A 57,671-nucleotide genomic window follows, 5' to 3' on the forward strand; every position below is an offset into this window, starting at 1 on the left:
CGGCGTCCCTGTCGCGGGCGGCGGGCTCTACGCGGCGGGCGACGTCAACGGCCGCGCGCTGCTGACGCACCAGGGCAAATACCAGGCGCGGGCCGCGGGCGACGTCATCGCCGCGCGCGCCCGGGGCGGCGAGGTCGACGACGCCCCCTGGGGGCGCCACGCGGCGACGGCCGATCACGTCGCCGTCCCGCAGGTGATCTTCACCCATCCGGAGATCGCGTCGGTGGGCCACACGCTCGCCAGCGCGACCGCGGCCGGGCTGGGGGTCCGGCCGGTCGAGTACGACCTCGGCGCGGTGGCCGGAGCCTCCCTCCACGCCGACGGCTACACCGGCTGCGTGAGCATGCTGATCGACGAGGATGCCGGCACGATCGCCGGTTTCACCGCGGTCGGCCCCGACACCGCCGAGCTCGTCCACGCCGCCACGGTCGCGATCGCCGGCCAGGTGCCGATCGAACGGCTCTGGCACGCCGTCCCCGCCTACCCGACCATGAGCGAGCTGTGGCTGCGCCTGCTGGAGACGGCCGGCAGCGACACCCGCACCCGGATCCACCCCACCGAACAGCTCGTCACGAGCGACCGATAAGAAGGAAGAACAGCCATGCCCACCAAGATCACCCTCATCATCGACAACCCGTCCGACGCCGCCGCGTTCGAGGACGCGTACGCGGAGGTCGAGACGCTCGCACGCCGCCTCCCGGGGCTGCGTCGCGTGGAGGCGGCCAAGGTCTGGCCGAAGGAGGACGGCAGCCCGACCCCCGCGCACCGCACCCTCGACCTCTACTTCGACAGCTACGAGGACGCCTCCGCCGCCGTCGCCACCCCGGTGGCCGGCGAGTTCTTCCAGCGTCTGGTGGGGACCGGGACGCCGTTCACCGGGTTGTTCTCGGACATCGCCGAGGACTGACATCCCGCGACGAGGGCGGGCTCGCTCCAGAAGGAGCGGGCCCGTTCGCCGTCTCAGGGGTCTAGACGCCGGGCGCGTCGAGGGCGGGCAGCACGACGAAGTCGACCAGCTCGCGCACGGCCCGCTCGTCGAGGGACTGCCTACGGAGCACGACGCTGCCGAAGGCGGCGGTCGGCACGATCCCCGCGATCAGTCCCACCCGAACGGTGGGGGAGACGACACCGCGCTCGATCCAGCGCTCGATGACGGCGACGAGGGCCTGGAGGGGCGGCTGACCGACATCGCGGTACGCCGCCTCGTAGAGCTCGGCGTCGGTGCCGATCGCCGTCAGCAGACTCGCGAGCACACGACCGGAACGTCCGTCGGCCCCGGCGAAGTGCATCGCCGCCGCGAACAGATCGCCGCGCAACGTGCCGGTGTCGGGGAGTTCCGGCGGCACCTGCGAGGCCCGCACGGCGGCGACGACGAGGTCCACCTTGGTCTCCCAGCGCCGATAGATGGCGGACTTGCCGCAGTGGGCGCGTTCGGCCACCGCGGCGATCGTCGTGCCGCCGTATCCCGCCTCGATCAGCAGGTCTTGTGTGGCCTCGAGGATGCGTCCCTCCAGCTCTTCGACGCGGGGGCGACCGGAGGGGCGGGTGGCGAGGGAGGCCATGAGCCTATTGTACCTTTCGGGATTCGGCAGTACCGTAATCTATTACGGTACTGATTGGAACCGTAAATCCGTCCGATAGGAGTGCATCATGGTCTCCACCGCCGTCCCCTCGGCCGCTCCCGCTCGCTCCAAGCGTGCGGCCGTCATCCTCAGCATCGCCGTCGCTGCGGCGATCGCCGTGAACGCCGCGATCGCGGCCGTCGCCGTCGCCCTCGGGGTCCCCGCTTCCTACGGCCCGGTCACCGTTCCCGCCTACGTATCGATGACGATCCTCGGGATGGTCGCCGGCTGGGTGGGTTGGCGGGTGATCGCCCGCCGGGCGGCGCACCCGCGGCGCGCCCTGGCCATCGCGGTCCCGGTGGTGCTCGCCCTCTCCTTCGTGCCCGACATCCTCCTCGCGACGCTCCGCTTCATCCCGGGCACCACCGTCCCCGCGGTGATCGCGCTGGCGCTCATGCATGTGGCGACGGTCGCGATCGCCGTCCCGGCCTACGCGCTCGCGTCGCGCCAGCGTTAGGAGGTCGCGGGGCGCAGCCGCAGCCGCACGGTGACGATCTCGAACGGATGGAGCGTGAGCTCGACGCTTTCGTCACCGGCCCAGGAGCCCTCTCCGGTCTCCCGCTCGAGCACATCCGTCCTCCAGGCTTCCGCGAACGGCACGCCGAACATCAGGGCGGCGTGCGTGCGGGCGCCCTGTGACTCGAACAGGCGCACGACGAGATCGCCGGATCGATCCTCCGCGAGCTTCACCGACTCCACCAGAACCGACGGAGCCGAGACCGCCACGAGCGGCGCGACCGTATCGCCGGAGGCGCGCTGCACGGTTCGGGGAAGGAGATTCAGTGCGTAGCCGGCGCGGGCGGCATCCAGGGGCGTGGCCGCGAATCCCACCGAGCTGCGGAACACATGGACCCCCTGGTCGGCCGTGGGGTCGGGGAAGATCGGCGCGCGCAGCAGCGACTGACGCACCTGCGTGGTCGTCCCTCCGTCGGGTCGGACACTGCGGGTGACGTCGTGCCCGTAGGTGGAGGCGTTCGCCACCACCGCGCCGAATCCCGGCTCCGCGACGTGCACCCAGCGGTGGGCGACCGTCTCGTACCGGGCGGTGTCCCAGGAGGTGTTCGCGAAGGTGGGCCGATCCACATGCCCGAACTGGATCTCGGAGGCGTAGGAGTCCGCCCGGAGGTCGAGCGGGAAGGCCAGCTTCAGCAGTTTCTCCCGCTCGTGCCAGTCCACCTCTGTCTCGATCTGCAGGTTAGTGGCATCGGCGGCGAGCCGGTACCGCTGGGTGACGGACGAGCGGCCGACCGAGTGACGCACCACCAGCGCGCCGCCGTCGATCTCCACACGGTCGGGCGAGCGGAGTTCGGTGACGCTGTTCGCATACGAGCGGTCGAGGTCCCACGCCTCGAACAGATTCGGGCGGTCGCGGAAGAGCTGGAGGATCGCCCCGGCCTCGCCCGCCGGGATGAGGTCCCGACCCGACGCCAGGTCCTGCAGCGAGACCAGCAGGCCGTCGGCGTCGAACCGGGCTCGTACGCGTTCGTTGCACAGGTCGACACCGTCGTCGGTGCGCACCGGCGCCGGATGCTCGGCGCCGGTCGCGGGCCCGGCGCTCAGTGGCGCAACACCTTCCAACGGCACGGGCGCCGCGTTGAAGCGGACCGTCGCCTCGCCGACGCCCGCGAGAGCGCGCTGGGCCACCGCGATCAGCGACTCGAGCTCCCGCTCGATGCGCTGGTACGCGGCCTCCGCCTCCTGGTGCACCCAGGCGATCGCCGAACCGGGGAGGATGTCGTGGAACTGGAGCAGCAGCACCGTCCGCCAGATCGCCTCGAGCTGTTCGTACGGGTACTCCGCGAGGCCGCGGACGGCGGCGGACGCGCTCCACAGCTCCGCCTCACGCAGCAGGTGCTCGCTGCGCCGGTTGCCGCGCTTGGTCTCCGCCTGCGACGTGGAGGTGCCGCGGTGGGTCTCGAGGTAGAGCTCTCCCGTCCACACGGCAGGCGCGCGGAGTCCGGCCTTCGCGCGCTCGAAGAACTGCGCGGGGGAGCCGAGGGTCACCCGGGGCGACCCCTCCAGGTCGTGAGCGCGGTGAGCGGCGCCCAGCATTTCGCGGGTGGGGCCGCCGCCGCCGTCCGACCAGCCGAAGAGGGTCGCCGAAACGTCCGAGGCGCCCTTCTCGGCGAACTGGCGCTGCGACTTCGCCAGGTCCGCGCCGCTGAGATCCGAACCGTAGGTGTCGTTCGGCGGGAAGTGGGTGAAGATACGGCTGCCGTCGATGCCCTCCCAGAGGAAGGTGTGATGCGGGAGAACGTTGGTGTCGTTCCACGACATCTTCTGGGTGAGGAAGTTGTCGGTTCCGGCCGACAGGGCGATCTGCGGGAACGCGGCCGTGAAGCCGAATGTGTCCGGGAGCCACGCCTCGCGGGCGATCAGCCCGAACTCCTGCTGGAAGAACCGCTGGCCCTGGAGGAACTGCCGCACGAGCGACTCGCCTCCCGGCATGTTCAGGTCGCTCTCGACCCACATCCCGCCGACCGGGACGAACCGGCCCTCGGCGACGCGCTCGCGGATGCGCTCGAACAGTTCGGGATAGTGCTCCTTCACCCAGGCGAACTGCTGGGCGCTGGAGGCGGCGAAGACGAACTCGGGGTCGTCATCCATGAGGTCGAGGACGTTGGAGAAGGTACGCGCCGCCTTGCGGACGGTCTCCCGGGTCGGCCAGAGCCACGCGGAGTCGAGGTGCGCGTGGCCGATGGCGACGATCGAGTGGGCGGAGGCGTGGGCGGGCGCCGCGAGCGCCGGGGCGAGCTCGGCCCAGGCGGCCGCCGCGGAACCCGCGATGTCGTCGGGATCGAGGGCGTCGCACATCCGGTCGAGCGCGCGGATGATCTCGGCCCGGCGAGGGAGGCCCGCGTCGAGTTGGCGCGCCAGCCCCGCGAGCACGGACGCATCGGACAGCAGCTCGCTCACATCCCGGTCGCGCTGGACGAGCGCGACGTTCTGGAGGGTGTAGATCGGCTCCGAGCCGGCCGTCGCCTTGTCTCCGAGGTGCGACACGGGCGGACGAGGGGCTGGCATGAACGGACCCGGCAGCCCGGCCCCGCCGTCGGAGGTGATGCGGGGCGACACGAAGAAGTGGGCCAGCATGTTCGGGTTGGAGGCGGCCTCGACGTAGAGATCGATCCGCCGCTCGTGCGGATCGAGGTCGACGGCGTTGTTGAACGGTTCGAGGCCCTTGAGGATGGTCCCGTCCGGGCGATAGAACATCCCCTCGGACTGGAACGCCGGGACGAGTCCGGAGAAGCCGAGGTCGACGACGGCCTGCAGCGTCGTCCCCTCCGCATCCGTGGTCCAGCCGGCCGGGACCTCGCCGGTCAGGTGGAACCATGTGGTGCCCCAGGGCTTGCTCCACTTCTGCCCGACCTGGAAGGGCGTGAACGTCTGGGCCACCGCCTCGGTGAACGGGACCGGCTCGTCCGGCACCTCCCAGGCGGTGATCGTGAGGGGGAGGCTGCGGCGGTGCAGCGCGGGCGCCAGCTGGTCGCGGACGACGTTCGCGACGCGATGCTCCACCCGGTCGAGTTCATCGGTCATGAGGGGAAGGCTAACAGAAAGTTCCGTGTGGAACATTTGCTGATTGGTACCGTTGTCGCCATGCAGAGCAACACGGAGCCGCAGGCCGCCGAGCCGGCGGCCACCCCGGCGAAGGGGCCGGGGTCGCGCGGACGCTACCCCAAGGGCGTCATGCGGCGTCAGCAGATCCTCGACAGGACGATCGAGGTCTTCGCGCAGCTGGGACTCGAGGGCACGAGCCTGCGGGCCATCGGCGAGGCGATCGGCGTGAGCCATGCGGCACTCCGCCGCTACTTCGAGACCCGCGAGGAGCTGTTCCTCGAGATCCTGCGCGAGAAGGACCGCCAGGCGCTCCTGGATGCGCGGGAGAGCGGCCGGCCCTCGACCGACTTCGCAGGCCACCTCGACTCCTACGCTTCAGGCGCGCCGGGGCTCATGTCCCTGCGCCACAGCATGGTCGCCCGCGCGATGGAGCCGGGGAACGAGCACTCGCGGACGTTCTTCATCGAGCGGTACCGGCAGCTTCGCGCCGACGCGCTCGAGATCCTGCGGTTGGCGCAGGGCGCCGGTCTGGTGCGGGATGACATCTCCCTCGAGTCCGCGTCCGCGCTGTTGATCGCCGCGATGGACGGCCTCTCCACGCAATGGCTGCTCGATCCCGAGGTCGACCTGCACGCCGGGATGGAGCTCTACGAACAGCTCCTGAAGCCCGTCGGGGCCACCGCAAATTAAAAAGTTCCAAGTGGGGCTTTTACTGTTATCGTGATCTCTGCCGGCGGCGGTCGCCCCGGAAACCCGCTTGCAGAGAGAAGTCAACGTGGACGAGTCCCAGCCCTTCACTGTCCCCGCCGCGTCCGGGAGGGATTCCCCTCCGACCAGGTCGTGCCCTCGACGCCCGGTCCGGCGCGTCCCTCCCGCTACCCGATGGTCGCCATCCCGCTCGGGATCCTCGGCTTCTCGATCGCACTCGTCCCACCGCTCGTCATCACGATCGCCCTGCGGCTGCGCGAGCTGGACCTGGCGAACTCCGCCGCCGACCTCGGCGTCGTCCTCGGCATCGGCGCGCTGTTCTCGCTCCTGGCCAACCCGCTGGCCGGTCGCATCTCCGATCGCACGACGAGCCGGTTCGGGATGCGGAAACCGTGGATCGTCCTCGGCGGACTGGTCGGCTACGTCGGCATCGTCGTCATCGCCGTCGCTCCGAACGTCCCGCTGGTGCTCGTCGGCTGGAGCATCGCCCAGGTCGGCCTGAACTTCGCCCTCGCCGCGCTGGTCGCGATGCTGCCCGACCAGATCAGCCCGGAACGACGCGGACGTACGGCCTCGTTCATCAGCCTCGCTCAGAACGTCGGCGGCGTAGCCGCCACCTTCCTGGTCCAGCTCTTCCCGGTCGGCCTCGTCCAGAGCCTCGTGCCGAGCCTGATCGGGGTCGCCCTCATGATCGGGATGGTGCTGCCGGTCAAGGACCGCATCGCCGTCCGCGGCCCGAAGGAGCCGTTCAACGCCCGCGAGTTCTTCGGCGCGTTCGTCTTCAACCCGCGCAAGCACCCCGACTTCGGCTGGGCGTGGCTGACGCGCTTCTTCCTCACCACGACGCAGTTCACGGCGACCAGCTACCTGACGTACTTCCTGATCGCGCAGTTCGGGGTGGCCGACTCGGAGGCGCCGACCCTCGTGTTCCAGGCGATTCTCGCGAACGCGGTCGGCATCCTGCTCATCACCCCGGTGCTCGGCTGGCTCTCCGACCGTGTCCGTCGTCGCAAGCCGTTCGTCATCCTGTCCTCGATCATCGCGGTCCTGGGGCTCACGATCATCGCCCTCGCGCCGTCGATCCCGGTGGTGCTGCTCGGCGAGCTCGTCCTCGGCGCCGGGCTCGGCGCGTTCTTCGCCGTCGAGCTGGCGCTCCTGACGGATGTGCTGCCCAGCCCGGACACCGCGGCGAAGGACCTCGGTGTCGCCAACCTGGCCCAATCGCTGCCTCAGTCGCTCATCCCGGTCGCGGCGCCGGCCCTCATCGCGGCATTCGGGTACCCCGGACTCTTCATCAGCGGCGCGGTCTTCGGCGTGCTCGGCGCCCTCAGTGTCACCCGGGTCAAGAAGGTGCGCTGACCTCCGCGTGATCGCGTGCCCGCGATCCGATCGCCGCGATCCCGAGGGCGCAGGCGGTGATCAGGAGGATCGCGGCGATGAAGCCGGCGCGGGCGTCCGTCAGGGCGGCGAGGGCTCCGAGGACCGCGATCCCGACGGACTGCCCGACCTGGCGCGAGGTGTTGTAGATGCCGGAGGCGAGCCCCGCGGAGCCGGCGCCGAGCGAGACGCTGGCGGTCCGGTTCAACGCGGTGGAGTAGATCGCGGTGCCGGCCCCGACGATGAACTCGGCGATCACCAGCACCCACCACCGTTCCGGCGCGTTCGCGCCGAGGAGCAGGAGGGTCCCGGCGGCGGCGCTCACCGAGCCGATGAGGATCATCCGGCGGGTTCCGCTTCGCAGGAGGAACGGGTTGACGATCACGCCCGCCAGGATGGTGCCGAGCGCGAAGGAGGCGAGCAGCAGTCCGCCGGCCGAGGCCGACGCTCCCCAAGCCGCCTGGACGTAGAGCGCGAGGAAGAACTGGAGCCCGTAGGCGCCGAACTGGAACGCGAAGCCTCCCAGGACCGCGCCGGTGAACCCGGGGCTCCGGAACACGCCCAGCGGCATCATCGGCGCCTTCGCGCGGTGCTCGACCAGGACGAAGGCGGCGAGCAGCACCGCGCCGGCCGCGAGGAGCGTCCAGGTGAGCGGAGAGCCCAGGTCGCGGCCGGCCTCGATGAGCCCGGCGACGACGGCGACGAGGCCCGCCGTCCCCACGAGCTGCCCGGCCAGATCGAGGCGCGGCCGGTCCTGTCGGACGGCCGGTCGGTCGGCGGCCCCGACGAGCAAGGCTGCCACGATCGCGATCGGCGCGGTGAGCCAGAACACGGCTCGCCAGCCCGTCGTGTCGGTCAGCAGGCCGCCGAGGAACGGTCCGACCGCCATCCCTGCGCCGCCGAACACCGTCATCAGGTTCACGGCGGATGAGCGGTGCCGGGGGTCGTCGAAGCTCTTCCCGACCAGCGCCAGGACCATCGGCAGCAGAAGCGCGGCGAAGACGCCCTGTGCGGCGCGGCAGGCGACCAGCACCGCGAAGGAGGGGCTGAGCGCGCACGCGACGGACGCCGCCGCGAACCCGATCGCGCCGATCCGGAACAGCCGCTCCGCGCCGATGCGGTCCCCGAGGGTGCCGCCGAGGAGCAGCAGGGAGGCCAACGGGAGCGTGTACGCGTCGACGACCCAGGAGATGCCTCCCGCCTGCGCTCCCAGGTCGTCCGCGATGCGCGGGAGGGCCAGGTTCAGCGCGCTGCCGTCGAGCGTGATGACGATCCAGCCCAGGTAGATGGCCCAGCCGCGCGCCGACCAGGCCGAGCGGGCGGGTGCGGCGATCGCGGTCACGCGCGGGCCGCTTCGAGCAGAGCCAGCACGCCCTCGACCGCGTCGTCGAACACTGACGCATCCTGCGCCGCCCGCGCCAGGACGTACCCGCCCTGCAGGGTCGCCGCGACCGCCGCCGCCGTGCGGGCCGGGTCCAGATCCGGCCGGAACTCCCCGCTCTCGACGCCGCTCGAGATGACGGCGGCGAGCTGCCCGCGGATCCACGCGAACATCCCCTCGACCTCGCCCCGCAGCGCGGGCGCCTCGATCACCTCCGGCTCCTGCACGAGCCTGCCGAACTGGCATCCCTTGAGGACCACCTCGTGATCACGGCTGAGGTACGCGCGAATCCGCGCGGTGGCGCTCCCGGCCGAATGCAGGTCGGCCTCGACCTGGGCGCGCATCTGCTCGGTATTGCGCTCGATGGCCGCCTGCGCCAGCGCCTCCTTGCCCTGGAAGTGGTGGTACATGCTGCCCTTGCCGGCGCCGGCCGCATCCAGGATCTCCCTCGGACTCGTCGCCCCGTAGCCGCGCTCCCACATCAGCTCCCGTGTCGCCTCGATCAGGTCGTCTCGCGTCGTCATGGGAGCAACTGTACCTACCTGTAGGTACAAAGTCGAGTGGCCAGCCGCGGCACTGGTAGGTTCCGGCTATGGAAGCAGCCTCTTCGGAGCAGGCGTCGTCCCTCCTCCTGGCCGCGCGCGCATGGCTGGGGGAGCGGGTACCGGGCGGCTGGTCCCGGCAGGACGGGCACCACGTCGCCTCGGTCACCGGGATCGCGGCGCCGACGATGAACGGCGTCTGGTCCGCTCATCCCGACGCGGGGAGATTCCCGGATTGGCTCTCGTCGGTTCGCGATGCAGGCGTCCCGTACTGTGCGCAGTTCCCGTCCGGCTCGACGACCGGGAGGAAGGCCGCGATCGGCCTCGGGCTGACCCGCGGGGAGGATGCCCCGCTCATGTTCACCGTCGCACCCACCGCGGAGGAGGCGGTGCCCGGCTTGGACGTGCGTCGGCTGGATCCCGCGGAGCTCCCGCTGCACGCCGAGGTCGCCGCTGCGGGCTTCGGCGCGCCGGCCGCGCTGTTCGCCCCGCTCGTCGCACTCGGCGCCGCGGAACCCTCGGCCCTGCACTTCTACGTCGCCGAGGTCGGAGGAGAGCCGGTCGCGACCGGCCTCGGCCTGCACCTCGCGGACCACGTCGGCGTCTTCAACATCGCAACGCCGCCCGAGCACCGACGGAGAGGGTACGGAGCGGCGATCACGTCGCGGATCGTCGGCGACGCCCTTGCCGCAGGGGCCCGCGGGGCCTGGCTGCAGTCGAGCGCGGAGGGGCACTCCGTGTACGAGCGTCTGGGGTTCGCCGACGTCGGGGTCTGGGAGTGCTGGGTCAGCGCGTGACCGGGTCGACCCGCTACGCGCCCTTGTCGGACAACTTCACGCCCCCGGACCGCGCTGGTCACGAGACCTTTCCTGGCTCGGGCGTGGGCCGCACCTCACAGAGGCATCTCGTGTGCGCCGGCACCCGTGAGCATCAGCGCCGCGAGCTGTGAACGCGAGTGGATGCCCAGCTTGCGGTAGGCGCTCTGGAGGTGCGAACCCACGGTGCGAGAGCTGATGCTCAGGGTGTCTGCGGCCTCCTTCACGGATGCACCGGCCACGATCACCTCCACGACCCGTCGTTCGGAGCTGGTGAGCAGCGTGGGGCGATCCTCGACGGCGTCGGCGTCGTGTGCGACATCGCCGCTTCCACGGAGGATCGCCGTGAGCCGTGCGCGGCGGTCCGGACCGCAGCGACGCGCGACGGCGGCGGTCATCCACATCCGGTGCCAGTGCAGTTCCCCGTGATGCACCTCCACCAGCCCCGAACCCTCCACCCCGTCGAGCGCGTCGTCGAGAGACTCCGACGTCTCGGCGAGGTAGGCGGACAGCCGCTCGACGTCGCGTTCCCCGGTCACCGCCGAGCCGATCAGCAGGCGGCGCTCATCCTGACCCAGCGATTCCATGCGGGCATCGACGTCGCTCTCCAACCGGGCGGCAACGGGGACGACGCCGAGGTCGTCGCCCACGATCCGATACGGGAAGGCCGGGGACGCGAATCGGAGGGCGAGTGGATTGCCCCCCAGCCGTGCCACGAGGTGCGGCGCAGCCGCCTCATGCGCACCGGATTCCACCGCGAGTCTCTCGGCGTCGTGCTGGTGGAGGTCGTCGAGGCGAAGCTGCGTGACCTGTAGGCGATCGAGCAGCGGGACCGTCCGTGTGAGGGCGTAGATGACGGAGGTGGGAGCAGGGGAGTAGCGGGCGGCCGCGAAGGCGACGACGCGTAACGAATCCTCGTCGACGAGGTCCGCGTCATCGACGAGGAGAACAGCGCGACCGTCGAGTTCCTGCAGACAGGCGCCTACTGCACGCGCGACCGCCAAGGGCGAGGCGCCGCCGCGGAACGATGCCAGCTGATCGGCCAGCCCGCGTCCCGTGCGTCCCAACCGGTTCGAGGGGTCCGTCACCATCTCGTACAGTGCCGCATACGGCATCCCCGCAGCGAGCGGGGAACCGCTCATCCGGATCACCGAGCTGCCGCGGCGCTTCACTTCGGCCAGCACGGCCTCCAGGATGGTGGACTTGCCCTGCCCCGCATCCCCGCGCAGGGATACCAGGCTCGGCGTGCCGACCGCGGCTCGTCGTTCGGTGTCGCCCACGATGCGCTCCACGAGGCGCGTCCGCTCGAAGTCGAGCGTCGGCCGGTACGACGCGAGCTGGTGCGCATTCGATGGAGGCATTCGTTGGCCGTGTTCAGTGAGGGGAACTCGGGGAGAATGGCCGCGATTTTACGCCGCGCGGACCGGACCGGCGAGACAGTGTTCCAGCCGTTCCCCCGGAGGTTCGGAATGCCCCTGGCGACACCGCTCCACGGGGAACGGCGGGCGGCGGGAGCAGCCTCAGGATGGTCTGCGAGGTGACGAGCGCGAACTGCTCAGGTGGGAGCCGAAGCTCGCGGATCTTCGCCAGTTCGACGGCGGGATGCAGGAACGGGCCGTCCGTTCCGAAGATGAGCCGGTCGGGACCGCCGCGGCGGACCACATCGACCAGCAGGTCGAAGTACTGGACGCCGGAGGAGTCGACGAAGAGATTCGGGTGGCGGCGCAGTTTGTCGATGATGGCCACCTGGCTGCCCCAGTCGCCGGCGAACGAGCCGAGGTGAGGGATGATGATCGGTACCTGCGGGTAGGACCCGAGGATCAACTCCACCGTGCTGATGTCCCCGCGGGGGTCGTAGAGCACCGGGAGCCTGCGCACCCGAGCGATCTCGAGCACTTCGCGGGTGATCCTGCCGTTCGTCCAGTGGACCTTGATGCCCCGGCAGCCCCAACCACGGATCGCCTCGTCGACGATCGTGCCGACGCGGCCCCGGTCGTACGCCGGATTCACGAAAACGAAGCCGATGTAGCGGGCCGGATCGCGCCGGACGATCGCCCCCACCTGTGCATTGCCGGACCGGTAGTCGTCGGTGGTGAGAGTGGCGAACACGATCGTGCGGTCGATGCCCGCAGCGCGAGCCCGGCGGGCGTAGCGAGAGAGGTCCGCGTCCGTGTTCGATGGATGGGACAGGCCCTCACCCGTACCGGCGTGGCAGTGCGCGTCGATGATCACGGATATTCGCCCTGCCTGCCGTACTCGGATTCGCCCTCACCCAGCTCCGCCCACTCGCTCTCGGCTTCAGCGAACTCGGCTTCGTTCCACTCGCTCTCGCCGAGTTCGCTGAACTCGTTCAGCTCGCCGGCTTCGTTCCACTCGCTCTCGCCGAGTTCGCCGAACTCGTTCAGCTCGCCGGCTTCGTTCCACTCGCTCTCGCCGAGTTCGCCGAACTCGCTCAGCTCACCGACCCCCGCCCACTCGAGCTCGTTCGATTCGGCCTCTCCCCATTCGCCGTACTCGTTGACCTCGGCGGATTCGGCCCATTCGGCCTCGCCAAGCTCGCCGTACTCCGTCTGCTCGCCGTGCTCGGCCTCCGTCCATTCGGTCTCGCCGAGTTCGCCGTATTCAGTGAGTTCGCCCGCTTCGGCGAAGCTCGCGGTCTCGCCGCGTCCGAGCCGGGGTTCGCCCACTGCGAGCAGGCGGAATCGCCCGACGATCAGGACCGGTGCGGCATAACGCCGGGCCCGTACGGAGATCAATCGATGGCGGAACCGCACCGTCTGCGATCTCGGCGAGAGACGAAGCAGAGCCCGCCCGGAACCCGCTGGCGGGATCACCAGGATGGCCATCCCGCCGAGGCGGCGGGTCGCCGATCCGGCGCCTGCGACCACAGAGACCGGCGAGCATCCGCGCCTCGGGTTCGGCGATTGCATTGCGATCGCCAGAATTCGGCGGGCACGTCCGGTGAGGCGGGCCAGGGGAGCAGTGTGCGCGGGACCCGGCGTGCGACTCGACCGCAGAAGAACACCCTGCAGCACGTACAGCGACGAGGCCGTCGATCCATGCTCGTGGACGCGCACGCGAGCGGTGACGGTCCGGAGGCCGCCGACGCGCAGCCAGGCGAACCGAGGGCTGCGCCGGAGCGACACCACCTCGAAGCAGAGCCGGGTAGGCGCCGATGCGGACCACGGTGAACCGTCTCCGTATCCGTATCCGTAACCGTTCCCGGGAGCCGGGCGGTGACTCCGCACACGGGGCCTGGTCCCGTACCGCACCCCCCACTCGCCGCTCTCCGATTCCCCGCTCTCCCATTCGGCGGTCTCCGACTCCCCGCGCATCGAGGCGGCGCTCCGGATCGGCGCGCGGAAGCCGGTCGGGCGCGGCGCGATGACCTGCACCCGCACCTGACGGGAGTCGGCCCCTTCGACGTTGTCTCCGCCGGTGGTCTGGCTGACCGATTCCCCCAGCGGAGTCCAGCGCACGGTCAGCTGGTCCTCGATCCTCGCTTGACGAGCGAGGCACCGGATCATGTTCGTCACGTTCACTGCGCGATGCCGCGACAGCGCCAGATTGTGCGCCATCGACCCGGTGCTGGATGTGCGCCCCTGGACATTGATCAGGATGGGCCCCACGATCCGGCCACGACGGAGCGCGTCGGCGATGCCCGCGACGTGAACACCCAGGATGGTCCGGTGAGCGGGGCGGAGGCGGTAATCGTCCACGTCGAAGTCGCCGAGATCAAGGAGCCGCACCGCGGCGGACTCGGCGATCTTGGTCTGGGTCGCTGTGCCCGTCGCCGTCTGGTGCCGCCCGACTCGGCCCCTGTTCCACGGCTCGCCTCGGTAGGTCACATCCGGGCAACTGCGGGGGTCGACGGCCAGCGGTGCGGTTGAGGACGGGACGGGACGACCAGGCGGAGACTCGGTCTCGCCCGTCCACGGCTGCTCTCCCAACTCGGCCTCCAATTCGTCCAGCCGGGACTCCGCGGCCTCCTGATAAGCGGTTCTCTCGAACTCCGCCTGGCCGGGACTCGATTCACCGGCGATCTCGAAGGGGCTCTCTCCGAGGATTTCGTCCATTTCGGTCTCCCCTCTCAGACCCGGAGCGTGCTGATCGCACGCGAGCTCGTCGTCCGGTCGCGCGATGCTCCGGCTCCGGCTGCGTTCACGGGCGTGACTCCGGGTCGGAGCTTGAGGCTCCGCCCGGTCGCCATGCTCCACTGGTCGATGACCGCCAACGCGTCATCCTTGATGGCGCCTGTCTCGGCGAAGAGCGTCGAGGCCCCGGCGGCGTCGTTGAACTTCTGCAACTCGACGAAGCGCAGGAGAGAGCTCGCCGGCTCCGCAAGGAGGATGAGGCTCCGGGCTCGCGGATGCACGGGTACACCCACCCGTGCCCCCAGCTTGCGCAGACGCTCGCCGGGATCTGAAGCGGTCGCCTTGAGGTCGACGATGATCTCGTTGTCGGATTCGAGCACCACATGGAACCAGCTGAACAGCGCCGTGAAGAAGAATTCCTCGCGAGCCAGATTGCCCCTCAGCCGACGAACGCGCAGGCCCTCGGAGAGGATCTGGGCGCGGTCCACCACGGCCTGAGGATCGGAGGAGTTCTCACCGCTGGAGTTCTTGCGGTTGAGGTAGTTCTGCCAGACATTGCCGAACAGGCTCTCGAAGTCCGGCACGAAGTTGGCGTAGGACGCCCGTGGACGAAGCCACGGGCCCGAGCTGTCGGGGCCGTGGTCGAGATCCATGCCGAGAAGGCGCCAGTACGCGTTGCGGCTGACGACCTCGAGACTGGGGCGCACCCTGCTCGCGACCGCCCCGATGCTGAAGGGCGGCGGGTCGGTGAAGATCAGCTCCTCGGTGGAGCGGAGGAACTGCCGCGTCAGCGGACCGGGCACGTCCAGTTCCTCCCCCATCGCGAACAGTTCGACGACCCGCCGGAAGACGCGGAGCATGCCCGTGTTCTCGAGCAGGTAGGCGTAGATCAGATGTTCCCAGGGCCGCCGCTGGAGTGGCAGACCGAGTCCCGAATCCTCGACCGCGATCGGCGGCAGCTTCAGTTGGTCGACGATCTGCTCCGTGTCGCCGAGGAAGACGTCCGAGGTGTCGGCGCCGATCTGGACGAAGCCGGCCTGCGCCCACGCCTCGTCGAGGTAGCGGTGCAGAATCACGGGATGAAGGGAGAACAACTTCTCCGGCCCTCCGAGGACGGTAGCGAGGTTGCGAAACATGGGGGCTCCTTTCAGACGCCTGTCTCGGCGAGGACGGTGTCACGCTGGACCACGGCGAAGCCGGTCACGGACGACGAGTCGAATGCGATGACCTGAACCGGCACGCCGTCGGGAAGCTCGATGGGCACGATGTGGCGCACGGCCTTCGTGCCGAAAGCGAGCACCTCGGTGTTCTGCCAGAACTCCCCCCAGCGGAACGCGAGCCCGATGGAGCCCAGGAGCTGGTGCCCCTCGACCGACAGACCCTCCTGTGACAGACCGACCTCGAGCGAGAGGTCCACGAGCGGGCCGTCCGGCCTCACCCGCCGGCCGAGACCGGATCGGAGCAGCGCATAGTCCGCCTGCGCGGCCACGCCCCCGTCCGATTGGAGCCGATCCCAGGTGGTGGCGGCATTGTCTTCGATGGTGCGGATCCGGTTGGCGGAGGTGTCACCGAACGACTGATCGATGAGTTCCCGTTCGTATCGTTCCCACTCCGGCTTGAGGTCCATGACGCGTCTCATGAACGTGACGAGGAAGTCGGCGACTTCCGCGGCCTGAGTCTCGGGCGCGGGCTCGTTCTCTGATTTCGGATTGGGCTTGCTCGGCATCGAGGTCTCCTCCTTGGCGGTCATGCGGCGAGTGCCGTGGTCGTTTCCACGCCCAGCGTCTGGGCGAAGCGGGCGAAGTCGCGCGTGTGCGCGATCGTGTTGCGCGGGTCGACGGCGATCCGGAGGCCCGTCAGGGCGACGATCCGGAGCTGCTCCCTGTCGACCAGATAGGACGACGTGAACAGGGAGGGACCGCTGGCGGCCGCGAGCTTCTCGAGCTCCGCAGGAGCCACTCGCTGGGGGTCCACCATCGTGGTCAGGGAACGTGCACCGAAGGCCTCGCAGGGACGGGAGAGCAACGCGTCCACCAGCTCGGGCAGGCGCGCCGTCGAACGGGCGAGGACGTCGCCGACAGACGGCACGGCCCTCGCCAGGGGATGGGTGGCCTTCCACGCGGCGGCGAGGTCGTCCCACGGTCCGGCGCCGTATGCGCGTCGGCACATCTCGACGCCGAGCAGGACGCGGATGTAGGAGACCGGATGCGGGTCGCCCGGCACGAGCTGCAGCACCGACTCGATCTCGTTGGCGACCACGTCGTGCAGGGCCGCGACGGCGGCGTAACCGCAGTGGACGAAGGCGTACGCGTCGGCTGTGATCTCGGAGGTCCACGACCTCCAGTGCCGGGACAGCTCCGGGTCGTCGGCGAGGACAGCGCCCATCGCCGCGGACGCCTCACGGTTCCAGCCCAGGAGGTGGGCGACCTGGTGGCCGGTTTCGTGTACCAGAGCGGTGGGGCGGTAGAGGTTGTGGCGGGTCACCTTGATCGCGGCCGCCGGGCTCCGCCGGCCATCCCAGAGACGCACCCCCGCTCGGAGGATCGCGGCGCCGAGCCCCTTGTCCACGTAGGTCAGCACGGGTGGCACCTGCTGTCCCATCGGGTCGAGCACGCTGCGCATGCTGGTGACCGCGATCCTGTCCAAGGCGCGCATGTGGGTGCCGAGCGTCGGGTTGGTGCGGGTGTTGACGGCGTCGGCGTAGAAGCTCACGACGGTCTCCACCTGCCCGTACCGCCGGCGCACCCGTTGGAGCCTCCGCGCCACGACGACGAGTTGCGGACCGAGCCGGGCCCCGTCCAGTTGAGTGCGCAGACCCTGGATCTCGCGGTGCAGACTCTGGGTGGACTGCTCGAGCGACGCGCGCACGGCACGGTCGAGGTAGCGCTCCAGGTTCTTCCAGGCTCCGTCGGCGCTGAAGGACGACGGGTCCCGAAGCGCGACGGAGGCGGCCTCCCAGTGCGACACCTGCCGGTCCAGCTGGATGCGCAGCGCCTCGACGAGTTCCATGGTCGCTACTTCCGCAGCCCGGGCACGGTCCTCATGCCCAGCCGGTTCGAGAGGATGGCGCCCAGGATCCGGGCTGCGCCGATGACCGAGGCGAGCGGTCCGAAGAGGAAGGTCGACAGGGACGGGATCGGCACCGTGACCTGGATGGACACCCCGGCGGCGGGGTTGTCGACGGCCTTGACGAATTCGTCGCTCTTGGCGCGGGCATAATCCGCTGCCAGCCGGATGGCTGCGTCCACCAGTCGGTCGACGATCTTGGAGATGATCGCGTTGAGTATCGCCGCCCCCGCGCCGGCGGCTGCCGCGGGGGCCTCGTTCGAGGCCTCGCGCAAGAAAATCAGGCGCGACCGCGGATTCGTCTTCAGGCTGTACATCGCGGCCTGGATCGCGGCGCGGAGCGCTATCACGAAAGCGGTCGTGTTCCGTTGACGCGCTCGTGCCGCTACCGCTTGAGCGTCCGGTTCCGACAGGTACATGGTCAAGCGGATGATGTCCTGACCCGGGCGGGCGTCGATCGTCACCCAGGCCTGGCTCGGCAAGCTCTTCGCGACACCGCCGCCGCCCCCGGGAAGCTGCAGGTAGAAGAAGCGCTGCCCGGCGGCGACCGTCGAGCGATCGCGGGTGAACCGTGGATCGACATCGACACCGAGACCAGGCTCGCCGAGAAGGGTGCCTGCTGCGGCGACCGTCAGCGTGTGGAACTGGCGCCACCCGTCGGCAGTCATGCCGGGGACATCCTTCTCGAGTTGCGAGATGCGCGAGAGGTAGGTTCCCGGCAGGGTCTCGTAGAGGTGGACACGGACCTTGACCGGCAGGCGCACACCTCTCGCCCGCAGCACGTCGAGGAGCCGGACGCCGCCGAAGGTGGTGATGGCCGCGGCGATCTGGGGCGTGAGCGTGATCTCGAAGACACGGGCGTACTTGCGGTACCAGTAAACGCGCGGCCGCAGCATCCATGTGGTGTCGGTCTGTCCGGATGTCTCCCGGCTCTCGAGGTCGCCACGGATCAGCGACGAGGGGATGGTGTGGGCGACGGCTTCGGAGAAGGCCGCGACCGTCTCGGAATGGAGCCGGTTCGTGTCCGTGAAGACCTCGTTCCCCCGCTCGGCGACGCGCCGCAGCGTGTCTTCCAGGAGGGAGGCGACACCCGAGGCGCCGGCGAGTTCGCGGTCTTCCGCGCTCGCCTCCAAGGTGAAGGCCTTCATCCCGATGTCGAGGAACGCGCGCGTGAGGGGGGTCGCGAACCGCGGGCCGACCAGCGGCCGGATCAGCTTGTCGAGAACCGAGGCGAGGAGGTTGATGACCCGCTGACGGCCGACGAGGCGGATCCCGATCCGGAGCGCGGGAAGGATGGCGGGGAGGAACCGCTCGATGGCCGGCCCCGCGCTCTCGCCGTCACGGAGTTCGGCGAGCTCGCGTACCAGCGTCACGCGGGCGGCGTCGAGCTCCGAGGCTCCGGGCGCTGCCTCGGATTCTGCGGCGGAGGCGGCGTATTCGGCCTCGAGCTGGGCGAGCTCGGCTTCGTTCTCGGCTGCGAGGGCGCGGCTCACCGTCGTGACGAACTCGGATTCCAGCTCCTGAGCGCCCCCGACCGCCGGGATCGCGCCGCGCCAGACGGTCTCACCCTCGAGCTCGTCGGCGAGCGCCCGCTCGCTCGACCAACCGCCGTGCTCACCGACCGCGACCTCGCCCAGGCTTTCGGTCTCGCCCTCGCCCTCGCCCTCGAGCTCCGCTTCGCGACCGAACAGCCGGACACGGAGCTGCTGGGCCGGAGCCTGCAGGACCACCGGCAGTCGGGAGATCGCCGAGTTGAGCACCCCGCGGAGCAGGCCGCGGGCGAGCTGCCCCAGCTTGGAGAACAGCATGCGGAGCGGCCACGACGCGATCTTGCCGACGAGCGAGACGCCCTTCTTCGCGAGGGATACGGCGCCGCGCGCCACGCGGCCGACGATTCGGGCGAACTTGCGGAAGAACTGCTCCTGGGCGGGCGACGCCCCGATCGGGATCGGCGGCGACTCGGTCAGCTCGAGGAACGAGGCGAGTTCGCTCTCGCCGATCGTGGTCGCGGTGTGCTCCCCGAGCGTCTCGCCCAGGGTTTCGAGCATGCGGTCCAGTTCTGTCGCCACCTCATCGGCCCGGCGGGTGAGGACGGTTCCGGCCTCGCGCAGCGCGGGAGGGGTGACGCCCTGACCGCTGTTCGAGGAGATCTCGGCGTGGATGCCGGACCACTCCTGAGCGAGTTCACCGATCGCCTCGGAGAGCTCGCTCCCCGCCAGCTCGTTGAGGAACTCGTTCTCGAGCACCTCGCGGTCCTCGGCCGCCTCGGCGTGCGTGAAAGGCGAGAAGGCGGCGAACTCGCTGGATTCGGTGAGCTCGTTGTGCTCCGATTCCGAGATCTCGGCGTGCAACTCGCCGGCCTGCTCCTGGGGCTGGTACTCGGCCTCCGCTTCCGCGCTGTAACCGGGAGCGGAGAAGGGCCTCGCCAGGCGGACGCCGACCTCGCCGGTCTCGGATTCGGCCTCCGCGGCGGTGGTTTCGGCAGAAGTCCATTCTGCGTTCGTCAAGGTCATCGTCGCTCCTCACGGTCCCGCTTCGTCCGTCCTGCGCTTGCTGACGAACCTAGAAGCAGGTCCCGAAGGGGGCATCGGCTGAATGACCGAACTGTATGCGTGAAACGACGCAATGCTCACGCGTCGAACGTGCCGGCTCAGGAAAGACCGAGGGTCGGTGGAAATGGCGGAGAATGGGGGATTCGAACCCCCGAGGGCTTGCACCCAACACGCTTTCCAAGCGTGCGCCATAGGCCACTAGGCGAATTCTCCTGGGGCTGCCTTCCGCTGTCGCGGCCGGCGGCTCACAATATCGTAGCCGATCGGCGGCGACCCCGACGCACGCGGCTCCCAGCCGCACCCGCTACACTGGTCTCCGGCTCCCCACGTGGCGCCATCCAGGCCAACTCCCCCAGGGCGGAAACGCAGCAAGGGTAACCGGGCTCTGGCGGGTGCGTGGGGGGTCTTTTTTGTTGTCCAGCTCCTCGTCACGGCTGCCGCGTATATTGAGCGAAGCAGGGCGTTCTTCTACGCTTTGTAGAATGAATCGTGTCTTCCGTTGACCAGTGGATGGACGGGGTGCCGCAGTGACCGAGCAGCTGACCGAGCTGGCGACCGAGGCGTACGTCGTCGGGTTCCCCCTCGTGTTCGACCTGGAGCAGGTCGTGCGGTTCACCGAGGAGGGGATCGGCGGCGTCCCTGCCACGCCCTTCAACGTGTTCGGGCATGCGCGGCGCCTCGCGGGGCCCGAGGACACCTTCGTGTCGATCAACAACGACACCCTCTACTCCATCGCCCAGATCGACCTCTCGGTGGGGCCCCTGCGGCTGACGGTGCCCGAGGCCGGTGACCGCTATTACGTCCTCCAGTTCGTCGACGCGTGGACGAACAACTTCGCCTACCTGGGGACGCGCGCGACCGGGGGAGGGGCGGGCGAATTCCTGCTGCTGCCGCCCGGCGAGGAGCCGGCCGACGGACGCATTCCCGCCATCCGCTTCCCGACCCGCGTCGGCACCATCGTCGGCCGGTGGGCCGTCGCGGGCGAGGAGGACCTGCCCGCGGTCCACGCCCTCCAGGACGGCCTCTCCCTCGCGCAGGTGCGCGAGTCCCTGGCGCCCCCGCAGGGCGTCCCCGACGTCACGACCGGCAACGGCGAAGCGCTCGACTTCTTCGAGAAGCTGCGGGTGTGGTCCCAGGCGTTCCCTCCGGCCGAGCGCGACCGCCCCGCCCTCGACTCGTACGCGCCGCTCGGGCTGGTGAGCCCGTACACGCTCGCCGAGCAGCCGGAGGGCGTGCGGGAGGCGCTGGAGAAGGGGTACGCGCTGGGCAAGGAGGCGCTGGAGTCGGCCCTGCACACCTCCGTCGCGCTCATCGACCACTGGTCGGTCAACCTCCACGTCTTCGACTACAACCTCGACTTCTTCGAGCTCGGGGCCATCGACGCCCCCGAGTGGAAGCTCCTCGACCCGCGCACCCGCTACGCGCACCGCGCCGCCGCGGCCCTCGGCGGACTGTGGGGGAACCACGCCTACGAGGCGGCCTACCTGATGACCTATGAGGACGCGGACGGCGAGCCCCTGTCCGGCGAGCACGTTTACCGCTTCCGGCTCGACCCGACCCCGCCGGTTGGCGCGTTCTGGTCGATCACCATGTACGACCTGCCCCACTACTACCTGGTCCGCAACCCCGTCGAGCGCTACTCGGTGGGCGACCGGACGCCGGGGCTCGTGTACGACGACGACGGAGGACTGACCATCACGATGAGCGCCGCCCGCCCGACCGATCCGACGGCCGCCGCCAACTGGCTGCCGACTCCCGCCGGAGGATTCCGGCCGATCCTGCGGTTGTACCAGCCGGGTGAGGACGTGCTCGACGGCACGTGGACGCCTCCCGCGATCGAGCGGATCGGCTGACGTGGCGCGTTCCATCTACATCACCTCCGCGGAGGGGCACACGGGGAAGTCGACCGTCGCCCTCGGCGTGCTCGAATCACTGCGGCACTCGGTGGGGCGGGTCGGGGTCTTCCGGCCGATCGCGCGGTCGACCGAGGAGCGCGACTACGTGCTCGAGCTCCTGCTGCAGCGCACGACGGCCGAGCTGTCGTACGAGGACGCGCTGGGCGTCTCCTACGAGGACGTCCATGCCGACGCGGATGCGGCGCTCGCCGTGATCGTGCAGCGCTTCCGGGCGGTGGAGGCGCGATGCGACACGGTCGTCATCCTCGGCTCCGACTACACCGACGTCGGCAGCCCGACCGAGCTCGCATACAACGCCCGCATCGCCGCCAACCTCGGCGCGCCGGTGCTGCTCGTCCTCGGCGGACGCATCGGGCAGGGTTTCGGGGAGCGCCTGGGCCAGGCCGATCCGCGCTCGCCGGAGGAGCTGCGGCAGCTGGCCGAGCTCGCGATCGTCGAGCTGCGCGCCGAGCACGCCGGACTCCTCGCGGTCATCGCCAACCGGGCGGACGAGACGAAGCTGGATGCCATCGTCGCCGCCGTCGGCTCGGCCGTCGGCGCCGCGGCGGCCGCGGCCGGCAGCAGCGACCGTCCGCCGGTGTGGGCCATCCCGGAGGACCCGTTCCTCGTCGCGCCGAGCATCCGCTCGATCATGGAGCAGACCGGCGCGACCCTGCTGGCGGGCGAGGAGGCGCTGCTCGCCCGGGAGGCGCTGGGCGTCGTGGTCGCCGGCATGTCGATGAACAACGTCCTCCCTCGGCTGGTCGAGGGGTCCGTCGTCGTGGTGCCGGGAGACCGCACCGAGGTGCTGCTCGCGGTGCTGATGGCCAACGCCTCCGGCACCTTCCCCTCGATCGCGGGCATCGTCCTCAACGGCGGCTTCGACCTCCCGGAGCCGATCGAGCGCCTGCTCGCCGGCCTGCGCTCGCCGCTGCCGATCGTGCGCACCGGCCTCGACACCTACGAGACCGTCGTCCGCATCACCCACGCCCGCGGCCGGCTCGCGGCCGACTCGCAGCGCAAGTACGACACCGCTCTAGCCCTGTTCGAGCGGCACGTGGATGCGGGAGCGCTCCTCGCGCGCCTCGACGTCACCCGCCACGACGTGGTCACGCCGCTCATGTTCGAGTACGACCTCATCGAGCGGGCACGCGCGGCGAAGAAGCACATCGTGCTCCCGGAAGGCGAGGACGACCGCATCCTGCGCGCCGCCCACACTCTGCTGGCACGCGGGGTGGCCCGGCTGACGATCCTGGGCGAGCCGTTCGAGGTGCGCTCCCGCGCGATCGAGCTCGGCCTCGACCTGTCGGAGGCCGAAGTGCTCAGCCCGTTCGACGACGTGCTGCGGCTGCGGTTCGCCGACGAGTACGCGCGGCTGCGGGCGCACAAGGGCATCACGGTCGACCAGGCGGCGGACACGGTGACCGACGCCTCCTACTTCGGCACGATGATGGTGCACCTCGGACTCGCCGACGGGATGGTGTCGGGTGCCGCGCACACGACGGCGCACACCATCCGGCCGGCCTTCGAGATCATCAAGACCACGCCGGGAGTCTCGGTCGTCTCGAGCGTGTTCCTGATGGCGCTCGCCGACCGCGTCCTGGTCTACGGGGACTGCGCGGTCATCCCGGACCCGACCTCCGAGCAGCTGGCCGACATCGCGATCTCGTCAGCGATGACGGCCGAGCAGTTCGGCATCCAGCCGCGGGTCGCCATGCTGTCCTACTCGACCGGCGACTCCGGAGCCGGGGAGGACGTGGAGAAGGTGCGCGCCGCGACCGAGCTGGTGCGGGAGCGGGCGCCCCAGCTGGCGGTGGCCGGACCCATCCAGTACGACGCGGCGGCGGATGCGGCGGTCGGCGCGGCCAAGATGCCCGGGTCGGAGGTGGCCGGGCGGGCGACCGTGTTCATCTTCCCGGACCTCAACACCGGCAACAACACGTACAAGGCGGTCCAGCGCAGCGCCGGAGCCGTCGCGATCGGACCGGTGCTGCAGGGCCTGCGCAAGCCGATCAACGACCTTTCGCGCGGCGCGACGGTCGACGACATCGTGAACACGGTGGCCATCACGGCGATCCAGGCGGCGCTGTCATGAGCGCGGTCCTCGTCGTCAACAGCGGCTCGTCGTCGTTCAAGTACCAGCTGATCGACAGCGAGACGGAGCAGTCGCTCGCCTCCGGGCTGGTCGAGCGGATCGGCGAGCCGAACGGACGGATGACCCACCGCGGCCCCGACGGAACGACCGAGCGCGAGCTCGAGATCCCCGACCACACGGCGGGCTTCCGCGCGATGCTCGACGCGTTCGCGTCCGAGGGCCCGAGCCTGGACGACAACCCCCTGGACGCGGTCGGTCACCGGGTCGTGCACGGCGGCAAGCGGTTCTTCGAGCCGACCATCGTGACCCCCTTGGTCGAGATCAACATCGAGGACCTGTCGGACCTGGCGCCGCTGCACAACCCGGCCAACCTGCAGGGCATCCGCGCCGCGAAGAAGGCGTTCCCGGACGTCCCGCACGTCGCGGTGTTCGACACCGCCTTCCACCAGACGCTCGAGCCCGCCGCGTACACCTACGCGATCGACGCGGGTCTGGCCGACCGGCACCGCGTGCGCCGCTACGGATTCCACGGCACGTCGCACAAGTACGTGTCGGAGACCGCTGCGGCGTTCCTCGGCCGCCCGCTCGGCGAGCTGAAGCAGATCGTGCTTCACCTCGGCAACGGCGCGTCGGCGTGCGCCATCGACGGCGGACGGTCGGTCGAGACGTCGATGGGGATGACGCCTCTGGAGGGGCTGGTGATGGGGACGCGGTCGGGCGACCTCGACCCCGCCGTCCTCATCCACCTCGCCCGGCGGGCGCACCTGTCGACCGACGACCTGGACGAACTGCTCAACCGCCGCAGCGGTCTGCTCGGGCTCTCCGGACGCGGTGACATGCGCGATGTCCGTACGGCGGCCAACGGCGGCGACGAGCAGGCGCGGCTCGCCCTCGACGTGACGGTGCACCGGCTGAAGCACTACCTCGGCGCCTACACCGCCCTGCTCGGCGGACTGGACGTGCTCACCTTCACCGCCGGGGTCGGCGAGAACGATGCGGCCCTGCGGGCGGAGGTGCTTTCCGGACTGGAGGTGCTGGGCATCCGGCTCGATCCGGAGCGCAACGCCGCCTCCTCGCGTGGCGCGCGGGTGATCTCGGCCGACGACTCGGCGGTGACCGTGCTCGTCGTCCCGACCGACGAGGAGCTGGAGATCTCGCGGCAGTCGCTGCAGGCTGTCCGGGAGTCCACTGGAGGCTGACGGGAGACGGCCATGCGGCGACGGCGCGGCGAGGGCGGACGGCACGGGATGCCGCTCCTGCCCCTGCGCGGGCTCGGTCACCGGGTGATCGCAGCGGTCGTCGCGCTGCTCGTCGGCGTCACCGCGCTCGCCGGTTGCGCCCCGGTCGAAGGCGGCGCGGGGGCGCGCTTCGTGACGCCGCCGCTGGTCCGCTACAGCGCCGTGCTCTGGCCTGTCCCCTTGCAGCTCGTCGGCGCCGAGCCCGGCGCGCGGCTGCGGTTGACCGCGCAGCTGACGACGTCGCACGGCTCCTGGACCTCGGCCGCCACGTACACCGTCCCCGCGTCCGGCACGCTCGACCTGGCGCGCGCACGGCCGCAGCTGGCCCCGTTCACCGAGCCCGACTCCGCGGGCCTGTTCTGGTCGCTCCGCGGGCCGCACCTCGGCGACGACGCCGCGGTGCGGCAGTGGATGCGCGACACCATCCACGTGACCGTGCGCGCGGCGGACGGCGACCGGGTGGTCGCGTCCCGCCGCTTCGAGCTGACCGGCCTCGCGGCCGGGGTCCCCGAGCGGACCCTGTACACGCGCGACCTGCGCGCCGCGATCGACGCGCGCGTGCCGCGCCAGACCCACGAGGACGTGCCGCTCGGCACGTTCTTCAGCGCCGCCTCGCTGGAGCACCCGCGCGCGCCGGCGGTGGTGATGTTCGACGACCCGACGCCGGGGGCGTCGGCCGAGTACACCGCGCCTCTGATCGCCCAGTTCGGGGCCTCGGTGCTCAGCATCCCCGTCTCCGGCGCGTCGGACGGCGTCCGATCGACCGGCATCGTCTCGGACACCACCGTCCAGGCCGTGCTCGACTGGCTGGCGCAGCGTCCCGACATCGTCCACGACCAGGTGTTCGTCTACGGGACGGGGGCGTCGGAGCAGCTGGCCGTGTGGGCGGCCACCCGCTTCCCGGGGAGGGTACGCGGGCTGTTCGTGGCGGGAGGCACCCCCGCGCTGCTCTGCCTGTCGCCGGCCCAGGTCGCACCGGCGTTCGACGACTCCACCGGACTGCCGTGCCTCGGTTCCCCGGCGACGGTGGTGAGCTCCGCCATCCCGTCCATCGGCAACATCAACGGTCCGATCGTTGTCGCATGCGGGAAGCGGGATGACGTGCTCCCGAACGCGTGCGACTGGCAGCGCGCGCTCGTGGCGACCCGGCTCTCCACCTTCGGCGTGCAGACCGTCTACGCGGACCGCGCGGGGCACGCCGTCTCCGTACCGCCCGGCCTGCCGATCGGCCTGCCGGCCGCGGGTGGCCAGCCGACAGAGCAGGCGCGCGTCGCCTTCTGGAACGCGGTCGGCCGCGCCCTGCTGCGGGCGGTGCTGGGATGACTCGCACGCGTCTCCTCCGCCGGCTCGCCGCGCTCGCCGTGGTGGGCGCCATCGCCGTGACGACCGCCGCGTGCAGCGCCGGGGTGCAGGGCGGACCGCGGATCGTCTTCAGCAGCTTCGGAGACGCGGTCACGCAGCCGGTCGGGGTGCAGCTCGCCGGACTCGAGCCCGGGCATCCGGCGGTGGTCGACGTGCGCGTCGCGACGAGCGCCGGCGCGTTCAGCTCGCGCGCGGTGTACGCGGTCCCTCCGGACGGTCGCGTGCGCCTGTGGTCGCAGGAGCCGATGACCGCGCCCTATCCGCGGGCGGACGGCTCCGGCCTGCTCTGGAGCCTGACCGGACCGTCGTTCAGTCAGCAGCAGCTCGAGGCGCAGTGGGTCTATCACGGGCTGGACGCGCGCTACACCGTGGAGCAGGACGGACGTCCCGTCGCCTCGCGCGTTCTCCACCGGGCGGCGCTCGCCGCAGGCACGAGCGACCGCGACGTGCTCGGCAGCGACCTGATCGGCGCCGGTGACCCAGAGGCGTCGGGCTTCGCGCCCACCGCCCGCATCGGCGCTCTGGTCGAGGGCGTCCCGACCCCCGTCGACCTGCGGCCGGGCGTCATCCTGGTGGACGGCGACGACGGCGGCGCATCCGGCGCCTTCGCCGCGCGGCTGATGGCGGCGTCCGGTTTCGCGGTCTTCGTGCTGCCCGCGTTCGTGCCGGAGGGCCGGATCGCCGGATCCGCCGCTCTGTCGGTCGAGACGTTCGACGCCGCGCTCAGCTGGTTCTCAGAGCTGCCGATCGTCGACGAGGACCGCATCTTCGTCTACGGCACGGGACGCGCGTCCTCGCTCGCGCTGTGGTTCGCCTCCCACGAGCCCGGCCGCATCCACGGAGCGTTCGCCGCGAGCGGGCCGACGGCGCTGCAGTGCACCTCCGAGGCCGGCAGCCCGCTCCTCATCGAGCACGGACTCCCGCTCCCGTGCGCCAACCCCGAGCGGACCATCGCCGGGACCGACATCCTGCCGCTGCAGCGCATCCCCGGTCCGCTCGTGCTCGCCTGCGGCACGGCGGACCGGCTGCTGCCGACGGCATGCGACTGGCAGCGCGCGGGCGAGCAGGCGCGCGGCCAGAAGGACGGGGACGCGTTCCTCTATCTCGACGGCGCGGGGCACGACATCACGACGCCGCCCGTGCTGCCGATCGGGCTGAGCGACCTGCCGCCGGCGACGGCGCAGGCGACGGAGGACGCGCGGACGTCGTTCTGGACGCTGGTGCTCGCCAAGCTGGAGGGGTCGGTGCGGCCGTGAGCGCATCCACGCTGCGCGCCAGGATCGCCGGCGCCGTGACCGTGCTGGCGCTGGCCGTCGCCGGGCTGACGGGCTGCTCCCCGCCGCCCGGAGCCGTCGGTCCCCGGTTCGAGGTGAGCGAGGATCCCAGCGGTGTCTGGGAGCCGATCCACCTGCGCGTCACAGCACTGCAACCCGGGGTGCGCGTGACGGTGAGCGCCACCGTCGAGGCCGGCGCGACCTGGACGTCCCGGGCGGTCTACGTCGTCCCGTCCTCCGGGGTGGTCGACCTGGACCGGGACGCGCCGGTGGAGGCCCCGTTCGCCGGACCGGACGGGATGGGTCTGCTGTGGTCGCTGGGCACCGCCTCCGGCGCCTCGGCGACGTCGACGGAGCAGTGGGGCGCGGCGAGCCGCCTGGTCGATCTCGAGGCGGTGGTCGATGGCAGGCGGGTCGCGGCCCGGCGCATCTACCGGGTGGGACTGCAGTCGGTGGCGCCCTCGCGCGCCGTCTTCGACGACGGGATCCAGGGCGACTTCTTCGCGCCGACCAACTCCTCTCAGGCGGCGCGGCCGGCGGTGCTCGTCCTCGATGGCACCGACCCCGGCGCCCCGAGCGGGGTGCTGACCGCCTCGACGCTCTCGGCCATGGGGTACCCGGCGCTGGCCTTCTCCACGTACGGTTCCGCCGGCGAGGTCGACATGATCCGCACGTTGGCGGCCGAGCGGGTCGTCGCCGCGCTCAACTGGCTGCGGTCGCAGCCCGGAGTGGATGCACGCCGTGTCTTCGTGATGGGAACCTCCCGGGGAGCGCAGCTCGCGCTGTGGACCGCCGTGGCCCATCCCGACCTCGTCTACGGCGCCATCGCCCCCGCGGGGACGACCGGACTGGTCTGCCCGTCACCTGTGCCGGGGCCCGCGGTGACCGTCGGGGGCGCGTGGGTGCCGTGCCTGAGCGGGACGCACCAGGTGACGCGCGCCGCCGTCCTGAGCCTCGACCGCATCCGGGGACCCGTCGTCCTCGGCTGCGCCGGGCAGGACGAACAGCTCGACAACGCCTGCCGGTGGATGGACGTGGCCGCTCAGGTGCGACCCGCCCGCGGCGGCGACGCGTACGTCCGCGCACCCGACGCGACGCACCTGTTCTACGTGCCGCCGTACAGCCCGCTGTACCTGCCGCCGCCGCCCGCCGCGCAGGCGACGGAGGACGCCCGCGTCGCGCTCTGGTCCGCGATCGGGCGTGCTCTGAACGTGCGCGGGCAGTGAGGGCCCGGTTCCCACCGGAATGTCGGCGGCGGTGAGTACCATGTTCAAGTGGTAACCGCCCTGTATCGCCGCTATCGGCCCGACACCTTCGCCGAGATGATCGGCCAGTCCCAGGTGACCGATCCGCTGATGACGGCGCTGCGCACCAATCGGGTGAACCACGCCTACCTCTTCTCCGGTCCTCGCGGTTGCGGCAAGACCACATCGGCGCGCATCCTGGCCCGCTGCCTCAACTGCGCAGAGGGCCCCACCGACACGCCGTGCGGGAAGTGCGCGAGCTGCATCGAGCTGAGCCGTGACGGCGGAGGCTCGCTCGACGTCGTCGAGATCGACGCGGCCAGCCACAACGGCGTCGACGACGCCCGCGACATCCGCGAACGCGCGATCTTCGCGCCGGCCCGCGACCGCTACAAGATCTTCATCCTCGACGAGGCGCACATGGTGACGCCGCAGGGCTTCAACGCGCTGCTCAAGATCGTGGAGGAGCCGCCGGAGCACGTGAAGTTCATCTTCGCGACCACCGAGCCCGAGAAGGTCATCGGCACCATCCGGTCGCGCACCCACCATTACCCGTTCCGGCTCGTGCCGCCCGCGCAGATGCTCGAGTACGTGCAGAGCCTGTGCGACAGCGAGGGCATGACGGTCGCTCCGGGCGTGCTGCCGCTCGTCGTCCGGGCGGGCGGGGGATCGCCGCGCGACACCCTGTCGCTGCTCGACCAGCTCATGGCCGGGTCCGAGGGCAGTGCGATCGAGTACGAGCGCGCGGTCGCCCTGCTCGGCTACACGCACGCGGCGCTGCTCGACGACGTGATCGACGCGATCGCGGCACGGGATGCGGCGGGCGCCTTCGGGGCGGTCGACCGGGTCGTGCAGACCGGTCAGGATCCGCGCCGGTTCGTCGAAGACCTGCTCGAGCGCCTGCGCGACCTCATCGTCGTCGCGGCGACCAGCGTCGAGGGCGCGGCGGCCGTGCTGCGCGGCGTGCCCCAGGACGAGCTCGACCGCATGGGTGTGCAGGCGATGAAGTTCGGAGCCGCCGAGCTCAGCCGGTCGGCCGACATCGTCAACGCCGCCCTCACCGAGATGACCGGCGCGACCTCGCCGCGTCTCCACCTCGAACTGATGATCGCGCGCGTGCTCGTGCCGTCGAGCGACGAGAGCGAGCGCGGTGCGCTGGCGCGCGTCGAGCGGCTGGAGCGCCGGGTCGGCGTGAGCGATGCGGTGTCGGCGGATGCGGTGCAGGCGACCGAGCCTGCGCCTTCTCGTGCTGCAGCGCCCGCTCGTGGTGCTGCGCCTGTTGCTGCGTCCGAGCCTGCCGCGGCGCCCGCTCCGCGCGTGTCCGCGTCTGTCGCCGAGGTCTCCACCGCTCCCACGGCGCCGGCCGCTTCGGCTCCTGCCGAGACGGCGGCGGAGCCTGCGTCCACCGAGGTCTCCACCGCGCCCGCTGCGGCGGGCGCCGAAGTCCCGCCCGCGCCGTCGCCGGTCGGCCCGGTCACCACGCAGCAGGTCAAGGACTCGTGGCCGCAGATCCTCGACGCGGTCCAGCGCGCCAAGCGCAGCGCATGGATGGTCGTCTTCACCGCGCAGGTCCGCGCCCTCAGCGGCGATGTCCTGACGTTGTCCTTCCCGAGCGACAACGACGTGCAGAGCTTCCGCCAGCCCGACGCCGCCGGCGGCACGGGCGTCAGCGAGTATCTGCGCCAGGCGATCGTCGAGGTGCTGGGCATCCGCGTGAAGTTCATCGCCCGCGCCGACTCCGCGTCCGGCTCCGGCGGCTCGCCGCGCCCGTCCGCCGGTGCGCCGGCCGCTCCGACGGCCGAGACGTGGCCCGGAGCGGACCCGGCCGACGCGCCCTCGTCCGCCGCGACCGGCGGTGCTCGCGCGGCGGCCCCCGCGCGGTCCTCCTCTCAGGCCGACGCCGCGCCGTCGCCCGCGTCGGCCTCCGTGGCCGCTACGCCGGCTCCGGCCGCGTCGTCGTCGCCCGCCGCATCGGCCACCGCCGCACACGCCGACGCCCCCTCCGCATCCACCGCCTCCGCTCCGACCGGGCACGCCGCCATGGTCACCGAGTGGGCGACCGTCGCCATCCCGTCCGCGTCTCCGGCCTCCGACACCGCGACCGCCACCGTGACGACGACCGCCGCCGTGGTCACCCTGGAGCGCCCCCCGGCAGCGCCGGCCGCCCCCGCTGCGCGTCCCGTCTCCGCGCCCGCACCGGACGAGCCGCCCTACGACGACGTCCCCCCGCCCGAGACCGAGCCTCCGTTCGAGCCTCCGGTCCCGGAGGAGCCCACCGGCGACTGGTCGGCCGAACCCGCCGCCGCCTCACCCGCGGCTCCGTCTCCCGAGCCCGCCCGAGCCGCGCGCCCGTCCGCCGCGCCCGCGTCGGGGGCCCGCACACCGACCTTCCAGCAGCCGCAGCGCTATGGGGAGGCCGTGGTCCGGGAGATCCTGGGCGCCACCTTCATCGAGGAGCAGCCCGCGCCTCCGACCCCGGGGATGAGGTAGCCGGTGTACGAAGGCATCGTCCAGGAGCTGATCGACGAGCTCGGGCGGCTGCCGGGCATCGGCCCGAAGTCCGCTCAGCGCATCGCGTTCCACATCCTGCAGACCGAGACATTCGACGTCACGCGCCTCGCCGAGGTGCTGCTCGAGGTCCGCGACAAGGTCCGCTTCTGCGAGATCTGCGGCAACGTGTCCGAAGAGGCCACCTGCTCCATCTGCCGCGACCCGCGCCGCACCCCGACGCTCATCTGCGTCGTGGAGGAGGCGAAGGACGTCGTCGCGATCGAGCGCACTAGGGAGTTCCGCGGTCTCTACCACGTCCTCGGCGGCGCGATCAGCCCGATCGACGGCGTCGGGCCGGACGACCTCCGCATCCGCCAGCTCATGCAGCGCCTCGCCGACGGGACGGTGCAGGAGGTCATCCTCGCCACCGACCCCAACCTCGAGGGAGAGGCGACCGCGACCTACCTGAGCCGCCTTCTCACGACCCTCGACATCCGGGTCACCCGCCTCGCCTCCGGCCTGCCGGTCGGCGGCGACCTCGAATACGCCGACGAGGTCACCCTCGGCCGCGCCTTCGAGGGCCGCCGCCAGGTCTCCTGACCGGTCCGTCACATGAAGGAACGGTCATATCCCGGCCGGTAGGATGGGAAGCCCGTGAAGTTCAGGAGAGTCCGTGGCCCTCATCGTCCAGAAGTTCGGCGGTTCGTCCGTCGCGACAGCTGAGAGCATCAAGCGCGTCGCGAAGCGCATCGTCGAGACGCGCAAGGCGGGCAACGAGGTCGTCGTCGCCGTCTCGGCCATGGGCGACACCACCGACGAGCTGATCGACCTGGCGCACGAGGTCACCCCGATCCCCGAGCCGCGCGAACTCGACATGCTGCTCACCGCGGGGGAGCGCATCTCCATGGCGCTGCTCGCGATGGCGATCAAGAGCATGGGCTACGACGCCCGCTCCTTCACCGGCAGCCAGGCGGGCATGATCACCGACGCCCAGCACGGCTCCGCACGCATCGTGGATGTGACGCCCGGCCGCATCCAGGACGCCCTGAACGAAGGCGCGATCGCCATCGTCGCCGGGTTCCAGGGTTTCAGCCGCGAGTCCCGCGACATCACGACCCTCGGCCGCGGCGGCTCCGACACGACCGCCGTCGCCCTCGCCGCGGCGCTCAGTGCGGAGGTCTGTGAGATCTACACCGACGTCGACGGCGTCTTCACGTCCGACCCGCGCCAGGTGCCGCTCGCCCGCAAGATCGACCGCATCACCAGCGAGGAGATGCTGGAGCTCGCCGCCGCCGGCGCGAAGGTCCTGCACATCCGCGCCGTCGAGTACGCCCGCCGTCACAACGTGACGCTGCACGTGCGCTCGTCGTTCTCGAACAAAGAGGGCACCTACGTCCTCAACGAAGCAGCGGCGGCCGCGGCCGCCCAGAAGGATGGAACCGTGGAAGAGCCCATCATCTCCGGCGTCGCCACCGACCTGAGCGAGGCCAAGATCACCGTCGTCGGCGTGCCCGACGTGCCGGGCAAGGCCGCGCAGATCTTCAAGATCGTCGCCAAGGCCAATGCGAACGTCGACATGATCGTGCAGAACGTGTCCGCCGCGGCCACCAGCCTCACCGACATCTCCTTCACCCTGCCGAAGTCCGAGGGCCAGCGCGTGCTGACGGCCCTGACCGCCGAGAAGGACGAGGTCGGCTACCAGTCGCTGCAGTACGACGACCAGATCGGCAAGCTCGCCCTCGTCGGCGCCGGGATGCGCACCAACTCTGGCGTCTCCGCCAAGCTCTTCGAGGCCCTGTACGACGCGGGCATCAACATCGAGATGATCTCCACCAGCGAGATCCGCATCTCGGTCGTGACCCGCGCCGACACCGTCGCCGAGGCCGCCCGCGTCGTCCACACCGCCTTCGGGCTGGACGGCGACGAGAAGGCCATCGTCTACGCCGGCACCGGCCGCTAGTCCTGACCCGGGAATGCCGCGGCCGTGTCCGCGGTTCCCCTCCACAACGACCCGAAGGGGCTGACATGAGCGAGATCACGGATTTCGACAGCAACGGATTCGACGTCGCCGTCGTCGGCGCGACCGGCCAGGTGGGCGCCGTCATGCGCCGGCTGCTCGAGGAGCGCGACTTCCCGGTGAAGAGCATCCGCTTCTTCGCCTCCTCCCGCTCCGCCGGTACGACGCTGCTGTTCAAGGGCCAGGAGATCACCGTGGAGGACGTCGCCACCGCCGACGTCTCCGGCATCGACATCGCCCTCTTCTCGGCCGGCGCCACCGGCTCGAAGGCCCACGCCCCGCGGTTCGCCGAGGCCGGCGCGATCGTCATCGACAACTCGAGCGGCTGGCGCATGGACCCGGACGTCCCGCTCGTCGTCTCCGAGGTCAACCCCGACGCCATCGCCGAGGCGCGCAAGGGCATCATCGCCAACCCGAACTGCACCACGATGGCCGCCATGCCCGTCCTCAAGCCGCTGCACGAGGAGGCCGGGCTGACCCGCCTCGTCGTCAGCACCTACCAGGCGGTGTCCGGCTCCGGCCTGGCCGGCGCCGAGGAGCTGGCCGAGCAGGCCCGCGCCGCCGTCGCCGACGAGCACCTGCTCGACCTCGTGCACGACGGCTCCGCCGTGACGCTCCCCGAGCCCGTCAAGTACGTGCGCCCCATCGCGTTCGACGTGATCCCGCTCGCCGGGTCGATCGTCGACGACGGCTTGAACGAGACCGACGAGGAGAAGAAGCTCCGCAACGAGTCCCGCAAGATCCTCGGCCTCCCGGAGCTGCTGGTCAGCGGCACCTGCGTCCGCGTCCCGGTCTTCACCGGACACTCGCTCTCGATCAACGCCGAGTTCGCGAACTCGATCAGCCCGGAGCGCGTCGCTGAACTGCTCGCGGACGCCCCCGGCGTCCAGCTGACCGACGTGCCGACCCCGCTTCAGGCGGCCGGAGCCGACCCCAGCTTCGTCGGCCGCATCCGCGCGGACGAGGGCGCCCCGGAGGGCCGCGGCATCGCGCTGTTCGTGAGCAACGACAACCTGCGCAAGGGCGCCGCCCTGAACGCGGTGCAGATCGCCGAGCTGGTCGCCGAGCGTCTGGCCAATCCGGTCACCGCCTGATATCTCGATATCGAGAGATCGACCGGTCGTCACGACGGGGTCTCCGCCGCGCCCGGCATAGGATTGTCGGGTGAGCAATTCTCCCATCGACGTCGTCCTGATCGGCGGCGGCATCATGAGTGCCACGCTGGGGGCCATGATCCAGCGCGTGCAGCCCGACTGGAGCATCCGGATCTACGAGCGCCTGGGCGAAGTGGCCCAGGAGTCGTCGAACCCGTGGAACAACGCCGGCACCGGCCATGCGGCCCTCTGCGAGCTGAACTACATGCCCGAGGCGTCCGACGGCACCGTCGACCCGGCCAAGGCCATCAGCATCAACGAGCAGTTCCAGCTCAGCCGCCAGTTCTGGGCGAGCCTCGTCGCGGCGGGAGATCTGCCCGAGCCGAACACGTTCATCAACTCCACTCCGCACATGACCTTCGTGAAGGGGCGCGACAACGTCCGCTACCTCCGCAAGCGCTACGAGGCGCTCAAGGACGAGCCGCTGTTCGCCGGCATGGAGTACTCGGAAGACCCCGCGGTCATCGGCGAGTGGACGCCGCTGCTCACGAAGAAGCGCAACACGAAGCAGCGCATCGCGGCCACCCGCCAAGCCTCAGGGACCGACGTCGACTTCGGCGCCCTCACCCGCGCCCTCATCGACAACCTCGTCGAGAACGGCGCCACCCTCGCCCTCAACCACAGCGTCCGCAGCATCAAGCGCACGAAGGACGGGCTGTGGCGGCTGAAGGTCCGTCACGAGGTCGGCCGCACCACGCACGTCACGGACGCGCGCTTCGTCTTCGTCGGCGCGGGCGGCGGCGCCCTGCACCTGCTGCAGAAGTCCGGCATCCCCGAGATCGACGGCTTCGGCGGCTTCCCGATCTCGGGCCAGTTCCTGCGCACCACCGACCCGAAGATCGTCGCCCAGCACCAGGCGAAGGTCTACGGCAAGGCGGCCGTCGGTGCCCCGCCGATGTCCGTCCCGCACCTCGACACCCGCGTGGTCGACGGCCAGGCGTCACTCCTGTTCGGGCCGTATGCGGGCTTCAGCCCGAAGTTCCTGAAGACCGGCTCCTGGTTCGACCTGCCCGGATCCATCCGCCCCGGCAACCTGGGCCCGATGCTCGCCGTCGCGCGCGACAACTTCGACCTCATCAAGTACCTGGTGGGTGAACTGCTCGCCAACCGCGCCAAGAAGGTCGAGGCGCTGCGCGAGTTCATGCCGACCGCGAAGTCGGAGGACTGGGAGCTCATCACCGCCGGCCAGCGCGTCCAGGTGATGAAGAAGGACCCGAAGAAGGGCGGCGTGCTGCAGTTCGGCACCGAGGTCGTGGCGGCGGAGGACGGCTCGATCGCCGGTCTGCTCGGCGCGTCCCCGGGCGCATCCACCGCGGTCCCGATCATGGTCGACCTGCTGAAGCACTGCTTCCCAGACCACTTCGCCCAGTGGCTGCCGACGATCAGGGAGCTCATCCCCACCGTCGGAACGACCCTGAACGACAAGCCGGAGGAGGCGCAGCGCGTGCTGGCCGCCACCGCGGAGACGCTGCACCTGCAGCAGTAGGTGTTGGTCAGGGGCGGGGCTGGACAGCGGCGTGGACGACCTGTTATGGTCGTCCACGCTATGAAGTGAGAACCTCCTGACGTCCCGCGCCTGAGGCGCCGTCGATGTGAGTGAGGACCCTTTCGGTCGCTGCGCTGCCCCAGGCACCTGGGCGCTCCGGCGCCGCTCACGACGGAGATCGCCCGGCGGGAACCCGCTCCCTGTGGAGCGCCCGGAAGGACGGTTCCCATGCCAACACTCACTCTCGCACCCCTGCGCGCCGACGGCGTCTCGGTCGTCTACGGCGATCGCCGCGTGCTCACCGACGTCTCTCTCACGGTCTCGCCCGGCCAGCGGCTGGGTCTCATCGGGGAGAACGGCGCGGGCAAGTCCACGCTCCTCCGCGTCCTGTCCGGGAACGAGACGCCGGATTCGGGAGTCGTCTCCCGGCCTCCTCGCACCGCCCTGCTCTGGCAGGAGGTGCGGTTCCGGGCCGGCGAGACGCTTTCGGCGCTGATCGAGCACGCCCTCGCTGACGTGCGAGCGGTCGAGCGTGAACTGCACGCCGCCGCGGAGGCCCTGGGCTCCGACGACCCGGCGGCCGCCGCGCGGTACGACGACGCGCTGGCGGCGGCCGAGCGCGCCGAGCTCTGGAGCGTCGACGCACGCCGGGACGAACTCCTCGCGGGGCTCGGCGTCGGCGACATCCCGCTGGCCCGGCGCGTGAGCGAGGTCTCGGGCGGGCAGCGCTCGCGGTTCGCCCTCGCCGCGCTCCTGCTCGGCCGGCCGGATGTGCTGCTGCTCGACGAGCCCACCAATCACCTGGACGACGAGGCGGCGGCTTTCCTCGAGCGGCAGCTCGCGGGATGGCACGGTCCGGTCGTGTTCGCGAGCCACGACCGTGCGTTCCTGGATGCCGTGGCCACCAGCCTCCTCGACCTCGACCCGTCGCGCTCCGGCACGACGGTGTTCGGCGGTGGCTACAGCGCATACCTGGCCGAGAAGGCGGCGGAGCGCGCCCGCTGGGAGAAGCAGTTCTCGGACGAGCAGCACGAGTTGAAGGAGCTGAAGCATGCAGTCGACGTGACGGCGCGCTCCATCGCGTGGTCGGGCAAGGTCCGCGACAACGACAAGTTCGTGAAGTCGGTGAAGGGGAACGCGCTCGACCGTCAGATCAGCCGGCGGATCCGCAATGCGGAGGGGCGCCTGGAGACGCTGCAGGAGACCCAGGTGCGCAAGCCGCCGGCCCCGCTCAGCTTCTCGGGCATCCCATCCGGGTTCGAGGCGCTGGGCGGGGACTCGGGCGTGCTCGTACAGGTCCGCGACGTGCGGGTCGCCGGTCGCCTGCATCTCGACGAGTTCGTCGTCCCGGGGGATGCGCGCATCCTGGTGACCGGGGCGAACGGCGCCGGCAAGTCCACGCTGCTGTCCCTTCTGGCGGGGCGGCTTTCGCCGTCGGCAGGGGACGTCACCCGGCGACGCGGACTCCGGGTCGGTCTCCTGGAACAGGATGTCCGGTTCGCCGACCCGACGACCTCTCCGCGGCGGCTCTATGAAGCGGTGGTGGGGGAGCGGCGGGCGGAGGCGGTGCCGCTGAGCTCGCTCGGGCTCATCGCCCCGCGCGACCTCGACCGGCCGGTCGGTGCGCTGTCCGTCGGCCAGCAGCGCCGGCTCGCGCTCGCGCTCATCGTGGCGCGGCCGCCCCACCTGTTCCTGCTGGACGAGCCGACGAACCACCTCTCGCTCGCCCTCGCCACCGAGCTGGAAGAGGCGCTGGGCGCCTACCCCGGAGCGGTCGTGGTGGCCAGCCACGACCGGTGGCTGCGCTCCGGCTGGACCGGGAAGACGGTGAACCTTGCTTAACCTTCGAACGTATGTTCGAATAGAGCCATGCGTTGGAGTGGTCAGGAGCTGTCGGTCGATGAGCCGTCGGCGCTGCCCGGGCTCGCCCGGTTGAACAATCTCGTGCGCTCCGTGCGCACGCCCGACTTCGCCGGCATCACATTCCACGAGGTGCTGGCGAAGTCGGCGCTCAACCGCATCCCCGGCGGGGGAGGGCCGATGCCGTTCGGCTGGACCATCAACCCCTACCGCGGCTGCTCGCACGCCTGCGTCTACTGCTTCGCGCGGCCGACGCACACCTATCTCGACCTCGACTCGGGCAAGGACTTCGACAACGAGATCATCGTCAAGGTCAACGTGGCAGAGGTGCTGCGCAAAGAGCTCGCCAAGCCGAGCTGGGGGCACCATCCCGTCGCGCTCGGCACGAACACCGACCCGTACCAGCGGGCGGAGGGGCGTTATTCGCTCATGCCGGGGATCATCGACGCGCTCGCCGATTCGGGTACGCCGTTCAGCATCCTGACCAAGGGATCGCTGCTCCGGCGCGACCTCGACCGGCTGGCCGACGCCGCCAGGCGGGTTCCCGTCGACCTCGCGATGTCGATCGCGGTCTACGACGACGAGCTGCAGCAGTCGATCGAGCCCGGAACGCCCACGACCAAGGCGCGGCTCGCGACCGTGACGGCGGTGCGAGAGCACGGTCTCGACTGCTCGGTGTTCCTGATGCCGATCATCCCGTACCTCACGGACACCCGCGCCCATCTCGACGAGGCGCTGCGGCAGGCGAAGGAGGCGGGCGCGACGTCGGTGCTCTACTCGGCGCTGCACCTGAAGCCCGGGGTCAAGGAGTGGTTCTACCTCTGGCTCGGGCAGGAGCATCCCGAGCTGCTGCCGCCCTACCGGCAGATGTACGGGCGCGGCACCTACGCGCCGCAAGAGTACAGACGGTGGCTGGCGGGGCGCATCAAGCCCCTCATCCGAGCGCACGGTCTGCAGCGTGGGGAGGAAGACCCGGTGACCGGCGGTGTGCGGTCGACGGCGCTCGGGATGCTGCGCGACGACGAAGGGGAACGCCGCACAGTCGGCTCGGCTGTGCGCGCGGGCTCGGGGGAGGCGCCGGACGCGGCGGCTGTCGTGAGCGCGTCGTTGACGGGATTGGGGGTGCAGCCGACGCTGTTCTGAGGGCGGAGAGCGGTGAAGGTCCCGTTCGGAGTTCGCTCGGGGTACATCGTCCCCCCAACCGGGGTACGCGCGGGGTACACAGTCGTCTGAGGTGATGCCATAATCCGGGAGGGACCGGGAACGGCTCGGCCCGGAAGGGACAGGACGAAGGTGTCGCTCGGTCTGCCCAGCCATCTGGCGCGACCCGCGAACTCCCGTGCCCTCGCGGTGGGTGCCCGCTGGGCCGGCCTGGTGTGTCTGGCGGCGGCGGGAGTGAACGTCGCGATGTCGACGGCGGGCGCGAACTCCGCGATCTCCTGGATCAGCGTGACCGTCCTCGTACCGATGGTCGTCCTGCTCCTCCTTCTCGCCCGCGGTAGGACGGTCGCGCTCACCCTGACCTACCTTCTGGTCGGGACGGTGTGCACGTACTTCTACGTAGTCGCGCTCTTCACCGGCACGCCGTCGTACCGTGACACCAACCTGTTCGTCATCGCCCTCCCCGTCGTCGCCATGACGCTGGTCGGCGGCACCGGCACCGGGGCGCTCGCGGGCATCCTCTGGGCGACGCTCGGGTTCGCGCTCGCCGAGGCGGCCGTGATCCTCGGCGCGGCCACCACCGGGCGCCCCTATGTCCCCGACGCCATCTCCCTGGGCGCCTACCTGCTCCTGGTCGGCGTTCTCGCTTTCGACGGCCTCACCCGTGGCACCCGGTCGGGCGCGCAATCCGCCCTGCACCGGGCGGTGCGCGACGCCAGACTCGTCGACCACCGCCGTGACCTCATGGTGGCGGCGACCGCCGAAGTCCATGACACCGTGCTGAGCGAGCTCCTGGCCGTGGCCGCGTCCGCCCCTGGCCCGCTGGACCCGAGGCTCGCCCGGCGGATCGAGGACGATCTCCGCGGACTCGGTGGCCCGGTGCCCGGAGGCCAGCACCCGGACACCGCCGCCGCGCAGCCGATGGCCGACGGTGCGGAACCGCCCGACCCCTGGTACGACAGCGAGCTCCACCGCGCCATCGAAGCCGCCCGCGATGAAGGCCTCACCGTCGACATCTCGGGCGAGCGCGCGCCCTTCATCGCACTCGACGAGCACATCCGCCGCGCCGTCGGACTCGCCGTGCGGCAGTGCCTCGTCAACGTCATCCGGCACTCCGGCAGCCCCAGCGCCGAGGTCGCGCTGAGCGCGGGCGGCGACTCGGTCTCGGTCATGGTGGTGGACGGCGGGAGCGGCTTCCCCGCCAATGGCCCAGCGGCCGACCGGCTCGGTCTCCGCCAGTCGGTCGAGGAGCGCATCGCCCGGATCGGCGGCAGCGTCGACATCTACTCCACACCGGATGTCGGGACGACGGTCATCCTCACCGTGCCGGCCGCCGCCGGGCCGGGCTCGGACGGGAGCCGCACCGCATGACCGTCCTCAGCACGCGCAGCGTCGTCGGCGCGCGATCGGTCGCCGTCGAGCGCACACCGCAGCGCCTCGACCCGCTCGGCGCGCAGTCCGCGTGGCTCCTCGTCCCGCTGCTCGGGACCGTCGCCGTCGGGTATGCGGTGTTCTCGTCCATCCGGCACGCGGGGCAGTTCCGAGACCTCGGCCTGGACATCCTCGCCATCGGCGTGCTGCTGCTCGCCGTGATCGTCGCCTCCATCCGCTCCCACCCGGGATTCGCGCCGTTCGGACGCTGGTCGCACTTCTCGATCATCGCGGTCGCGCTGACGGCCGCGTGCCTGTCCACGGCGTCGCTCTGGGGCCACAACGAGCGCATCCAGGACGACTGGGGTCAGATCGCGGTCGCCCTCCTGCTCGTCGCGATGCCGCTGTACCGGCCGATCGGCGAGGTGGCGGGTTCCGCGGTCGTTTCCGCGGTCGTCCTCGGCGGGCTGGCCGCCGCACAGCACTCGCTCGTCATCAGCAACTCGCCGCTCGTCTACGCGACCGTGGCGGCGACGCCCATCCTCGCTCTCGCGGCGGGCGGCGCCGGTTACGCGTGGACGATGACGGGCGAGACACTGCACTGGCGGGAGCCGGCGCGCGAAGGCCAGGCCCGGCTCGACGGCGAGCTCCGTCAGGCCGCCGAGCGGATGATCGCCCAGGAACGCATGACCGCTCTGAACGCGGAGGCCGTCCCGTTCCTCACCGACCTGCTCCGCCGCCAGGACATCGCCGCGACCGACGTCGAGCGCGCCAGGGTCCTCGCCGACCGCCTCCGCAGCATGTCCGTGCGCGCCGTCGGCCGCACGTGGCTGGCCGACACCCTCAGCCTCGCGCTCGGCTCGCGGCTCGCAGCGATCGGCCGTGCGCGGGACGAGCATCCGACGCCGGCCGACCGCGTCGACGATCCGGACCACCTGGAGCGCGTCCTCACCAGCGACCAGCGCGCCATCGTCGGCGCCCTGATCGCCACGGTCTCGGGTCTCCCCGGCCTCGATCCGGACAGCCTGCGCATCTCGGCGAGCACGCCGGACCGTCCGACCTTCCTGCTCAGCGCGCAGGTCGATGAGCCGCGCGCCGAGCTGCGCCGGGAGCTCCTGCCCTTCGTCAGCGCACTCAACGCCACCGCCATGGATGCGACGATGAGGGTCCGCGGCACGGAGCTGAAGGTCCGCTTCGCCTCGCCCGGCGGCTTCCCCTACTCTGATGGGAGACGACGATGACACATCTCCATCCCGACCCCCATGCCACCGGCGCTGCGCGCGACGTGGAGCCGCCCATCCGGCTCGCCATCCTCGACGACCACGAGCTCCTGCTCGACAGCCTGGCCACGTGGATCGAGAAGAACGCACCCGAGTTCGACCTCGTCGCGCGCGCGAGCAGCTGGCTCGAGCTCGTCCACAGCGACGCGTTCCCCACGGACCTCGTGATCATGGACCTGCAGCTGAAGGAGTCCGTCTCGATCGGCGCCCGGGTCCGCACCTGCCGCGCGGCAGGGGCCAAGGTCATCGTTCTCAGCGCCGTCGACACCCCGGAGGACCGGGACGCGGCGCTCGCCGCGGGGGCGGTCGCGTACGTGACCAAGTCGCAGCCGATGACCGAGCTGCTGGCCGTGGCGCTCTCGGCGGCGGGACGTGGAGTCGGCCGCGCGGCGACGGCGCAGCCGCCCGCATGGCGGCCGAAGCCGCTCATCCCGGAGTCCGCGCGCCCGCGGCTCAGCGACGGCGAGCGGCAGGCTCTCGTGCTCTACGCGGACGGGCGCACCACCTCCGAGGTCGCCCGCGCCATGAACGTGCAGTACGAGACGGCGAAGACCTATCTGCGCCGGGTGCGCGAGAAGTACGGCAAGGCGGGCCGGCCGACGAGCTCGCGCGCCGACCTCATCCGTCGGGCGGCGGAGGACGGCTACCTCACCTGACCGGTGTTTGACCGGTTCTCCAGCCGCTCACCCATAGGATCGGTGCGTGGCAAAACTGTATTTCCGCTACGGCGCGATGAACAGCGGCAAGAGCACGGCCATGCTCCAGGCCGCCTACAACTACGAGGAGCGCGGTCACCGCGTGCTGCTCGCGAAGCCGTCCATCGACACCAAGGGCGACCTCGGCATCCTGTCCCGCCTCGGCGTGACGCGTGAGGTCGACTTCCTCATCGCTCCCGAGACCGACGCCTACGGGTCGTTCCAGCGGCACCGCGAGCGCACGATCAAGCGCTTCGACACCGACGTCAGCGCGCTGCTCGTGGACGAGGCGCAGTTCCTCACCGAGGCGCAGGTCGACGACTTGCTACGCATCGCCCTGCTCGACGACATCCCGGTGCTGGCCTACGGCATCCGCACCGACTTCCAGACGGTCGCGTTCCCGGGCAGCCGCCGTCTGCTCGAGGTCGCGCACAGCCTGGAGGAGCTGAAGACGATCTGCCGGTGCGGCCGCAAGGCGATCTTCAACGCCCGAAAGATCGACGGCGTCTTCGTCTTCGACGGCGACCAGGTCGCCATCGACGGAGCGTCCGTGTCGTACGAGTCCCTGTGCGGCAACTGTTATCTTCAGGAGAGCCGCGGCGTGCTCAACAACGGCCGGCGGCACTGGCCCGTGGATGCGGTGCCTGCGTACGTCGACGAGCCGGACCCCGATTTCACCTGACCCGGCCCTTCACCCGAAGCCCCTTTCCCCGGAAGAGATGGGACAGATGAGAATCTCCGTAATCGGCTGCGGCTATCTCGGCGCGGTGCACGCCGCGTCCATGGCGCACCTGGGCCATGACGTGGTCGGCATCGACGTGGACGAGGCGAAGATCGCGTCCCTGTCGGCCGGCCGTGCGCCGTTCTTCGAGCCCGGGCTGCCCGAGGTGCTGGAGTCGGCCGGGGCGTCCGGGCGGTTGCGCTTCACCACCGATTTCGCCGCGGCGGCCGACGCCGACGTGCACTTCGTCGCCGTCGGCACCCCGCAGGTCGCCGACGGGGACGCCGCCGACATGCGCTTCGTCGACGCCGCTTTCTCATCGCTCCTGGAGCACGTGAAGCACGGCGACCTGATCGTCGGCAAGAGCACGGTCCCGGTCGGGACGGCAGCACGACTGGCCGCTCTCGTCGCCGAGCGTCAGCCGGGCGCGACGCTCGCCTGGAACCCCGAGTTCCTGCGCGAGGGCTTCGCCGTGAAGGACACCGTGAGCCCCGACCGCCTGGTGTACGGAGTCCCCGACGGCGAAGCCGGCGAGCGGGCCGCGCGACTGCTGGACGAGGTGTACGCCTCCGCCGTCGCCGCCGGCACGCCGGTCATCGTCACCGACTACGCGACGGCCGAACTGGTCAAGGTCTCGGCGAACGCCTTCCTCGCCACCAAGATCTCCTTCATCAACGCCATGGCCGAGATCGCGGAGGTGACCGGCGCGGACGTGACCAAGCTCGCGGACGCGATCGGTCACGACGCCCGCATCGGGCGCCGCTTCCTCAACGCGGGCGTCGGCTTCGGCGGCGGCTGCCTGCCGAAGGACATCCGCGCCTTCAGCGCTCGCGCCCGCGAACTCGGGCGCGGCGAGGCGGTGCAGTTCCTCGACGAGGTCGACAAGATCAACCTCCGGCGGCGCACGCGCGTCGTCGAGATGGTCCGGGAGGAGGCGGGCGGCCTCGCCGGCGTACGGGTCGGCGTCCTCGGGCTGGCGTTCAAGCCGCACTCCGACGACATCCGCGACTCGCCGGCGCTCGAGATCGCCATGCGGCTCGCCGATGCCGGCGCGATCGTGACCGCCACCGACCCGCAGGCCGTCGAGAACACGAAGCGCCGCGCGCCGCAGCTGCGGTTCGCGGACAGCGCGGAGGAGGCAGTTCGGGATGCGGACATCGTGCTGCTCATCACGGAGTGGCCCGAATTCACCGGTCTGGACCCAGTGTCGCTGGGTCAGTCGGTGGCGCACCGGACGGTCATCGACGGCCGAAACGCACTCGATCCGGCCGCCTGGCGCGGAGCGGGCTGGACGTATCGCGGGCTCGGCCGCTGATCTCGCAGGGATCGCCCGATTGGGGGCCGCGAAAAAAGTGAGGATTTGTTAGATTTGTCGTATGGCGACAAGTCTGACCGACCGCGACGCGCCGCCGCGTCCACCCGCCGCAGCGCCCACGAGCGCGCGGCGCCTTCCTCAACTGCGGCATCCGGTGCTCGTATGGGTCCTCATCGCCGTCGGTGTCATCCTGCTCTTCACGATCGTCTGGGTCTCCGTGCGCGGCTTCCTGGCGCAGCAGTCGCTCAACGCCGCCGTCCCCGCGGCCGACCGCGTCAAGGCGGCCATCGGGAGCGGTGACCTGGGCGCCGCAGGACGCGCGGCCACAGAGCTCCGGCACAAGACCGGCGAGGCGGCCGCCCTCACGTCGGACCCGGTGTGGGTGACCGTCGAGGCGGTGCCGTTCATCGGTCCCAACCTCACCGCGGTCCGCACCGCGGCGGCCGCCTCCGACACCGTCGCTTCACGCGTCATCGAACCGCTCGTGGCCGCCGGCTCCGCGATCGACCTGCGCGCTCTGGCGATCCGGGACGGCCGGATGAACCTGGAGCCGATCATCAAGGCGCAACCGGCGGTCGCGAAGGCGCAGACCGCGTACACGGCCGCGCGCGCCAGCGTCGCCAGCATCGACACCGGCTCGCTGCTGAGCCCTGTCGCCGACGGAATCCAGCGGCTCCACACGGTGCTCGACCGGGCGACGCCCGAGGTGGACGCCCTGGGCAACGCGGTAAAGCTCCTCCCCGCGATGCTCGGCGCCGAGGGACCGCGCAACTACCTCCTCGCCGCCCAGAACCCGGCCGAGCTGCGGTCCACCGGCGGCCTCATCGGCGCCGTGGCGCTGGTCCACGCCGAGAAGGGGGCCGTGACGCTGACGCAGCAGGAGGCCGGCACGTCCATCGGGCCGTGGACGTCCGATGTCGCGGATGTCCCCCTGAACACCCGGGGCCTCTACGGACCGCTCGTCGGACGCTTCCTGCAGGATGCGAACCTCACCCCCGACTTCCCGCTCGCCGCCGCGACCGCCGCGAAGATGTGGACCACCACCCACGGGGGAACGGTCGACGGGGTCGTCGCCATGGACCCCGTGGTTCTGAGCGGGCTGCTCAGGGCCACCGGCCCGGTGAACCTCGAGACCGGAGACAAGCTGACCTCGCAGAACGCGGTGAAGCTGCTGCTCAGCGACGTCTACCGCCGGTACGAGAAGCCCGAGCAGCAGGACCAGTTCTTCGCGTCCGCCGCCAGCGCCGTGTTCACCCGGCTCTCGGCCGGGGGAGTGGACGGCAAGAAGCTCCTGAGCGCCCTCGTCGGCGCCGGCGACTCCCGGCGGGTGCTGATCTGGAGCGCCGCCGGTGACGAGCAGAAGGTGCTCGCCACGACGACACTCGCCGGCGGTCTTCCGAGCTCCGATCTGTCCACCGCGGGCATCGGCGTCTACTACAACGACGCGACCGGCTCGAAGATGGACTACTACCTCGGCACGTCGGTCGCCGCCGGCGCCGCCGTCTGCCGCGCCGACGGCAAGCCGTCGACCGTCGTGAACGTGACGCTCACCAACCACGCGCCCGCGGACGCCGGTTCGTCGCTCCCGCGTTATGTCACGGGCGGCGGGACGTACGGGGTGACGCCCGGAAACATCCGGACACGGGTCGCCGTCTACGGCCCGAACGAGGGCTTCCTCGCGGCCACGCAGAGCGACGGCGGCAACTATCCCACGGTCGCCGGGGTGGACGGCGGTCGTCCGGTCAGCCTGTTCACGGTCGAGCTGGCACCCGGCGAGTCCAGGACCGTCTCGGTGCAGTTCCTCAACGCGGCTCAGACGACTCCGAAGCTCACCGTGGTGACGACGCCCACTCTCCCGGGCGACGGGACCACCCCCGATGTGGGGGCACGAAACGGTGTCAAGGCCATTGGTGTTCGGTGCTCCAGCGTCGTAAAGTGAGAATCACTCATCTAACCCGAGCGTGAGCCGGGCCCCAACTGAAAGGCGGGCCGATGTTCAAAAAGATCCTGGCGGCAGTCGCCGTGACCGCGGGGCTGCTGCTTGCTGCTCCCGCCGCTGCGAACGCTGTCGACTACACCGAGGGCGCCCAATGCTCGTTCGACGCGAGCGTGGCGACCGCCGGTGGCACAGCCACCCTCATCTGCATCCCGGGCACGTGGACGCCCGGCGAGGCGATCACCTGGACGGTGACCGGAGAGTCCGGTTCGGCGTTCAAGCTGGCCTCGTTCAGCACCGCGAAGAGCAGCCTCCAGTTCGTCAAGCACTCCAACGCGGACGGCAGCGACGTGCTGACGGTGACCGTCCCGGCCTCGGCCACGGGCACCTACAACTTCGTCGGCGTGGGCCAGACCAGCGGACACGAGTGCCCCGCGACCCTGACCATCCTGCCGGCCGACAGCGCCAGCACGGTCGTCGACCCGGGCAGCAGCAACGGACTGGCCCACACCGGCTCCGTGGTGGCCTCCTGGGCGGCCTGGATGGGCGGCTCGCTCGTCATCCTCGGCCTGATCGCTCTGGCGATCGTGGCCTGGGTGCGCAAGGTCAAGACCACGTCCTGACACCCCCTGCACCACCCGAGACGATTCCCGGCCGGACCAGCGAGGTCCGGCCGGGAATCGCCGTCCAGGCACCTGCGTTGGGGATGGGGTGAGTACCAGCATCCCCCTCAACGTCCTCGACCTCGCCAGCCGCCCCGCCGGAGGCACCAACGCGGACGCGGTCGCCGGCACCGTCCGGCTCGCACAGGAGGCGGAGCGCCTAGGCTACGGCCGGTTCTGGGTGGCCGAGCACCACGGTATGCCGGCCATCGCCTCCAGCGCCCCGGCCGTCCTCATCGCCGGCGTGGCCGCCGCGACCGAGCGCATCCGCGTCGGCAGCGGCGGCGTCATGCTGCCCAACCACGCGCCGCTGGTCGTCGCCGAGCAGTTCGGCACGCTCCACGCGCTCTACGGCGACCGCATCGACCTCGGGATCGGCCGCGCGCCCGGCACCGACGGCGCCACCGCCATGGCCCTCCGCCGAAGCGCGGAAGGCCTCGGCGTCGAGGACTTCCCGCAGCAGCTGCTCGACCTCTTCGGCTTCTTCTACGGCGGCATGAGCGACGCCAACCCGCTGCACGGCATCACCGCCGTCCCCGGCCTCGGCGACGCGCCGCAGGTCTGGCTCCTCGGCTCCAGTGGCTACAGCGCCCAGGTCGCAGCAGCCCTCGGACTGCCGTTCGCCTTCGCCCACCACTTCGCCGGCGAGAACACGGAGGCGGCCCTGGACCTGTACCGCTCGAAGTTCGAGCCCAGCGACATCCTGAGCGACCCGCACACGATGATCGCCGTGAACGTGGTTTCGGACGAGGACCCGGAGATCGTGCGGGCGCAGTCCCTCCCGGGCCAGCTGTCGTTCCTGCGCATGCGTCGCGGCCTCAAGCCCGAGCCGGTGAGCATCCAGGAGGCGCTGGCGTACGAGTTCACCCCGCTCGAGGAGGAGTTCATCGCATCACGCAACGCCCGCCAGGCGATCGGGACCCCGGACGAGGTGAAGGCCCGGCTGGACGCGCTGCTGGCGTCCACGCAGGCCGACGAGCTGATGATCTCCTCAGGTGCCGCGAGTGTCGAGGGCCGCATCCGTTCGCTGGAGATCGTTCGGGACCTGTACCCCGCCGCATGACGGACCGTGACGGCGACCCGTGCGATCGCCGTCACGCCCGGGTACCGTGGGCGCACATCCCGGAACCAACGCGAAGGCGGTACCCATGTCGCATCCACTGACCGTGGTCGGAGTGAGCGGAAGCCCCACCCACCCGTCCCGAACCACCGTGCTGGTGGACGAGGTCGCCCGCGCGTACGCGGAGGCGGCGGGCGGCGTCCACCGCACCATCCAGCTCGCGCCGCTCCTCCCGGAGCTCGGGGCGGGACCGTTCCGCAACAGCCTGAGCCCGATCGTCACGGAGGCGCTGGAGGCCGTCGAGAACGCGGACATCCTCGTCGTCGGCTCGCCGGCCTACCGGGCCACCTACACGGGCCTGTTCAAGCTGTTCTTCGACCACATCGGCCAGTACGCCCTCATCGACAAGCCCGTGGTGCTGACGGCGACCGGTGGAAGCGACCGGCACGCGCTCCTGGTGGAGCACCAGATGCGGCCGCTGTTCGGGTTCTTCCAGTCGCTGACCGTGCCGCTCGGCATCTACGCCAGCGAGGGCGACTTCGCGGACTACGAGATCCGGTCGGGCGACCTGCGCGAGCGGATCGACACGGCCGTGTCGCGGACGCTGCCGCTCATCCGGGCCAACATCGACCCGCAGGCGACCATCGCGGAGCGCGAGTTCGCGCGGCCGGACGCGTTCTGATCGTCGCAAGCGAGAAGGGCCGGAGCACGAGTGCTCCGGCCCTTCTCAGTGGTCGGGGTGACAGGATTTGAACCTGCGGCCTCTTCGTCCCGAACGAAGCGCGCTACCAAGCTGCGCCACACCCCGAAGGCCTCATCCAGGATACACGAGCGCGGGAGTGCTCATGACCATGGGCAGGGCTAGACGGCGGCGGTCAGCGTGACCAGCGTCGCCTCCGGACGGCATGCGAAGCGCACCGGCGCGTAGATCGACGTCCCGAGTCCGGCGGAGACGTTCAGGTAGGCCGAGCGGAACGCGTGCCGCCAGACGCTGAGGCCCTTCGCCTGGGCGCGCGGGATGTCGCAGTTCGTGACCAGGGCGCCGAAGCCAGGGACGCAGACCTGGCCGCCGTGCGTGTGCCCGGCGAAGATCATCGACGCGCCGTAGGTGACGAACGCATCCAGCACCCGGCGGTAGGGGGCGTGCACGACGCCGATCGTCACCGCCTGGCGTTCCTTCCGCGGCCCGCCGTCCGGCCAGGTGTCGTCGTCGGAGAACGGGTCGTCCTCACGCAGCTCGTCGAGCGCGCCCGGGATCGACTCGACCCGGTCGAACCGGATGTGCGGGTCGTCCACACCGAAGAACTCCAGGTGCGTCCCACGGAGCTCGAGTCCCGCCGCGCGGTTGTCGAGGTCGGTCCAGCCGAGGTCGGTGAAGAACGCGGTCAAAGCGGCCGTGTCGAGACGCGGCGCGGTCGAGGCCTTCTTCTTGGACGGGCCGAGGAAGTACTTCAGCGGGTTCTTGAGCTGCGGGCCGAAGTAGTCGTTCGAGCCGTGGACGAAGACCCCCGGGATGCCGCGGAAGTCCTGGTAGGCCGCACGCACGCCCTCGATGCCGCGCGCGTGGCCCAGCACATCCCCGGTCTCGACGATCAGGTCGGGTCGGAAGTGCGCGAGGGAGCGAACCCACTCCTGCTTCTCGCGCTGCCACGGCGCCATGTGCATGTCGGACAGGTGCAGCACCCGGATCGGCTCCGCACCGGCCGGGAGGACCGGCACGCTGACCTCGCGCAGCGTGAACGCCTTGCGCTCCACCAGCGAACCGTAGGCGAACGCGGCGGCGCCCGCGCAGGCCAGAAGGCCGAGCGCGGACGCCGTCGAACGCAGAGCTCCGCGCGCCACTAGCCGTTGGAGCCCGGTGTCGGCGGGGCGGAGGCCGCCGCCGCGAGCGCGACGGTCACCTGCGTCCCCGGCTTGGCGGGTGCACCCGCGGCGGGATCCTGAGCCTGGACGATCGAGTTCGGATTGTTGCCGCCCTGGGCCTTCACCTTGAACCCGGCTGCGGTCAGCGCGGCCTGCGCGTCGGAGAACTTCTGCCCGACGACGTTCGGCACGGCGACGAGCGCGCCGTTGCTCGTGAAGAGCGTGATGGCCGTTCCCTTGGGCACCTGGGTCCCGGCGGCCGGGTCGGTCGAGGAGACCGTACCGGCCGGCGCGACCGAGTCCTGCGGACCGCCGTCGGCCGAGTCCAGGCCGAGCCCGGTGAGGATCGACTTCGCCTCGTCCGGCGTCTTGCCGGTGAGATCCGGCACGGCGACCTGGATGCCGCGCGTCAGCTTGCTCGGCGGCTCCGGGAAGTCGTCGCCGCCGTACTTGTCGACCGCTGCGCTCATCATGGTGCGCATGACCGAGACTCGGGCGCTCGCCGGCGAGGTGCCGTGCGTGGGATAGACCTTGCGGAAGTCGACGTGACCCTGGACGTTGCCCACCCAGTACGCGCCGGCGACCTTGGTCGTCGCCGCGACGAGCCAGAGCTGGTCGTTGTACTCCGTGGTACCGGTCTTGCCGAGCATGTCCTTGCCCGTCCGGTTCATGCCGGCAGCGGTGCCGCCCTGCAGCGGTCCCATCAGCGCCTTGGCCATTGTGTTCGCCACCGCCGGGTCGACGGACTGGGTGCAGGCGCTTGTCGGCGGCTTCACGTCCTTGCCGTTGGCGTCGATGATCTTGTCGATCGCGATCGGGGTGCAGGTCATGCCGTTGTTGGCGATGCCTGCGAACGCGGTCGCCATGGTCAGCGGCGCGATGTAGTTGGTGCCCAGCACCGCGGCCGGATTCGTGTCCAGCGGCTCACCCTTCGCCGTGTGCACACCGAACGCCTCGGCATCCTTCTTGATCTCGCACAGGTCGAGCTGGCTCGCCATGCTGATGAAGGCCGTGTTGATGGACAGCGTGGTCGCGCTCTGCGCGTTTCGGATGCCCGTCTCACCGGAGGAGTCGTTCTGCGGGGTGTAGGTGCCGCCCCAGCCGCCGGTGCACGAGTCCTTGAAGGACCGGTAGGTGCGGATGTTCGCGTTCACCGGCTCGCTCAGCGAGTGTCCCTGCTTCAGCCACTCGGCGAGCGTGAAGACCTTGTACGTCGATCCCACCTGGAAGCCGCCGGAACCGCCGTACTTCTGGTCGGTGGAGTAGTTGATCGAGGTGTACCGCGGGTCCGCGTTGAGAACGTCCGGATCCTGGCTGTACAGCTTGTTCTGCGCCATGTACAGCACGCGGCCCGTGCCGGGCTGCACACCGGTCAGCACGCCGCCGATGTCGGCGCGATCGTAGGTCGCCGGCACGTACGACTGGATCGTCTGCTCAGCAACCTGCTGAAGCTGCAGGTCGAGCGTCGTGTAGATCTTGTAGCCGCCGCGGTTCAGGTTGGACGCGCGGGTGTCCTCGTCGGCGCCGAAGGCGGGGTCGTTGAGGATGGTCTTCTGCACGTAGTCGCAGAAGTACGCCGAGCCGCCGGCGGTCTGGCAGCCGCGGACCGACGGTGTGATCACCGGCTGGATGGGCGTCTTCAGGGCCTCGTCGTACTGCGACTTCGTCAGCTTCTTGTACTGGTACATCTTCTGAAGGATGTAGTCGCGGCGCTCTTTGTTCTTCGCGTACCCGTTGGCCGCGCCGTTGCTCTTCGACTCCGGGTCGTCGATCTTCAGGCTGGTCGGCTCGTTCACGATCGCGATCAGGCTGGCCGCCTGCGCCGGCGTCAGCGCCGCCGCGCTCGTGTTGTAGTAGTACTTCGCCGCCGCCTCGATGCCGTACACCGAGCCGCCGAACCCGGCGATGTTGAGGTACCCGACCAGGATCTGGTCCTTGGTGTACTTCTTCTCGACGCCGATCGCGTACTTCATCTCCTTGACCTTGCGGTCCGGGGACACGCCGGTGGAGTCGGTGACGCACTGCTGGTATTTGGTCTTCTGCTCCTTGGTCTTCACCGGGAGCGCTTCGCACTTCTGCAGCAGGACGTTCTTCACGTACTGCTGCGTGATCGAGGAACCGCCCTGCACCCCGCCACCGCCGACGGTCGACAGCACACCGCGCACGGTTCCCTGGATGTCCACACCGCCGTGGCTGTAGAACCGCGGGTCCTCACCCGCGATCGCCGCATCCTTCGCCGCTTGGGAGATCTGGGCGAACGACACCGGGAGGCGGTTCTGGGAATAGAAGGTCGCCAGGGGCACGTCCTGGTCGCCGTTCTTCGCGTAGATGGTGGTCGGCTGGGCGAGCTGGTCGACGTTCAGGTACTCCGGAAGCCCCTCGAACACGCCGATCGAATTGTTCGCGGCCATGCCCGTGACCGCGATCGCGGGGGTGACGGCGGCGGTGACCAGAAGACCGGCCACGACACTCATGCCGATGAAGGCACCGGCGGCACCGAGCACACCTCTAGCCTGTGGTTTTTGCGCAGACATAGGATCAGAGTAGGTGATCAACCTGTTAAAGACCCTCGACCTAGGAGCACGATGACGCGCTGGGAGTACCTGACCACGCCCCTGATGATCCACAACACCGCCGCCATCCTGAACAACTGGGGGTCGGAGGGATGGGAGCTCGTGCAGGTCGTGACCGGTCCCGAGGGCGGCCTGGTCGCCTACCTCAAGCGCCCCATGGCCGGCGAGGAGCAGGGCTGATGGCCGACGTCGAAGCGCGCCTCGCCGAGCTCGGGATCACGCTGCCCGAGGTCGTCCCGCCCGTCGCGGCGTACACGCCCGCCGTCCTCGACGGACACCACGTCTACACCTCGGGCCAGCTGCCGATGGTGTCAGGCGCCCTGCCCGCGACCGGCAAGGTCGGCGAAGGCAGCGGGCTCGTATCGGCCTCCGACGCCAAGGAGTACGCCGGCATCTGCGCGCTCAACGCGCTGGCCGCGGCAAAGAGCGTCCTCGGATCGCTGGACCGCGTCCGCCGGGTCGTGAAGGTGGTTGGCTTCGTGGCGTCCGACCCCGCTTTCACCGGCCAGCCGGGCGTCATCAACGGCGCCTCCGAAGTGCTCGGCGAGATCTTCGGCGATGCCGGCGTGCACGCGCGGTCCGCCGTCGGGGTCGCGGTGCTTCCGCTGAACTCGCCGGTCGAGGTGGAGCTCATCCTCGCCGTCGACTGACGACGGATGCACGGAGGGGCGGTGCCGGCCGGCACCGCCCCTCCGTCGTCTCCGGGGCAACCTCAGGAGAGTTTGGCCTGGATGGAGCTCATCACCGCCGTGTCCGCGAGCGTCGTCGTGTCGCCGACCTCGCGCCCCTCGGCCACATCCCGCAGCAGGCGCCGCATGATCTTGCCGGAGCGCGTCTTCGGCAGCTCGGTGACGATGAAGATGTCGCGCGGCCGGGCGATCGCGCCGATCTGCTGGGCGACGTGCTTGCGCAGCTCGGCCGCCACATCCAGTGCGTCCGCCTTCTCGAGCTGGTTCTGCTTGATGATGACGAAGGCGACGACGGCCTGCCCGGTGGTCTCGTCGTTCGCGCCCACCACTGCGGCCTCGGCCGTGAAGGGATGCGCGACGAGCGCCGATTCGATCTCCGCCGTCGAGAGCCGGTGGCCGGACACGTTCATCACGTCATCGACGCGGCCCAGCAGCCAGATGTCGCCGTCGGTGTCGTACCGCGCGCCGTCCCCGGCGAAGTACTTGTCGCCGAACTTCGACCAGTACGTCTCCGTGAAGCGCTCGGGGTCGCCCCAGATGCCGCGCAGCATGCTCGGCCATGGCTCGGTGACGACCAGCAGGCCGCCCTGGTCCTTGCCGACCGGCGTGCCCGCCTCATCCAGGATGTCGACCGAGATGCCCGGGAGCGGCACCTGCGCGCTGCCCGGCTTCAGCGTCGTGACGCCCGGTAGGGCCGAGATCATGATCGCGCCCGTCTCGGTCTGCCACCAGGTGTCGACGATCGGCGTGGCGTCGCCCCCGATGACCTCGCGGTACCACATCCACGCCTCGGGGTTGATGGGCTCGCCCACCGAGCCGAGCACGCGCAGGCTCGACAGGTCGAACTGCTGCGGGTGCTGGCGCCCGATCTTCATGAAGGACCGGATGGCCGTCGGCGCCGTGTAGAAGATCGACACCTTGTACTTCTCGATCAGCTCCCACCACCGCCCCGGATGCGGCGTCTCCGGCGTGCCCTCGTAGAGGACCTGCGTCGCGCCGTTCGCGAGCGGGCCGTAGACCACGTAGGTGTGACCGGTGATCCAGCCGACGTCGGCGCTGCACCAGTAGACGTCGGACTCGGGGTGCAGGTCGAACACGTTCTTGTGCGTGAAGGCGGCCTGCGTGAGGTAGCCGCCGGAGGTGTGGAGGATGCCCTTCGGCTTCCCCGTCGTCCCCGAGGTGTAGAGGATGAAGAGCGGCTGCTCCGCGGGGAACGCCTTCGCGGTGTGGTCGGCGTCCACCAGGGCGATCTCGTCGTGCCACCACAGGTCGCGGCCCTCGGTCCAGGCCACCTCGTTCTCGCCGCGCTTCACAACCAGGACGTGCTCGACGGTGGACGCCTCGCCCGTGAGGGCCGCGTCAACGGCGTCCTTCAGCGGGAACACGCGTCCCTTGCGCCAACCGCCGTCGGCCGTGATGACCAGCTTCGCCTCGGCGTCGTCGATGCGCGAACGCAGGCTCTCGGCGCTGAAGCCGCCGAAGACGACGGAGTGGACCGCCCCGATGCGGGCGACCGCGAGCATCGCGATGACGGCCTCCGGGATCATCGGCAGGTAGATCGCGACCCGATCGCCGGCCCGGATGCCGAGGCTGGTCAGCAGGTTGGCCGCTTTCTTGACCTCTGCCGTGAGCTCGGCGTAGGTGAGGGTCCGGGTGTCACCCGGCTCGCCCTCCCAGTGGATCGCGACCCTGTCGCCGTTACCGGCCAGCACGTGACGGTCGAGGCAGTTGAAGGCGACGTTGAGCTCGCCGTCGTCGAACCACTTCGCGAACGGAGGCTCGCTCCAGTCGAGCGTGCGCGTGAACGGCGTGTGCCAGTGGAGCAGGTCGCGCGACTGATCCGCCCAGAATCCCAGGCGGTCGGCGGCGGCGCGCTCGTACAGCTCGGCGGTCGCGACCGCGTTCGCGGCGAACTCGTCGGTCGGCGGGAACCGGCGTGCCTCGTGCAGGAGGTTGTCGATTGTGTTGCTCATGGGGAGTCTTTTCGCTCCTTTGCGATGCGGTCGATACGGGTCGTGGCGCGACAATGCCTGACTCTACAACCTGCCGGGGAGGCGGCCCCAGGAGACTTGCGTTTGCATCGAATCTGCGTAAACTGGTCCCCGGCCGAATGTAAATTCGTGCGTGCGGCGCAATCGATTCCCCCCAATCCTGCGCCGCAGTGGCCGCACCTGTTCCCCCCAATAGGTGCGGCCCCCCTCGTTTAACCGGGTGTTCCACGAAGTCGTCCACAGCCGGTGCCTTCTTCGCGTTATCCACGGGATCGCGATCCGTGCTCATCTGAGCGCTCGCGGTTCCTAGCGTCGTCGTATGACTGCTGTAACTGCGACCCCCATCCCTTCCGACGAGCCCGGGCTCTGGCGGACCTTCGGGCGGCTCACGCCCTACCTCTTGAGACCCGGCGTCACCGACCTGTTCGTGACGGGCGCCGGCGAGCTGTGGTCGGACGGCCCTCCGCACGGCCTCCGGCGCGAGGAGGGATGGTGCGCCGACGCCGCGGAGGCCAGATCGCTCGCGGTGCGCCTGATCGGCGCGGGCGGTCGTCACATCGACGAGGCGACGCCGTTCGTCGACGTCCGTCTGCGCGGGGGAGTGCGCGTCCATGCCGTCCTGCCGCCCGTCTCCACCGGCGGAGCGCTGCTCTCCATCCGCGTGCCGCCGCGCGTCCAGCCCACCCTCGACGAGCTCGTCGCGGCCGGTGGGATGCGTCCTCCCGACGGCGACCGGCTGCTGCGGGCGGTGCGTGCGCGGACCAACCTGCTGATCACCGGTGCAGGCGGCGCGGGCAAGACCACGCTGCTGGCCGCACTCCTCGCGACGGCGCCGCCGGACGAGCGGATCGTCGTGATCGAAGACGTCGCGGAGCTCCGCATCCCCCACCCGCACGTCGTCGGCCTCGAGACCCGGCAGCCCAATCTGGAAGGCGCCGGCGGCGTCGACCTGCGACGGCTCGTCCGCGAAGCGCTCCGGATGCGACCCGACAGGCTCGTGCTGGGCGAGTGCCGCGGCGAGGAGGTGAGCGACATGCTCGGCGCCCTCAACACCGGGCACGATGGAGGAGCGGGGACTCTGCACGCCAACTCGCTCGACGACGTCCCGGCCCGGCTGGAAGCGCTCGGCGCGCTCGCCGGTCTCGACCGCGCGCTCGCCCGGCAGGCGGTGAGCGCGATCGGTCTCGTGGTGCACCTCGAACGGGACGGCCCGGCGCGGCGAGTGAACGGATTCGGAAGGCTGCGGGCCGGCCCGGATGGTCGGCTGACGATCGAGCGGATCGACCGCGGCGACAGGTCGTGAGCAGGCGGAGGCCGGGTGCGGCTGCGGACGCCGTCGCTGCCCTCACCGAATCGCTGGCGGTGCTGTTGGACGCGGGGCTCACTCCGCGTTCGGCCTGGGTCGCCGTGGCGTCTCACAGCGGAGACCCGATCGCGCGCCGGGTGGTGGACGCTCTGGCATCGCGAACGTCGTGCGCCCGGGCGGTGAACGATGTGGCGACGAGTGATGCGGCGGCGACCGACGACCTCCGGGCCGTCGCTGCCGCCTGGTCGGTCGCCGAGCGCGCGGGCTCGCCCCTGGGACCGACGCTGCGCTCGGTCGCCGAGACGGTGCGCGACGTCGCCGAAGCGGAACGCGAGGCCGAGGTCGCGCTCAGCGGCCCGCGTGCGACCGCGCGGCTGGTGGCATGGCTACCTGCCGCGGGGGCTCTGCTGTCGGTGGGGGTCGGGGCGGACATCCTGGGTGCGGCGACCACGACCGTCGGCGCCGCGACCCTGGCGGCCGGCCTGGCGATCATGGTCGCCGGACGGTGGTGGATGCGCACGCTGCTTCGACGGAATCTCGCGCGCAGTCCCATTCCGGGGATCGCCGAGGAGCTCGCTGCCGTATCGCTGGCGGGCGGGTCGTCCGCGTCGGCGGCGCTCGAGGCCGCGCACCGGGCTGCCCGGGAGTCGAATCTCCCGGCGCTCGACGACGGCGCGGCCCGCAGGATCCTCGAGCTCGCCGCGTCGGCGGGTGCGCCCGCAGCCGAACTCCTCACCGCGGCCGCGCGTCAGCAGCGTCGAGTCGCGCGCGCCGAGGCGCGGCAGCGCGCCGCGACCCTTGGAGTTCGGCTCATGCTGCCGCTCGGTGTCTGCGTGCTGCCGAGCTTCCTGCTGCTCGCCGTGGCGCCGCTGGTGCTGTCCCTTCTCTCGTCCACAACCGCGGGCCTGAGATGAGTTGTCCACAGATTCGGCGTTCTCGCTCCGAGCGCTGCGGGCGCCGCGAAGGATGGAACCACACGACGGGGAAGGAACCGATATGGAACACACGACGGCATGGTTGCGGCGCTCGGGACGGCGGATGGCGGCCCGGCTGCGGGGAGACCGAGGCGCCGCCACGGCCGAGTACGCCATCACGATCCTGGCGGCGGTGGGCTTCGCCGGGGTCCTCGTCGCCCTGCTGAAGGGCGACGAGGTGAAGGCGATCCTCTCCGATCTGGTGCACCGTGCGCTGGCCGGAGGGTGACCGTGGAAGCGT

The 57,671-nt window shown here is 70.7% G+C and carries 48 protein-coding genes, 2 tRNA genes and 1 other RNA gene (2 of these 51 cut by a window edge); 35 read left to right on the forward strand and 16 right to left on the reverse strand.

All coding sequences use genetic code 11. The features are described from left to right. Positions 1-586: the 3' end of an NAD(P)/FAD-dependent oxidoreductase gene (locus AB0P25_RS11535; RefSeq protein WP_363807446.1), read on the forward strand. It extends 905 nt beyond the left edge of the window; the window shows 586 of its 1,491 coding nt (coding positions 906-1,491); its start codon lies beyond the left edge, outside the window; it ends in the stop codon at positions 584-586. 15 nt (positions 587-601) lie between these two features. Then, entirely contained in the window at positions 602-907 is a 306-nt protein-coding gene (locus tag AB0P25_RS11540) for an EthD family reductase (RefSeq protein ID WP_363807449.1), read from the forward strand. Positions 908-968: 61 nt separating this feature from the next. Here AB0P25_RS11540 and AB0P25_RS11545 read toward each other — a convergent pair whose 3' ends face one another. Continuing rightward, entirely contained in the window at positions 969-1,562 is a 594-nt protein-coding gene (locus AB0P25_RS11545) for a TetR/AcrR family transcriptional regulator (RefSeq protein WP_363807450.1), read from the reverse strand. Positions 1,563-1,650: 88 nt separating this feature from the next. On the opposite strand from AB0P25_RS11545, the gene AB0P25_RS11550 reads away from it, so the two are divergent. Next, positions 1,651-2,079 carry a DUF6069 family protein gene (locus tag AB0P25_RS11550; RefSeq protein ID WP_363807451.1) on the forward strand — a complete coding sequence of 143 codons (429 nt, stop codon included), beginning with the start codon at positions 1,651-1,653 and terminating at the stop codon, positions 2,077-2,079. Here AB0P25_RS11550 and AB0P25_RS11555 read toward each other — a convergent pair. After that, a complete protein-coding gene (locus AB0P25_RS11555) occupies positions 2,076-5,162 on the reverse strand; it encodes a glycoside hydrolase family 38 C-terminal domain-containing protein (protein WP_363807453.1) in 3,087 nt (1,028 codons plus the stop codon). The two genes, AB0P25_RS11550 and AB0P25_RS11555, sit on opposite strands and share 4 nt — an antisense overlap. Before the next feature lie 60 nt (positions 5,163-5,222). Between AB0P25_RS11555 and AB0P25_RS11560 the strand changes: the two genes are divergently transcribed. Both AB0P25_RS11560 and AB0P25_RS11565 read left to right on the forward strand, forming a co-directional pair. Continuing rightward, positions 5,223-5,873: a TetR/AcrR family transcriptional regulator gene (locus AB0P25_RS11560; RefSeq protein ID WP_363807455.1), complete on the forward strand. Its 651-nt coding sequence runs from the start codon at positions 5,223-5,225 to the stop codon at positions 5,871-5,873. 150 nt (positions 5,874-6,023) lie between these two features. Further along, entirely contained in the window at positions 6,024-7,250 is a 1,227-nt protein-coding gene (locus AB0P25_RS11565; protein ID WP_363807456.1) for an MFS transporter, read from the forward strand. Here the strand turns inward: AB0P25_RS11565 and AB0P25_RS11570 are convergent. Both AB0P25_RS11570 and AB0P25_RS11575 read right to left on the reverse strand, forming a co-directional pair. Further along, positions 7,234-8,610 carry an MFS transporter gene (locus tag AB0P25_RS11570; RefSeq protein ID WP_363807457.1) on the reverse strand — a complete coding sequence of 459 codons (1,377 nt, stop codon included), beginning with the start codon at positions 8,608-8,610 and terminating at the stop codon, positions 7,234-7,236. The genes AB0P25_RS11565 and AB0P25_RS11570 overlap by 17 nt on opposite strands. Next, the gene (locus AB0P25_RS11575; RefSeq protein ID WP_363807458.1) at positions 8,607-9,173 is read right to left on the reverse strand and encodes a TetR family transcriptional regulator; all 567 of its coding nucleotides are present in this window, start codon (positions 9,171-9,173) and stop codon (positions 8,607-8,609) included. Before AB0P25_RS11575 ends, AB0P25_RS11570 begins: the two co-directional genes overlap by 4 nt. A 68-nt stretch (positions 9,174-9,241) precedes the next feature. On the opposite strand from AB0P25_RS11575, the gene AB0P25_RS11580 reads away from it, so the two are divergent. Beyond that, positions 9,242-9,988 (forward strand): GNAT family N-acetyltransferase, encoded by a 747-nt coding sequence (locus AB0P25_RS11580; protein WP_363807459.1) that lies wholly within the window; start codon positions 9,242-9,244, stop codon positions 9,986-9,988. A gap of 95 nt (positions 9,989-10,083) precedes the next feature. Here AB0P25_RS11580 and AB0P25_RS11585 read toward each other — a convergent pair whose 3' ends face one another. The 8 genes from AB0P25_RS11585 to AB0P25_RS11620 form a co-directional block, all read right to left on the reverse strand. Next, on the reverse strand, positions 10,084-11,367 hold the full coding sequence (locus tag AB0P25_RS11585) for a LuxR family transcriptional regulator (protein WP_363807462.1): 1,284 nt from the start codon (positions 11,365-11,367) through the stop codon (positions 10,084-10,086). Positions 11,368-11,380: 13 nt separating this feature from the next. After that, positions 11,381-12,238 (reverse strand): amidohydrolase family protein, encoded by an 858-nt coding sequence (locus AB0P25_RS11590; protein ID WP_363807464.1) that lies wholly within the window; start codon positions 12,236-12,238, stop codon positions 11,381-11,383. Continuing rightward, positions 12,235-14,082 carry a hypothetical protein gene (locus AB0P25_RS11595; protein ID WP_363807467.1) on the reverse strand — a complete coding sequence of 616 codons (1,848 nt, stop codon included), beginning with the start codon at positions 14,080-14,082 and terminating at the stop codon, positions 12,235-12,237. The genes AB0P25_RS11590 and AB0P25_RS11595 overlap by 4 nt, the downstream gene beginning before the upstream one ends. Positions 14,083-14,096: 14 nt before the next feature. Beyond that, the gene (locus AB0P25_RS11600) at positions 14,097-15,236 is read right to left on the reverse strand and encodes a hypothetical protein (protein ID WP_363807470.1); all 1,140 of its coding nucleotides are present in this window, start codon (positions 15,234-15,236) and stop codon (positions 14,097-14,099) included. Between the two features lie 11 nt (positions 15,237-15,247). Then, positions 15,248-15,850 (reverse strand): hypothetical protein, encoded by a 603-nt coding sequence (locus tag AB0P25_RS11605; RefSeq protein ID WP_363807472.1) that lies wholly within the window; start codon positions 15,848-15,850, stop codon positions 15,248-15,250. Further along, positions 15,847-17,109 carry a hypothetical protein gene (locus AB0P25_RS11610; RefSeq protein ID WP_363807474.1) on the reverse strand — a complete coding sequence of 421 codons (1,263 nt, stop codon included), beginning with the start codon at positions 17,107-17,109 and terminating at the stop codon, positions 15,847-15,849. The genes AB0P25_RS11605 and AB0P25_RS11610 overlap by 4 nt, the downstream gene beginning before the upstream one ends. A 5-nt stretch (positions 17,110-17,114) precedes the next feature. After that, entirely contained in the window at positions 17,115-19,679 is a 2,565-nt protein-coding gene (locus tag AB0P25_RS11615) for a hypothetical protein (protein WP_363807477.1), read from the reverse strand. A 164-nt stretch (positions 19,680-19,843) separates the two neighbouring features. Continuing rightward, positions 19,844-19,931: transfer RNA gene (locus AB0P25_RS11620), tRNA-Ser, on the reverse strand. Between the two features lie 102 nt (positions 19,932-20,033). Here AB0P25_RS11620 and ffs point away from each other — a divergent pair. The 23 genes from ffs (at position 20,034) to msuE (ending at position 48,716) form a co-directional block, all read left to right on the forward strand. After that, positions 20,034-20,130, forward strand: an RNA gene (ffs, locus tag AB0P25_RS11625) — signal recognition particle sRNA small type. A gap of 115 nt (positions 20,131-20,245) precedes the next feature. After that, positions 20,246-21,571 (forward strand): DUF1254 domain-containing protein, encoded by a 1,326-nt coding sequence (locus AB0P25_RS11630; RefSeq protein ID WP_363807478.1) that lies wholly within the window; start codon positions 20,246-20,248, stop codon positions 21,569-21,571. 1 nt (position 21,572) lies between these two features. Next, positions 21,573-23,708, forward strand: coding sequence for a phosphate acetyltransferase (gene pta, locus AB0P25_RS11635; RefSeq protein WP_363807479.1), 2,136 nt, complete (start codon positions 21,573-21,575; stop codon positions 23,706-23,708). Then, positions 23,705-24,907 carry an acetate kinase gene (locus tag AB0P25_RS11640; RefSeq protein ID WP_363807481.1) on the forward strand — a complete coding sequence of 401 codons (1,203 nt, stop codon included), beginning with the start codon at positions 23,705-23,707 and terminating at the stop codon, positions 24,905-24,907. Before pta ends, AB0P25_RS11640 begins: the two co-directional genes overlap by 4 nt. 12 nt (positions 24,908-24,919) lie before the next feature. After that, positions 24,920-26,269: an acyl-CoA thioesterase/BAAT N-terminal domain-containing protein gene (locus tag AB0P25_RS11645; RefSeq protein ID WP_363807483.1), complete on the forward strand. Its 1,350-nt coding sequence runs from the start codon at positions 24,920-24,922 to the stop codon at positions 26,267-26,269. Next, positions 26,266-27,564: an acyl-CoA thioesterase/BAAT N-terminal domain-containing protein gene (locus tag AB0P25_RS11650; protein WP_363807484.1), complete on the forward strand. Its 1,299-nt coding sequence runs from the start codon at positions 26,266-26,268 to the stop codon at positions 27,562-27,564. The genes AB0P25_RS11645 and AB0P25_RS11650 overlap by 4 nt, the downstream gene beginning before the upstream one ends. After that, entirely contained in the window at positions 27,561-28,808 is a 1,248-nt protein-coding gene (locus AB0P25_RS11655) for an acyl-CoA thioesterase/BAAT N-terminal domain-containing protein (protein ID WP_363807485.1), read from the forward strand. Before AB0P25_RS11650 ends, AB0P25_RS11655 begins: the two co-directional genes overlap by 4 nt. 48 nt (positions 28,809-28,856) lie before the next feature. Further along, positions 28,857-31,316: a DNA polymerase III subunit gamma and tau gene (locus AB0P25_RS11660; protein WP_363807487.1), complete on the forward strand. Its 2,460-nt coding sequence runs from the start codon at positions 28,857-28,859 to the stop codon at positions 31,314-31,316. Positions 31,317-31,319: 3 nt separating this feature from the next. Then, complete coding sequence (gene recR, locus AB0P25_RS11665; RefSeq protein ID WP_363807488.1) at positions 31,320-31,916, forward strand: recombination mediator RecR; 597 nt, start codon at positions 31,320-31,322, stop codon at positions 31,914-31,916. 73 nt (positions 31,917-31,989) lie between these two features. After that, positions 31,990-33,276 carry an aspartate kinase gene (locus tag AB0P25_RS11670; RefSeq protein ID WP_363807490.1) on the forward strand — a complete coding sequence of 429 codons (1,287 nt, stop codon included), beginning with the start codon at positions 31,990-31,992 and terminating at the stop codon, positions 33,274-33,276. 65 nt (positions 33,277-33,341) lie between these two features. Further along, positions 33,342-34,427 carry an aspartate-semialdehyde dehydrogenase gene (locus AB0P25_RS11675; RefSeq protein WP_363807491.1) on the forward strand — a complete coding sequence of 362 codons (1,086 nt, stop codon included), beginning with the start codon at positions 33,342-33,344 and terminating at the stop codon, positions 34,425-34,427. Between the two features lie 70 nt (positions 34,428-34,497). Then, positions 34,498-35,973 (forward strand): malate:quinone oxidoreductase, encoded by a 1,476-nt coding sequence (locus AB0P25_RS11680; protein ID WP_363807492.1) that lies wholly within the window; start codon positions 34,498-34,500, stop codon positions 35,971-35,973. A 228-nt stretch (positions 35,974-36,201) separates the two neighbouring features. After that, complete coding sequence (locus AB0P25_RS11685; RefSeq protein WP_363807493.1) at positions 36,202-37,815, forward strand: ABC-F family ATP-binding cassette domain-containing protein; 1,614 nt, start codon at positions 36,202-36,204, stop codon at positions 37,813-37,815. A gap of 27 nt (positions 37,816-37,842) precedes the next feature. Continuing rightward, on the forward strand, positions 37,843-38,976 hold the full coding sequence (locus AB0P25_RS11690) for an Rv2578c family radical SAM protein (protein ID WP_363807495.1): 1,134 nt from the start codon (positions 37,843-37,845) through the stop codon (positions 38,974-38,976). A gap of 150 nt (positions 38,977-39,126) precedes the next feature. Then, a complete protein-coding gene (locus AB0P25_RS11695) occupies positions 39,127-40,365 on the forward strand; it encodes an ATP-binding protein (protein ID WP_363807496.1) in 1,239 nt (412 codons plus the stop codon). Beyond that, positions 40,362-41,606: a hypothetical protein gene (locus AB0P25_RS11700; protein ID WP_363807497.1), complete on the forward strand. Its 1,245-nt coding sequence runs from the start codon at positions 40,362-40,364 to the stop codon at positions 41,604-41,606. Before AB0P25_RS11695 ends, AB0P25_RS11700 begins: the two co-directional genes overlap by 4 nt. Continuing rightward, a complete protein-coding gene (locus AB0P25_RS11705) occupies positions 41,603-42,301 on the forward strand; it encodes a response regulator transcription factor (protein ID WP_363807498.1) in 699 nt (232 codons plus the stop codon). Before AB0P25_RS11700 ends, AB0P25_RS11705 begins: the two co-directional genes overlap by 4 nt. A 46-nt stretch (positions 42,302-42,347) precedes the next feature. Next, a complete protein-coding gene (locus AB0P25_RS11710; RefSeq protein ID WP_363807499.1) occupies positions 42,348-43,022 on the forward strand; it encodes a thymidine kinase in 675 nt (224 codons plus the stop codon). Between the two features lie 46 nt (positions 43,023-43,068). Then, positions 43,069-44,376 (forward strand): UDP-glucose/GDP-mannose dehydrogenase family protein, encoded by a 1,308-nt coding sequence (locus AB0P25_RS11715; RefSeq protein ID WP_363807500.1) that lies wholly within the window; start codon positions 43,069-43,071, stop codon positions 44,374-44,376. A gap of 61 nt (positions 44,377-44,437) precedes the next feature. Continuing rightward, on the forward strand, positions 44,438-46,315 hold the full coding sequence (locus tag AB0P25_RS11720) for a DUF4012 domain-containing protein (RefSeq protein WP_363807501.1): 1,878 nt from the start codon (positions 44,438-44,440) through the stop codon (positions 46,313-46,315). Between the two features lie 53 nt (positions 46,316-46,368). Beyond that, positions 46,369-46,935: a hypothetical protein gene (locus tag AB0P25_RS11725; protein WP_363807503.1), complete on the forward strand. Its 567-nt coding sequence runs from the start codon at positions 46,369-46,371 to the stop codon at positions 46,933-46,935. Positions 46,936-47,023: 88 nt separating this feature from the next. Then, a complete protein-coding gene (locus AB0P25_RS11730; protein WP_363807505.1) occupies positions 47,024-48,037 on the forward strand; it encodes an LLM class flavin-dependent oxidoreductase in 1,014 nt (337 codons plus the stop codon). Positions 48,038-48,122: 85 nt separating this feature from the next. Beyond that, positions 48,123-48,716 carry an FMN reductase gene (msuE, locus tag AB0P25_RS11735; RefSeq protein ID WP_363807507.1) on the forward strand — a complete coding sequence of 198 codons (594 nt, stop codon included), beginning with the start codon at positions 48,123-48,125 and terminating at the stop codon, positions 48,714-48,716. Between the two features lie 49 nt (positions 48,717-48,765). Here msuE and AB0P25_RS11740 read toward each other — a convergent pair. The 3 genes from AB0P25_RS11740 to AB0P25_RS11750 all read right to left on the reverse strand — a co-directional run bounded on the left by AB0P25_RS11740 (position 48,766) and on the right by AB0P25_RS11750 (position 52,431). Further along, positions 48,766-48,842 (reverse strand) — tRNA-Pro (locus AB0P25_RS11740). A 53-nt stretch (positions 48,843-48,895) separates the two neighbouring features. Further along, positions 48,896-49,876: a metallophosphoesterase gene (locus AB0P25_RS11745; protein ID WP_363807509.1), complete on the reverse strand. Its 981-nt coding sequence runs from the start codon at positions 49,874-49,876 to the stop codon at positions 48,896-48,898. Then, positions 49,876-52,431 (reverse strand): transglycosylase domain-containing protein, encoded by a 2,556-nt coding sequence (locus AB0P25_RS11750; RefSeq protein ID WP_363807511.1) that lies wholly within the window; start codon positions 52,429-52,431, stop codon positions 49,876-49,878. Before AB0P25_RS11750 ends, AB0P25_RS11745 begins: the two co-directional genes overlap by 1 nt. Before the next feature lie 51 nt (positions 52,432-52,482). On the opposite strand from AB0P25_RS11750, the gene AB0P25_RS11755 reads away from it, so the two are divergent. Together AB0P25_RS11755 and AB0P25_RS11760 are read left to right on the forward strand one after the other, a co-directional pair. Beyond that, the gene (locus tag AB0P25_RS11755) at positions 52,483-52,650 is read left to right on the forward strand and encodes a hypothetical protein (RefSeq protein ID WP_363807513.1); all 168 of its coding nucleotides are present in this window, start codon (positions 52,483-52,485) and stop codon (positions 52,648-52,650) included. Next, positions 52,650-53,120, forward strand: a complete 471-nt coding sequence (locus tag AB0P25_RS11760; protein WP_363807516.1) for a RidA family protein — start codon at positions 52,650-52,652, stop codon at positions 53,118-53,120. The genes AB0P25_RS11755 and AB0P25_RS11760 overlap by 1 nt, the downstream gene beginning before the upstream one ends. Before the next feature lie 62 nt (positions 53,121-53,182). Here the strand turns inward: AB0P25_RS11760 and acs are convergent, their stop codons facing one another. Next, positions 53,183-55,132 (reverse strand): acetate--CoA ligase, encoded by a 1,950-nt coding sequence (gene acs / locus AB0P25_RS11765; RefSeq protein ID WP_363807517.1) that lies wholly within the window; start codon positions 55,130-55,132, stop codon positions 53,183-53,185. Positions 55,133-55,469: 337 nt separating this feature from the next. Here acs and AB0P25_RS11770 point away from each other — a divergent pair, with 337 nt between their 5' ends. The 4 genes from AB0P25_RS11770 to AB0P25_RS11785 form a co-directional block, all read left to right on the forward strand. After that, positions 55,470-56,453, forward strand: coding sequence for a TadA family conjugal transfer-associated ATPase (locus AB0P25_RS11770; protein ID WP_363807519.1), 984 nt, complete (start codon positions 55,470-55,472; stop codon positions 56,451-56,453). After that, on the forward strand, positions 56,450-57,370 hold the full coding sequence (locus tag AB0P25_RS11775; RefSeq protein ID WP_363807520.1) for a type II secretion system F family protein: 921 nt from the start codon (positions 56,450-56,452) through the stop codon (positions 57,368-57,370). The genes AB0P25_RS11770 and AB0P25_RS11775 overlap by 4 nt, the downstream gene beginning before the upstream one ends. Positions 57,371-57,452: 82 nt before the next feature. Further along, positions 57,453-57,659 carry a DUF4244 domain-containing protein gene (locus tag AB0P25_RS11780; RefSeq protein ID WP_363807521.1) on the forward strand — a complete coding sequence of 69 codons (207 nt, stop codon included), beginning with the start codon at positions 57,453-57,455 and terminating at the stop codon, positions 57,657-57,659. Beyond that, a protein-coding gene (locus AB0P25_RS11785; protein WP_363807523.1) for a TadE family type IV pilus minor pilin crosses the window boundary here: on the forward strand, positions 57,640-57,671 show its 5' portion. It continues 304 nt past the right edge of the window; 32 of the gene's 336 nt are visible here — the first part of the coding sequence; the start codon lies at positions 57,640-57,642; its stop codon lies beyond the right edge, outside the window. The genes AB0P25_RS11780 and AB0P25_RS11785 overlap by 20 nt, the downstream gene beginning before the upstream one ends.

The organism is Leifsonia sp. NPDC077715 (assembly GCF_040686855.1).
Classification (GTDB): domain Bacteria; phylum Actinomycetota; class Actinomycetes; order Actinomycetales; family Microbacteriaceae; genus Leifsonia.

Bases quoted from the DNA above. Each gene is read 5' to 3' on its own strand.
- AB0P25_RS11540 (WP_363807449.1), top strand. From the start codon at position 602: ATGCCCACCAAGATCACCCTCATCATCGACAACCCGTCCGACGCCGCC.
- AB0P25_RS11545 (WP_363807450.1), bottom strand. From the start codon at position 1,562: ATGGCCTCCCTCGCCACCCGCCCCTCCGGTCGCCCCCGCGTCGAAGAG.
- AB0P25_RS11550 (WP_363807451.1), top strand. From the start codon at position 1,651: ATGGTCTCCACCGCCGTCCCCTCGGCCGCTCCCGCTCGCTCCAAGCGT.
- AB0P25_RS11555 (WP_363807453.1), bottom strand. From the start codon at position 5,162: ATGACCGATGAACTCGACCGGGTGGAGCATCGCGTCGCGAACGTCGTC.
- AB0P25_RS11560 (WP_363807455.1), top strand. From the start codon at position 5,223: ATGCAGAGCAACACGGAGCCGCAGGCCGCCGAGCCGGCGGCCACCCCG.
- AB0P25_RS11575 (WP_363807458.1), bottom strand. From the start codon at position 9,173: ATGACGACGCGAGACGACCTGATCGAGGCGACACGGGAGCTGATGTGG.
- AB0P25_RS11580 (WP_363807459.1), top strand. From the start codon at position 9,242: ATGGAAGCAGCCTCTTCGGAGCAGGCGTCGTCCCTCCTCCTGGCCGCG.
- AB0P25_RS11585 (WP_363807462.1), bottom strand. From the start codon at position 11,367: ATGCCTCCATCGAATGCGCACCAGCTCGCGTCGTACCGGCCGACGCTC.
- AB0P25_RS11595 (WP_363807467.1), bottom strand. From the start codon at position 14,082: ATGGACGAAATCCTCGGAGAGAGCCCCTTCGAGATCGCCGGTGAATCG.
- AB0P25_RS11600 (WP_363807470.1), bottom strand. From the start codon at position 15,236: ATGTTTCGCAACCTCGCTACCGTCCTCGGAGGGCCGGAGAAGTTGTTC.
- AB0P25_RS11605 (WP_363807472.1), bottom strand. From the start codon at position 15,850: ATGACCGCCAAGGAGGAGACCTCGATGCCGAGCAAGCCCAATCCGAAA.
- AB0P25_RS11610 (WP_363807474.1), bottom strand. From the start codon at position 17,109: ATGGAACTCGTCGAGGCGCTGCGCATCCAGCTGGACCGGCAGGTGTCG.
- AB0P25_RS11615 (WP_363807477.1), bottom strand. From the start codon at position 19,679: ATGACCTTGACGAACGCAGAATGGACTTCTGCCGAAACCACCGCCGCG.
- AB0P25_RS11640 (WP_363807481.1), top strand. From the start codon at position 23,705: ATGAGCGCGGTCCTCGTCGTCAACAGCGGCTCGTCGTCGTTCAAGTAC.
- AB0P25_RS11645 (WP_363807483.1), top strand. From the start codon at position 24,920: ATGCGGCGACGGCGCGGCGAGGGCGGACGGCACGGGATGCCGCTCCTG.
- AB0P25_RS11650 (WP_363807484.1), top strand. From the start codon at position 26,266: ATGACTCGCACGCGTCTCCTCCGCCGGCTCGCCGCGCTCGCCGTGGTG.
- AB0P25_RS11675 (WP_363807491.1), top strand. From the start codon at position 33,342: ATGAGCGAGATCACGGATTTCGACAGCAACGGATTCGACGTCGCCGTC.
- AB0P25_RS11685 (WP_363807493.1), top strand. From the start codon at position 36,202: ATGCCAACACTCACTCTCGCACCCCTGCGCGCCGACGGCGTCTCGGTC.
- AB0P25_RS11690 (WP_363807495.1), top strand. From the start codon at position 37,843: ATGCGTTGGAGTGGTCAGGAGCTGTCGGTCGATGAGCCGTCGGCGCTG.
- AB0P25_RS11700 (WP_363807497.1), top strand. From the start codon at position 40,362: ATGACCGTCCTCAGCACGCGCAGCGTCGTCGGCGCGCGATCGGTCGCC.
- AB0P25_RS11705 (WP_363807498.1), top strand. From the start codon at position 41,603: ATGACACATCTCCATCCCGACCCCCATGCCACCGGCGCTGCGCGCGAC.
- AB0P25_RS11715 (WP_363807500.1), top strand. From the start codon at position 43,069: ATGAGAATCTCCGTAATCGGCTGCGGCTATCTCGGCGCGGTGCACGCC.
- AB0P25_RS11720 (WP_363807501.1), top strand. From the start codon at position 44,438: ATGGCGACAAGTCTGACCGACCGCGACGCGCCGCCGCGTCCACCCGCC.
- AB0P25_RS11725 (WP_363807503.1), top strand. From the start codon at position 46,369: ATGTTCAAAAAGATCCTGGCGGCAGTCGCCGTGACCGCGGGGCTGCTG.
- msuE (WP_363807507.1), top strand. From the start codon at position 48,123: ATGTCGCATCCACTGACCGTGGTCGGAGTGAGCGGAAGCCCCACCCAC.
- AB0P25_RS11750 (WP_363807511.1), bottom strand. From the start codon at position 52,431: ATGTCTGCGCAAAAACCACAGGCTAGAGGTGTGCTCGGTGCCGCCGGT.
- AB0P25_RS11755 (WP_363807513.1), top strand. From the start codon at position 52,483: ATGACGCGCTGGGAGTACCTGACCACGCCCCTGATGATCCACAACACC.
- AB0P25_RS11760 (WP_363807516.1), top strand. From the start codon at position 52,650: ATGGCCGACGTCGAAGCGCGCCTCGCCGAGCTCGGGATCACGCTGCCC.
- acs (WP_363807517.1), bottom strand. From the start codon at position 55,132: ATGAGCAACACAATCGACAACCTCCTGCACGAGGCACGCCGGTTCCCG.
- AB0P25_RS11770 (WP_363807519.1), top strand. From the start codon at position 55,470: ATGACTGCTGTAACTGCGACCCCCATCCCTTCCGACGAGCCCGGGCTC.
- AB0P25_RS11780 (WP_363807521.1), top strand. From the start codon at position 57,453: ATGGAACACACGACGGCATGGTTGCGGCGCTCGGGACGGCGGATGGCG.